The organism is Sulfitobacter sp. EhC04 (assembly GCF_001650875.1).
In the GTDB taxonomy this organism is placed as follows: domain Bacteria; phylum Pseudomonadota; class Alphaproteobacteria; order Rhodobacterales; family Rhodobacteraceae; genus Sulfitobacter.
The window spans coordinates 56,327-113,087 of sequence record NZ_LXYI01000023.1; the positions used below are offsets into that span (position 1 = coordinate 56,327).

At 59.3% G+C, this 56,761-nt stretch carries 55 protein-coding genes (2 of these 55 cut by a window edge); 46 read left to right on the forward strand and 9 right to left on the reverse strand.

Annotated features, from left to right (window positions below):
* From A8B82_RS10995 to A8B82_RS11020, 6 genes are all read left to right on the forward strand, one after another.
* A protein-coding gene (locus tag A8B82_RS10995; RefSeq protein WP_138069744.1) for a TRAP transporter small permease crosses the window boundary here: on the forward strand, positions 1–213 show its 3' portion. 342 nt of this gene lie to the left of the window's left edge; only the last 213 of its 555 coding nucleotides appear in the window; its start codon lies beyond the left edge, outside the window; it ends in the stop codon at positions 211–213.
* A gap of 10 nt (positions 214–223) precedes the next feature.
* Positions 224–1,537 carry a TRAP transporter large permease gene (locus A8B82_RS11000; protein WP_067292093.1) on the forward strand — a complete coding sequence of 438 codons (1,314 nt, stop codon included), beginning with the start codon at positions 224–226 and terminating at the stop codon, positions 1,535–1,537.
* Positions 1,534–2,421 carry a helix-turn-helix domain-containing protein gene (locus A8B82_RS11005; protein ID WP_161489451.1) on the forward strand — a complete coding sequence of 296 codons (888 nt, stop codon included), beginning with the start codon at positions 1,534–1,536 and terminating at the stop codon, positions 2,419–2,421. Before A8B82_RS11000 ends, A8B82_RS11005 begins: the two co-directional genes overlap by 4 nt.
* 86 nt (positions 2,422–2,507) lie before the next feature.
* A complete protein-coding gene (locus A8B82_RS11010; protein ID WP_067292099.1) occupies positions 2,508–3,707 on the forward strand; it encodes a CaiB/BaiF CoA transferase family protein in 1,200 nt (399 codons plus the stop codon).
* 25 nt (positions 3,708–3,732) lie between these two features.
* Positions 3,733–4,476 carry an SDR family NAD(P)-dependent oxidoreductase gene (locus tag A8B82_RS11015; protein ID WP_067292102.1) on the forward strand — a complete coding sequence of 248 codons (744 nt, stop codon included), beginning with the start codon at positions 3,733–3,735 and terminating at the stop codon, positions 4,474–4,476.
* 1 nt (position 4,477) lies between these two features.
* Entirely contained in the window at positions 4,478–5,122 is a 645-nt protein-coding gene (locus A8B82_RS11020) for a glutathione S-transferase family protein (RefSeq protein ID WP_067292105.1), read from the forward strand.
* 20 nt (positions 5,123–5,142) lie between these two features.
* Here the strand turns inward: A8B82_RS11020 and A8B82_RS11025 are convergent, their stop codons facing one another.
* Positions 5,143–6,168, reverse strand: a complete 1,026-nt coding sequence (locus tag A8B82_RS11025; RefSeq protein ID WP_067292112.1) for a LacI family DNA-binding transcriptional regulator — start codon at positions 6,166–6,168, stop codon at positions 5,143–5,145.
* A gap of 156 nt (positions 6,169–6,324) precedes the next feature.
* On the opposite strand from A8B82_RS11025, the gene A8B82_RS11030 reads away from it, so the two are divergent.
* From A8B82_RS11030 to A8B82_RS11055, 6 genes are read left to right on the forward strand one after another with little or no spacing between them, the layout of a single operon-like run.
* Positions 6,325–7,338 (forward strand): TRAP transporter substrate-binding protein, encoded by a 1,014-nt coding sequence (locus A8B82_RS11030; protein WP_067292115.1) that lies wholly within the window; start codon positions 6,325–6,327, stop codon positions 7,336–7,338.
* Positions 7,338–7,871, forward strand: a complete 534-nt coding sequence (locus A8B82_RS11035; protein WP_067292117.1) for a TRAP transporter small permease — start codon at positions 7,338–7,340, stop codon at positions 7,869–7,871. Before A8B82_RS11030 ends, A8B82_RS11035 begins: the two co-directional genes overlap by 1 nt.
* On the forward strand, positions 7,868–9,145 hold the full coding sequence (locus A8B82_RS11040) for a TRAP transporter large permease (RefSeq protein WP_067292119.1): 1,278 nt from the start codon (positions 7,868–7,870) through the stop codon (positions 9,143–9,145). The genes A8B82_RS11035 and A8B82_RS11040 overlap by 4 nt, the downstream gene beginning before the upstream one ends.
* An 8-nt stretch (positions 9,146–9,153) precedes the next feature.
* Positions 9,154–9,693 carry a VOC family protein gene (locus A8B82_RS11045; protein ID WP_067292124.1) on the forward strand — a complete coding sequence of 180 codons (540 nt, stop codon included), beginning with the start codon at positions 9,154–9,156 and terminating at the stop codon, positions 9,691–9,693.
* Between the two features lie 7 nt (positions 9,694–9,700).
* A complete protein-coding gene (locus tag A8B82_RS11050; RefSeq protein ID WP_067292125.1) occupies positions 9,701–10,966 on the forward strand; it encodes a ribulose-bisphosphate carboxylase large subunit family protein in 1,266 nt (421 codons plus the stop codon).
* A 1-nt stretch (position 10,967) separates the two neighbouring features.
* Positions 10,968–12,200 (forward strand): four-carbon acid sugar kinase family protein, encoded by a 1,233-nt coding sequence (locus A8B82_RS11055; protein ID WP_067292128.1) that lies wholly within the window; start codon positions 10,968–10,970, stop codon positions 12,198–12,200.
* Positions 12,201–12,304: 104 nt separating this feature from the next.
* Here the strand turns inward: A8B82_RS11055 and A8B82_RS11060 are convergent, their stop codons facing one another.
* A complete protein-coding gene (locus tag A8B82_RS11060; protein WP_067292130.1) occupies positions 12,305–12,964 on the reverse strand; it encodes a TetR/AcrR family transcriptional regulator in 660 nt (219 codons plus the stop codon).
* 120 nt (positions 12,965–13,084) lie between these two features.
* Here A8B82_RS11060 and A8B82_RS11065 point away from each other — a divergent pair, with 120 nt between their 5' ends.
* From A8B82_RS11065 to A8B82_RS11090, 6 genes are all read left to right on the forward strand, one after another.
* The gene (locus tag A8B82_RS11065; RefSeq protein WP_067292133.1) at positions 13,085–13,960 is read left to right on the forward strand and encodes a shikimate dehydrogenase; all 876 of its coding nucleotides are present in this window, start codon (positions 13,085–13,087) and stop codon (positions 13,958–13,960) included.
* 10 nt (positions 13,961–13,970) lie between these two features.
* The gene (locus tag A8B82_RS11070; protein ID WP_067292137.1) at positions 13,971–15,854 is read left to right on the forward strand and encodes a bifunctional sugar phosphate isomerase/epimerase/4-hydroxyphenylpyruvate dioxygenase family protein; all 1,884 of its coding nucleotides are present in this window, start codon (positions 13,971–13,973) and stop codon (positions 15,852–15,854) included.
* A gap of 103 nt (positions 15,855–15,957) precedes the next feature.
* Positions 15,958–16,953: a TRAP transporter substrate-binding protein DctP gene (gene dctP / locus A8B82_RS11075; RefSeq protein ID WP_067292140.1), complete on the forward strand. Its 996-nt coding sequence runs from the start codon at positions 15,958–15,960 to the stop codon at positions 16,951–16,953.
* A 72-nt stretch (positions 16,954–17,025) separates the two neighbouring features.
* The gene (locus tag A8B82_RS11080; RefSeq protein WP_067292142.1) at positions 17,026–17,550 is read left to right on the forward strand and encodes a TRAP transporter small permease; all 525 of its coding nucleotides are present in this window, start codon (positions 17,026–17,028) and stop codon (positions 17,548–17,550) included.
* Complete coding sequence (locus A8B82_RS11085) at positions 17,547–18,842, forward strand: TRAP transporter large permease (protein WP_067292145.1); 1,296 nt, start codon at positions 17,547–17,549, stop codon at positions 18,840–18,842. The genes A8B82_RS11080 and A8B82_RS11085 overlap by 4 nt, the downstream gene beginning before the upstream one ends.
* A 19-nt stretch (positions 18,843–18,861) precedes the next feature.
* A complete protein-coding gene (locus A8B82_RS11090) occupies positions 18,862–19,308 on the forward strand; it encodes a type II 3-dehydroquinate dehydratase (protein ID WP_067292147.1) in 447 nt (148 codons plus the stop codon).
* 101 nt (positions 19,309–19,409) lie between these two features.
* On the opposite strand, the gene A8B82_RS11095 is transcribed toward A8B82_RS11090, so the two are convergent.
* Positions 19,410–20,096 carry a GntR family transcriptional regulator gene (locus tag A8B82_RS11095; RefSeq protein WP_067292150.1) on the reverse strand — a complete coding sequence of 229 codons (687 nt, stop codon included), beginning with the start codon at positions 20,094–20,096 and terminating at the stop codon, positions 19,410–19,412.
* Between the two features lie 160 nt (positions 20,097–20,256).
* Between A8B82_RS11095 and A8B82_RS11100 the strand changes: the two genes are divergently transcribed.
* The 12 genes from A8B82_RS11100 to A8B82_RS11155 all read left to right on the forward strand — a co-directional run bounded on the left by A8B82_RS11100 (position 20,257) and on the right by A8B82_RS11155 (position 33,276).
* Positions 20,257–20,847 (forward strand): MarR family winged helix-turn-helix transcriptional regulator, encoded by a 591-nt coding sequence (locus A8B82_RS11100; RefSeq protein ID WP_067292154.1) that lies wholly within the window; start codon positions 20,257–20,259, stop codon positions 20,845–20,847.
* Between the two features lie 414 nt (positions 20,848–21,261).
* Positions 21,262–23,169 carry a flavin-containing monooxygenase gene (locus tag A8B82_RS11105; protein ID WP_067292156.1) on the forward strand — a complete coding sequence of 636 codons (1,908 nt, stop codon included), beginning with the start codon at positions 21,262–21,264 and terminating at the stop codon, positions 23,167–23,169.
* Between the two features lie 85 nt (positions 23,170–23,254).
* Entirely contained in the window at positions 23,255–24,130 is an 876-nt protein-coding gene (locus A8B82_RS11110) for an alpha/beta fold hydrolase (protein WP_067292158.1), read from the forward strand.
* Between the two features lie 2 nt (positions 24,131–24,132).
* Positions 24,133–25,092, forward strand: a complete 960-nt coding sequence (locus A8B82_RS11115) for a dihydrodipicolinate synthase family protein (protein WP_067292161.1) — start codon at positions 24,133–24,135, stop codon at positions 25,090–25,092.
* Positions 25,093–25,875 (forward strand): 3-oxoadipate enol-lactonase, encoded by a 783-nt coding sequence (gene pcaD, locus A8B82_RS11120; protein ID WP_082899257.1) that lies wholly within the window; start codon positions 25,093–25,095, stop codon positions 25,873–25,875.
* A gap of 105 nt (positions 25,876–25,980) precedes the next feature.
* The gene (locus tag A8B82_RS11125) at positions 25,981–26,775 is read left to right on the forward strand and encodes an enoyl-CoA hydratase/isomerase family protein (protein WP_067292163.1); all 795 of its coding nucleotides are present in this window, start codon (positions 25,981–25,983) and stop codon (positions 26,773–26,775) included.
* A 10-nt stretch (positions 26,776–26,785) separates the two neighbouring features.
* A complete protein-coding gene (locus tag A8B82_RS11130; protein WP_067292166.1) occupies positions 26,786–28,696 on the forward strand; it encodes an AMP-dependent synthetase/ligase in 1,911 nt (636 codons plus the stop codon).
* 2 nt (positions 28,697–28,698) lie between these two features.
* Positions 28,699–29,481: a crotonase/enoyl-CoA hydratase family protein gene (locus A8B82_RS11135; protein WP_067292169.1), complete on the forward strand. Its 783-nt coding sequence runs from the start codon at positions 28,699–28,701 to the stop codon at positions 29,479–29,481.
* A gap of 27 nt (positions 29,482–29,508) precedes the next feature.
* Complete coding sequence (locus tag A8B82_RS11140) at positions 29,509–30,363, forward strand: thioesterase family protein (protein WP_082899260.1); 855 nt, start codon at positions 29,509–29,511, stop codon at positions 30,361–30,363.
* Complete coding sequence (locus A8B82_RS11145; protein WP_235604674.1) at positions 30,360–31,436, forward strand: TRAP transporter substrate-binding protein; 1,077 nt, start codon at positions 30,360–30,362, stop codon at positions 31,434–31,436. The genes A8B82_RS11140 and A8B82_RS11145 overlap by 4 nt, the downstream gene beginning before the upstream one ends.
* Complete coding sequence (locus A8B82_RS11150) at positions 31,433–31,963, forward strand: TRAP transporter small permease (RefSeq protein ID WP_067292174.1); 531 nt, start codon at positions 31,433–31,435, stop codon at positions 31,961–31,963. Before A8B82_RS11145 ends, A8B82_RS11150 begins: the two co-directional genes overlap by 4 nt.
* Positions 31,960–33,276: a TRAP transporter large permease gene (locus A8B82_RS11155; RefSeq protein ID WP_067292175.1), complete on the forward strand. Its 1,317-nt coding sequence runs from the start codon at positions 31,960–31,962 to the stop codon at positions 33,274–33,276. The genes A8B82_RS11150 and A8B82_RS11155 overlap by 4 nt, the downstream gene beginning before the upstream one ends.
* A gap of 273 nt (positions 33,277–33,549) precedes the next feature.
* Here A8B82_RS11155 and A8B82_RS11160 read toward each other — a convergent pair whose 3' ends face one another.
* Complete coding sequence (locus tag A8B82_RS11160; protein ID WP_067292177.1) at positions 33,550–34,167, reverse strand: TetR/AcrR family transcriptional regulator; 618 nt, start codon at positions 34,165–34,167, stop codon at positions 33,550–33,552.
* A gap of 204 nt (positions 34,168–34,371) precedes the next feature.
* Between A8B82_RS11160 and A8B82_RS11165 the strand changes: the two genes are divergently transcribed.
* From A8B82_RS11165 to A8B82_RS11205, 9 genes are all read left to right on the forward strand, one after another.
* Complete coding sequence (locus A8B82_RS11165) at positions 34,372–35,367, forward strand: TRAP transporter substrate-binding protein (RefSeq protein ID WP_067292179.1); 996 nt, start codon at positions 34,372–34,374, stop codon at positions 35,365–35,367.
* A 21-nt stretch (positions 35,368–35,388) separates the two neighbouring features.
* Positions 35,389–35,883, forward strand: coding sequence for a TRAP transporter small permease (locus tag A8B82_RS11170; protein ID WP_161489452.1), 495 nt, complete (start codon positions 35,389–35,391; stop codon positions 35,881–35,883).
* Positions 35,876–37,180, forward strand: coding sequence for a TRAP transporter large permease (locus tag A8B82_RS11175; protein ID WP_067292184.1), 1,305 nt, complete (start codon positions 35,876–35,878; stop codon positions 37,178–37,180). Before A8B82_RS11170 ends, A8B82_RS11175 begins: the two co-directional genes overlap by 8 nt.
* A gap of 26 nt (positions 37,181–37,206) precedes the next feature.
* On the forward strand, positions 37,207–39,363 hold the full coding sequence (locus A8B82_RS11180; RefSeq protein ID WP_067292186.1) for a thiamine pyrophosphate-dependent enzyme: 2,157 nt from the start codon (positions 37,207–37,209) through the stop codon (positions 39,361–39,363).
* A complete protein-coding gene (locus tag A8B82_RS11185) occupies positions 39,360–40,880 on the forward strand; it encodes an indolepyruvate oxidoreductase subunit beta family protein (RefSeq protein ID WP_067292189.1) in 1,521 nt (506 codons plus the stop codon). The genes A8B82_RS11180 and A8B82_RS11185 overlap by 4 nt, the downstream gene beginning before the upstream one ends.
* A gap of 170 nt (positions 40,881–41,050) precedes the next feature.
* Complete coding sequence (locus tag A8B82_RS11190) at positions 41,051–42,499, forward strand: aminomethyltransferase family protein (RefSeq protein WP_067292191.1); 1,449 nt, start codon at positions 41,051–41,053, stop codon at positions 42,497–42,499.
* Between the two features lie 23 nt (positions 42,500–42,522).
* A complete protein-coding gene (locus A8B82_RS11195; RefSeq protein ID WP_082899261.1) occupies positions 42,523–43,941 on the forward strand; it encodes a phenylacetate--CoA ligase family protein in 1,419 nt (472 codons plus the stop codon).
* A complete protein-coding gene (locus tag A8B82_RS11200) occupies positions 43,941–44,366 on the forward strand; it encodes an acyl-CoA thioesterase (protein WP_067292193.1) in 426 nt (141 codons plus the stop codon). The genes A8B82_RS11195 and A8B82_RS11200 overlap by 1 nt, the downstream gene beginning before the upstream one ends.
* Positions 44,367–44,745: 379 nt before the next feature.
* Entirely contained in the window at positions 44,746–45,726 is a 981-nt protein-coding gene (locus A8B82_RS11205) for a nucleotidyltransferase family protein (RefSeq protein ID WP_328586498.1), read from the forward strand.
* A 180-nt stretch (positions 45,727–45,906) separates the two neighbouring features.
* On the opposite strand, the gene A8B82_RS11210 is transcribed toward A8B82_RS11205, so the two are convergent.
* The 4 genes from A8B82_RS11210 to A8B82_RS11225 form a co-directional block, all read right to left on the reverse strand.
* Complete coding sequence (locus A8B82_RS11210; protein WP_067292198.1) at positions 45,907–46,815, reverse strand: NAD(P)-dependent oxidoreductase; 909 nt, start codon at positions 46,813–46,815, stop codon at positions 45,907–45,909.
* Between the two features lie 21 nt (positions 46,816–46,836).
* Positions 46,837–48,147: a TRAP transporter large permease gene (locus A8B82_RS11215; protein ID WP_067292200.1), complete on the reverse strand. Its 1,311-nt coding sequence runs from the start codon at positions 48,145–48,147 to the stop codon at positions 46,837–46,839.
* Positions 48,140–48,658, reverse strand: a complete 519-nt coding sequence (locus A8B82_RS11220) for a TRAP transporter small permease (RefSeq protein ID WP_161489453.1) — start codon at positions 48,656–48,658, stop codon at positions 48,140–48,142. The genes A8B82_RS11215 and A8B82_RS11220 overlap by 8 nt, the downstream gene beginning before the upstream one ends.
* A gap of 102 nt (positions 48,659–48,760) precedes the next feature.
* Entirely contained in the window at positions 48,761–49,774 is a 1,014-nt protein-coding gene (locus A8B82_RS11225) for a TRAP transporter substrate-binding protein (RefSeq protein ID WP_067292204.1), read from the reverse strand.
* 119 nt (positions 49,775–49,893) lie between these two features.
* On the opposite strand from A8B82_RS11225, the gene A8B82_RS11230 reads away from it, so the two are divergent.
* The 4 genes from A8B82_RS11230 (at position 49,894) to A8B82_RS11245 (ending at position 53,521) form a co-directional block, all read left to right on the forward strand.
* On the forward strand, positions 49,894–50,700 hold the full coding sequence (locus A8B82_RS11230; RefSeq protein WP_067292207.1) for an N-acyl homoserine lactonase family protein: 807 nt from the start codon (positions 49,894–49,896) through the stop codon (positions 50,698–50,700).
* Between the two features lie 66 nt (positions 50,701–50,766).
* Positions 50,767–51,954 (forward strand): serine hydrolase domain-containing protein, encoded by a 1,188-nt coding sequence (locus tag A8B82_RS11235; RefSeq protein WP_067292209.1) that lies wholly within the window; start codon positions 50,767–50,769, stop codon positions 51,952–51,954.
* A gap of 2 nt (positions 51,955–51,956) precedes the next feature.
* Positions 51,957–52,745, forward strand: coding sequence for an SDR family NAD(P)-dependent oxidoreductase (locus A8B82_RS11240; RefSeq protein ID WP_067292211.1), 789 nt, complete (start codon positions 51,957–51,959; stop codon positions 52,743–52,745).
* 20 nt (positions 52,746–52,765) lie between these two features.
* Positions 52,766–53,521 (forward strand): SDR family NAD(P)-dependent oxidoreductase, encoded by a 756-nt coding sequence (locus A8B82_RS11245; protein WP_067292214.1) that lies wholly within the window; start codon positions 52,766–52,768, stop codon positions 53,519–53,521.
* A 49-nt stretch (positions 53,522–53,570) separates the two neighbouring features.
* Here the strand turns inward: A8B82_RS11245 and A8B82_RS11250 are convergent, their stop codons facing one another.
* A complete protein-coding gene (locus tag A8B82_RS11250; protein WP_067292217.1) occupies positions 53,571–54,269 on the reverse strand; it encodes a GntR family transcriptional regulator in 699 nt (232 codons plus the stop codon).
* A 137-nt stretch (positions 54,270–54,406) separates the two neighbouring features.
* Here A8B82_RS11250 and A8B82_RS11255 point away from each other — a divergent pair, with 137 nt between their 5' ends.
* The 3 genes from A8B82_RS11255 to A8B82_RS11265 all read left to right on the forward strand — a co-directional run.
* On the forward strand, positions 54,407–54,808 hold the full coding sequence (locus tag A8B82_RS11255) for a carboxymuconolactone decarboxylase family protein (RefSeq protein WP_067292220.1): 402 nt from the start codon (positions 54,407–54,409) through the stop codon (positions 54,806–54,808).
* Positions 54,809–55,039: 231 nt separating this feature from the next.
* On the forward strand, positions 55,040–56,323 hold the full coding sequence (locus tag A8B82_RS11260; RefSeq protein ID WP_067292222.1) for an ABC transporter substrate-binding protein: 1,284 nt from the start codon (positions 55,040–55,042) through the stop codon (positions 56,321–56,323).
* Positions 56,324–56,392: 69 nt separating this feature from the next.
* Positions 56,393–56,761: the 5' portion of an ABC transporter ATP-binding protein gene (locus tag A8B82_RS11265; RefSeq protein ID WP_067292225.1), read on the forward strand. 357 nt of this gene lie beyond the right edge of the window; 369 of the gene's 726 nt are visible here — the first part of the coding sequence; the start codon lies at positions 56,393–56,395; its stop codon lies beyond the right edge, outside the window.

Genomic DNA, 56,761 nt, shown 5'->3' on the forward strand with positions numbered 1-56,761 from the left:
ATGCTGGTGGTTTGCCTGTCCCTGATTTTCTACGGCACAGAAGCGCTCAGCGAGGCGCTGAAATACCGGTCAATGCTCTACAAGGCGCTGCCGATGCCGGTCTGGCCCTTCATCGCGATATATATCGCCGCGTTTTCGATGATGTCCCTCGAACTGATCGTGCGTCTGTACACGGGTCGGGGTGCCATCGAAGACGAGCCACTTCACATGTAAGGAAGCGCTCATGGACTGGGTAACAACCCTTTTTGTAATGCTGGGTGTCGTTTGCCTTCAGCTCTTTGTTGGCGTGCCTGTAGCATTCGCCTTTCTGGCCGCGAACATTCTGGGCGCATTGCTGTTCCTTGGCGGGCTGGACGCATTGGTCACCTTTCCCATCGAGGCGCTGGATGCAATCGGGAAGTTCTCGCTCACGCCGATCCCGATGTTCGTGCTTATGGGTGAGCTGCTGTTTCACACCGGCGTCGCCATCCGGGCCATAGATGCCATCGACAAACTGATTGTACGGGTGCCCGGACGTCTGGCGGTTGTGTCGCTTTTGGGCGGCACTGCCTTTGCGAGCCTGTCAGGGTCCACAATCGCCAGCACGGCGCTGATCGGAAACACGCTGCTGCCCCGGATGATCAGTCAGGGGTACGACAAGAAGCTCGCGATGGGGTCGATCATGTCGGTGGGCGGCATTGCGATGCTGATCCCGCCCTCGGCACTGGCGGTGCTGCTGGCCAGCCTCGCCGAACAATCCATCGCCGGGCTGTTGATCGCCGGCATCGTGCCCGGACTGCTGATGGCGCTCCTGTTTGTCGCCTACGTGCTGATCCGCTGCCGCATCAACCCCGGCCTCGCACCACAGGAGGCGCAGATCGAGACGCGGCGCGTCGAGTGGCGCCCGATTGTCGTCTACGTCCTGCCGCTGTTCGTGATCTTCGCGGCGGTCCTGGGGTCGATGTTCGGCGGCTTCGCCTCGCCCACTGAATCGGCGGCCGTCGGTTGTGTCGTGACAGCGGTGGTCTGCGCTGGCTACCGCAAGCTGACACTGTCCTCCATCCGGGTGTCGATCATCGAGACGGCGAAGATTTCGGTGATGATCCTGTTCATTGTCGCCGGATCGCTGACCTTTTCGCAGATCCTCGCGGTATCGGGGGGCACCTCGGGCCTGCTGAGAACGCTCGCCGAAGCTGCTTTTTCGCCAATGAATATCGTATTGATCATGTTGGTGATATTGCTGTTTCTCGGCTGCTTCATGGACCAGATCAGCATGATCCTGCTGACCCTGCCTTTCTTTGTCCCTCTGGCGCTCAGCAATGACATCGACATGATTTGGCTTATGCTTCTGGTGCTCGTTACGATGGAGCTTTCGCTTCTCACGCCCCCGTTCGGGCTATTGCTGTTCGTGATGAAAGGTGTCGCGCCGAAGGATATTACGCTGACCAACGTCTATGGCGCTGCGATGCCATTCGTATTGATGAAATACGTTGTGCTTATTCTTCTCATCGCTTGGCCGCAGGTGGCAACCTGGCTGCCGAACCTGGTGCTGAGGTGAAGGAGACAGCGATCATTCGCAATGTCGGCGGCACGGTCCGTTCTACCGACGTTTTGGCAACCGATTCCGTGCGGATCGAATACATACGGCGCGACTCCGAAGGTGATTTTCGCTGGCATTTCCGGAATCCCCAGATGTGCCTGTTCTGGTTCCAGGAAGGCGCGAAAATGCTTTGCGCGACGATTTCCGGCAAACCGGTGGAAAAGGCGTTCTACGGGTCAGACAACTTTGTGCTCTATCCTGCCGACGTTGAGATCAACGGGGAGTGGACGACCGGGCGGAAAGTGGATTATGCGGTTGTCTTCTTTCCCGCCGATCTGGTGAAAGCCCATCTTTCGAAGGCGGTCGATAAACCGATGCTGGCCTTTCGTGACGTCTGGCTTGCCGAAAGCCTGAACGAATTGTGGGGGCAGGTGGCAAACGGCGCCAAGACCGATCATGAAACGGCGTCCGTCTGGGCACTGAAGGCAATGGCGCGGCTGAGTTATCGGCTTGAAGACGGAAACCCCACCGTTGGCTGCGATGACGCGGCCATGGCGGTATGGCAAATCCGCAAGCTTCAGGCCCATATCGAGGATTATCTGGCCTGCAAGCTGACCACCGACGAACTGGCGGAGGTGATAGGGATCAGTCGGCGTCATTTCACCCGTGTCTTCACGCGGACCTTCGCCACCAGCCCACATCGCTATCTGACCGAGCGCCGCATCAATCGCGCCGTGACCCTACTTTCCGAAACCAACATGACGGTCTCGGAGATCGCTCTCGAAACCGGTTTTGGGAACAGTCAGCACTTTGCTTCTGCGTTCAAGGGCGCAACCGGCAGAACGGCATCCCGCGTGCGGCTCGACGCGCATCAGGCACGTGGTCTCGACGCCGTCGCTTGACCACCGTGAAGTGGCCCAATTCCGCAATCGCGAATCTTTCCGACCAGATAGTTTTGACCTGAACGAAGACTTAGGGAGAAAATCTGATGTCAGGACCGCTAACTGGTGTGAAAGTAGTTGATCTGAGTGGCGTCGTTTCCGGCCCGCTTGCGACGATGTTTCTCGCCGATCAGGGCGCCGAGGTGCTCAAGATCGAACCGATCTCAGGCGATATCACGCGCCGCAGCCGCGAAAAAGTGGACGAGGCCGGAGAGTTTTCGGCGCTGTTTATCTCGTCAAATCGCGGCAAGAAGTCGATGGCGATTGATCTGAAATCGGAACAGGGCAAGTCAATCCTGATCCGGCTGATCTCGGAAGCGGATGTGCTGGTACAGAATTTCCGGCCCGGTGCAATGGAACGACTTGGCCTTGGTGCAGACCACTTGCGGGAGCAGTTCCCAAAATTGATCTTTGTGTCCATCGACGGCGTGGGTGAAACCGGCCCCTATGCGAAAAAGCGGGTCTATGACCCGATCGTTCAGGGCTTGTCGGGTTTCTGCGACATTCAGGCTCAGGCCGGTACGAACAAGCCGCAATTGATCCGCACCATCGTTGCAGACAAGACAACGGCGATCTTCACCGCGCAAGCCGTCGCGGCCGCACTTTACGCGCGCGAGAAAACCGGCAAAGGCGATCACATCCGGGTTTCGATGCTGGATGTGATGTTGTCGTATCTTTGGCCGGAAGGGATGATGCAGCACACCATCGTCGGGCGCGAGAAAACCGCCGGAGATCCGAATGATCGGCCCGAGTTGGTCTTTGAGACAGTCAATGGATTCATGACCGTCGGCACAATATCCGATTCCGAATGGCAAGGGTTCTGTCGCACGGTTGGCGATACGGAGCTGGCGGCCGATGAGCGATTTATCAGCCCATCGGGCCGATCGGTCAACGCCACCGCACGCATCAACAAGATGGCAGAACATCTCAAGGCGCGCACGACGGAACAGTGGCTGGAGTTGCTTGACGCCAACGACGTTCCCTGTGGCCCGATCCTGCGCCGCCATGAAATCGTGGCCAACGAGCAGATCGTCGCCCGCGGTCTGATCCAGGAAATTGACCAACCTCGCGTCGGCTCTGTCCTGCAACCGAAACCCGCGGCTCGTTTCGAGGAACACGCCGCCTCTCTTACAGTCGGGGCCCCTCGGATCGGTGAACATGCGCGCGGCATTCTGGGCACACTCGGCTACACAGACGAGCAGGTCGACGCGCTCGTGCAGGCGGGTGCGATCCGGATACCGGAATAGAAGCGGAAAAAGGGAGGGGAGAAAAATGAACGTAACATCAAACAAGGTTGCGCTGCTGGTCGGCGCTGGGGATGCCATCGGTGCGGCAGTTGCAAGAAGGTTCGCAGACGGCGGTTATAGCGTTGCCATCGCCCGGCGCAGTGCCGAAAGTTCCGATGAACTAATCGCTGACATTGCAGCAGCAGGGGGCATCGCTCGGGCCTACAGCACGGACGTGCGCGACGAAGAACAGGTGCAGAAATTGTTCGAAACCGTCGAGAATGATTTGGGTCCAGTGGCCGTCTGTCTGTTCAACGCCGGCTCGAATGTCTCAAAACCCGTACAGGAAACATCGGCCAAGCTATTCTTCAAGGCTTGGGAACTGGCGTGTTTCGGCGGCTTCCTTGTGGGCCGGGAGGCAACCCGCCGAATGGCCGAACGGGGCGCGGGCACCATGTTGTTCACCGGTGCCACAGCCAGCATCAAGGGGCGAACAGGGTTCACCGCATTCGCATCCGCCAAATTCGCCTTGCGTGGCGTGGCGCAGGCGATGGCGCGTGAAATGGGCCCTCAGAACATCCATGTCGCTCACCTTGTGATCGACGCAGGTGTCAACAGTCCCGCGATCCACGAACGGATGCGTGCGGCGGGTGTCGATGTCGACGCCATAGATCCCGACAGTCTTGTCAGCACCGGATCCGTCGCCGAAGCCTACTGGTATCTGCACAATCAACCTCGGGACGCCTGGACCCACGAGCTTGATCTGCGTCCGTCAGTGGAGGCGTGGTGAGATGGCCCGTATACTTTGGGGGGTCGGCACCGTCCGCACGATGCGTGCGCACTGGGCGCTGCAAGAGCTAGAGCTTGAGTACGAAACCCGTCCGATCCTGCCCCGCACCGGTGAGACGCAGACACCAGAATATACCGCGCTCAACCCGCGCCAGAAGATACCACTGCTTCAGGACGGAAACTTCACGCTTGGCGAAAGTGCCGCGATCATCACCTATCTCGCCGAAACATATACATCGGGCGCAACCTGTCTGCGGCCGATTGAGACCGATGCAAGGTTCCGTTGGCTGGAATGGTCATTCTTCACGGTAACGGAACTCGACTCCACAAGCCTTTACGTGATGCGAAGGCACGGGGTTATCGAGGGTCTCTCGCATCTCTACGGAGAAGCGCCAGATGTGGTGCGACGGGCGGGCGAGTATTTCTCCCGTCAGCTGAATCATGCCAGCGTCGCGCTTGAGGACGGACGCACCTACCTGATGGGGGATCAGTTTACGACCGCCGATATCCTGCTGACCACCTGCCTCAGTTGGGCCTGCGATTACGACATCGAACTGAACAAGCGACTTCACAGCTATTTGGATCACAACATCGAAAGGCCGGCCTACAAACGGGCTGACCAACTGAACCGATCAAGGTGCCCCTAGATTTGTAGCCGCTTTGCCCGTCATGGCAGGTTCTCGCGAAAATATATGTCCAGCTTCAGCGGCCTGGGATGTGCGGCGGGTTCGGAAAGGCAGCGAATGGCGCGGTCAATCAATATGTCCGGGTCCATGTCGAAAATCGCATCAACCGTCCCGTCCAGCATCGCACGGCGGGTGTCCGGCGTCAGGCCGTGGCCGATGAACACCAGCTGGGTCTGCTTTTTCTCCCGAATGGCGCGGGTGATACCACCGGACGACCCGCCGACATTGTAAATGCCGATCAGGTCGGGAACCTTTTCGAACAGATCAAGGGCGTGTCGGTAATTTTCGGCCGCATCGTCATGCCCCTCGCGCATTCCTACGACCCTCAGGTCGGGGAACATCTCGTCAAGCAGACTTAGAAACCCGGCTTCGCGTTCGGAATGGGCGCGGTAATGGCGCGATCCGGCGACCAGCGCCACCGAGCCTGTGGTGGCTTTGGCAAGCCGCCCGATCAGCAGCCCAGCAGTCCGACCCACCGCGCGGTTGTCCAAGCCGAGATGGCTGACAGCGGGCGAGTTTCCGAGATCGGACACGATCGTCACGAGCCGGGTGCCGGTCGCTGTGATTTCGGCGGCGGCGTTGCGCACCTCGGGGTGTTCGATGGCGAAAAAGATGATGCCGTCGGACCAGCTTGCGTTCTTGTGCAGCGCCTCGACCAGAGCGGCCGCATTGAAGCTTTCGATGAAGAAACACCGCAGGAACGGCGCATCGACGCCGGATTGGCCCACCCGTTCTTTGACCCGTTCGCCCAAAAGCCGCAGATAGGGGTTTGTGCCGGCAGGCAGCAGCACGGTGATGTTGAGTGGCCGTACCGCGCGATACAGCTCGGCGTCTTCTGCACTGAGATATCCGATGTCACGGGCCGCATCCAGGACCCTGACGCGGGTGCGATCCTTGACGCCCTTGCGCCGGTTTATCACGCGGTCCACCGTTGCCAGGGACACACCGGCGCGACTGGCCACCCTGGCAAGCAGCGGGCGTTCGGTGCCGCCCTCTGGCGCACTCATAACGTAAACACCTCAAAACACCTCATGCCAATTGCTTTGACGAATGGTGAACCAAAACTCTACCTTGGGTCAATACAATGATTATCGAGTGTCCGGCAGTGCGTGGGGCCGCATGCCACCTCAAAACACCTCAAATTATCTCTGGGAGGAGAACAGATGAAGAAATCGAACCTGATGAACCGTCGCACGATTCTCGCGGCTGGTGCCGGCGCATTGGCGACACCGTTTTTGCTGCGTCCGGCGTGGGCTGCGACCTCTTTGCGATACGGTCACAACAACGAAGTGTCGTCAGTAGCAGGAGCGCAGGCCGATTGGTTTGCCGAGGCGCTTGGCCAGACTTCCGGCGGCAACATCGACGTGCAAGTGTTCCCGAACAGCCAGCTTGGCAAACTACAGGAACTGGCTGAAGCCGTATCGCTGGGCACCATTGCGTTTTCGCACAACACCGCCGGTGCGTTGGGATCGCTATACCAACCCTTCGCGGCACTCGACACGCCGTATCTGTACCGTGACGTTGATCATCTGATGGCGGTGACCGATGTGGACAGCCCGGTGATGCAGGAACTGAACGAGGGGCTGATTGCCGCGGCCAACGTGCGGGTGATCTATGCGCATTACTTTGGCCGTCGCAACCTGACCTGCAACAAGGCGGTGATGTCGCCTGAGGACCTGGCAGGCACAAAAATCCGCGCCGTGCCGTTCCCGATTTATACCACCGCCGTCGAAGGCATGGGCGCTGTTGCCGTGCCTGTCGACTGGTCCGAAGTGCCGACGGCGCTGGCAACGGGTGTGGTGCAGGGGCAGGAAAATCCGGTCAATGTGGTGCTGAACGTGAAGCTCTACGAGGTGCAGTCGCATCTGATGCTGACCGGCCATATGTCAAACGCCGAAGTTGTCGTGATGAACGAGGATGCATGGCAGGCGCTGGACGACGCGGGCAAGGATGCCGTGCGCGAGGCGGCAAACCAGACACGTGAAAAGGCGACACGGGCCATTCTGGACAACGAAGAATCCGAAACGCAGCAGCTTCGCGATCTGGGCATGACCGTGATCGGCGAGGAAGACGGGCTGGACGTGGATGCGTTCCGCACCTCGGTCAAGGCATTGGTTGATGAACGGTTCGGTGCGGAATATGGCGATCTGTATACCAAGATCGCGGCCGTGTCCTAATGCCGAACGTGACGCCGGGTCGCGCATTTCTTGCGCGGCTCGCCCGTTTTGGTGTGGTGCTGGGGATGATCCTGCTGGCGTTGATCGCCGGTTTGGTTGTGCTTCAGGTTGCCGCGCGGAATTTCTTTGACGCGGGCCTGCCGTGGGCAGACGAGCTGGCCCGCTTCAGTTGCATCGCGCTGGTGTTCTTTGCGGTGCCTTGTCTGGCAGGCCGTCAGGTGCTGGTTTCGGTGTCGATGCTGCCTGACATGGTGCGCCCCGCCCTGCGCCGCTGGCTGGTGCTGATCGCGGATCTGGCCACCTTGGGCTTTGCCGCACTGATGATCTGGAGCTTTGCCGAGTTTCTGCCGCGTGCCGGCAAGTTTCTGACCCCGGCGATGCGCGTGCCCAATTGGGTGTACTACAGTCTTGCCCTTGCCGGTTGCCTGTTGCTGGCCGTGATTGCGGCCCTGCGCGTTCTGGATGCGCTGCGACAGCGTGACCCGACCGCCCCCTACCGCGATGCGCGGGATGCAGACGGATTGCCCTTATGAGCCTGATCCTTATCTCTATTTTTGTGATGCTGCTGGTCCTCGGCGCGCCGATTGCGGTCTGCCTCGGTCTGTCATCCGCCATCGTCATCGTAACCCATGGGTTACCCGTGTCGGTTGTCGCGCAACGCAGCCTGAACGCGCTGGACAGTTCGCCCTTGCTGGCGGTGCCGCTGTTCATCTTTGCGGCCAGTCTGCTGAACGCCACCGGTGTCACCACCCATCTGTTCGAGCTGGTGCGCATGATGTTTGGCCGCATTCGCGGTGCCGTGGCGCAGGTCAGCATCTTTGTGTCTCTGATATTTTCGGGCATCTCGGGGGCTGCTCTGGCCGATATTGGCGCGCTTGGCGCGATCCAGATCAACCAGATGAAGGCGCAGGGCTACCGCGAGGATTTCGCAGCAGGTCTGACCGTGGCTGCCGCCACCATCGGACCGATCTTCCCGCCCTCCATTCCGATCATCATCTATGCGTCGGTTGCCAATGTCTCGGCGGTGAAACTGCTGATTGCGGGGATCATCCCGGCGCTGCTGCTGACGGCGTTGCTGATGATACAGGTCGCCGTCATCGCACGGGTCAAGGGCCTGCCGCGGGACGACGTGCGGGTAGAACCGCGTGCGCTTACCAGAAAGGCGCTGATCTCCTTTCCTGCGCTGATGGCACCGGTCCTGCTGATCGGAGGGTTGGTCAGCGGCTATTTCGGCCCGACCGAGGTGGCTGGCGTGACGGTTGCCTATGCCATGCTGATCGGGATTTTTATCTACCGCTCGCTCAGCCTGCGCGGCATTTTGGGCGCATTGCGCGAAACGGCTGAATCAACCGCGAACATCCTGTTTGTCGTATCCACCGCCGCGCTGTTTGCATGGGTGCTGACACTGGATCAGGTGCCGATGAAAGTGTCGGGCCTGCTGCTTGGCCTGTCGGACAATCCGCTGGTGCTGCTGTTTCTGGTGAACATCCTGCTGCTGCTGGTCGGCATGGTGCTGGAAAGCATCGCCGCGATCCTGATTATCGCGCCTATCATTGCACCCGCCCTGACGGCGGCGGGGGTTGATCCGCTGCAATTGGGCATTGTGTTTGTGCTGAACCTGATGATCGGCCTGCTGACGCCCCCAGTGGGGATGAGCCTGTACATGATCACAATCATAACACGCATGCCCATCGGGCGGGTGATCGCCGGGGTGATGCCGTTTTTCATCCCGCTTCTTCTATCGCTGCTTGTGGTCTCCGCCGTTCCGGCGCTGTCGACCTGGCTGCCTGAACTTTTGATGAATTGAGGTCTGAAATGAGCAACCTTCTGGGGCCGATCCGCCAGCTTGGCTATGTGGTCGACGATATCGAAGCCGGCATGAAACACTGGTCCGAGGTCATGGGCGTCGGTCCGTGGTTCTACAACCCGCGCGTGCCGATCGAGGATTACACCTATGATGGTGAGCGTTACGAGCCGCATAATTCGGTGGCTCTGGCCAACTCCGGCGAGATGCAGGTTGAGCTGATCCAGATCCGCAATGACGTGCCGTCGATGTATCGTGACTTTCGCGACAAGGGCCTGCGCGGGTTGCAGCACATTGCCTTCTGGACCACGGATTTCGAGGCGGATCTGGACATGATGCTGGGCCGCGGCTTTACCGTGAAGATGAGCGGCTGCGTCGGCAAGAACGGCCGCTTTGTCTATTTTGCCGAACAGGACCATCCCGGCAGCTGCATCGAACTGTCAGAGGTGCTTGGCCCGAAGGGCAAGATGTTCGATCTGATCCGCGCATCGTCGGTCGATTGGGACGGGTCGGACCCGGTGCGCCCCTTCCCCGATCTTTCGGCCTCGTGAGGGTCGCATGGAAAGCGTGATCGCTGAATATCTTCTTGAGACGCCATTTCCGCTGGAAGATGTCGCCGCCATGATGGCGGGCGAGCAGTCCAGCGGCACCTTTGTGCGCGTCGCGGGCGAAACCGATGAACTGCGCGCCCGTGCGGCGGCTCGGGTGCTCTCGATCGTGCCCGAAAACGATGCGGCGGAGCCCGCGCTTTTGTCGGCCTATGTGGCGCGCAAGGGCGCGTCAGGTCCGTTCCGCCGTGCCCGCGTGCGCATCGCCTATCCGGTCGGCAATATCGGGCGAAACCTGCCGACGCTGGCCGCGACCGTGTCGGGCAATCTTTACGACATCGGTGAGATCACCGGCCTGAAATTGCTGTCGCTGGACATCCCCGGAGCCTATCGCAGCCGTTATCCGCTGCCCGCTGTCGGTGTCGAGGGCACCCGCAGAAGTCTGGGTGTCAGCGATGGTCCGATCTTTGGCACCATCATCAAGCCCAATGTCGGGATGAGATCCGAAGAGATCGCGGCCCTTGTCGATCAACTCTGTGCAGCAGGTGTCGATTTCATCAAGGATGACGAGGTTTGCGCCAATCCCGACATCGCACCGCTTGCCGAACGTGTGCCCGCCGTCATGGCGGTGGTTCGCAAATGGCAGGACCGGACCGGGCGGCGCGTGATGATGGCCTTCAACGTCACGGATGAAACCGACGCGATGCGCCGCCACGCCGATCTTGTTGCTTCCGAAGGGGGCAGTTGTGTGATGGCCAGCCTGAATTGGTGTGGCCTGTCCGGGATGGAATCGCTGCGCGCCCATACGCCGCTGGCGATCCATGCGCACCGCAACGGTTTTGGCGCGATGAGCCGTCATCCGCTGCTGGGTATAGGCTTTGCTGCCTATCATGCGCTGTACCGTTTGGCGGGGATCGACCACATGCATGTCCACGGGATCGGGGGCAAATTCGTCGATACCGCCGAAGAGGTGACAGAAGCCGCGCGCGCCTGTCTGCAACCGCTCAGCGAGGGGGGGCCGGATGATCGTGTGATGCCTGCATTTTCGTCTGGCCAGTGGGCCGGTACTTTGCCACGGACACTCGAAGCTGCCGGGAAGCCCGATTTCATGTTCATGTGTGGCGGCGGCATTCTGGCACATCCGGATGGTCCCGACGCGGGGATCAGATCGCTGCGCGAAGCCTATGATGCGGTATGCGCGGGCGAACGTCTGGATCAGGCGGCAAAGACCCGCCCTGCGCTGGCCGCCGCATTGCGGTTCTTCGGGTCAAAATGACATGACCGAAGTTGTCTTTCTGGGCGACGATTTCACCGGGGCCTCGGACAGTCTGGCCACCTATTCTGGCAGGGGTTGGCCTGCGCGGCTGGTGCTGAACGCGGATGGTGCGACGGATGGGTTGATGGCACTTGGCCTGCCGACGGATCTGCGCTCGATCCAGCCCGAAGCGGCGCTTGCAGAGATTGCGAAGCTCTGGCCCCGGGTTGCCGATGCCGACCCGCCTGTGCTGCATTTGAAGGTGTGTTCGACTTTCGATTCCAGTCCATCGACCGGATCCATCGGTGCGGTGGCGATGGATTTGATCGGGCGCTTCAAACCGGATGTGGTCGCCGTGATCGGTGGGCAGCCAAGTCTGGGGCGGTACTGCGTCTTTGGCAATCTGTTCGCCAGGGGCCCGGATGGTGCGGTTCACCGGATCGACCGCCATCCGGTGATGGGCCAGCACCCCGTGACGCCAATGACCGAGGCCGATCTGCGCGCGCATCTTGCAATGCAGGGGCTTGGCGATCTTGATCTTGTGCCCTTTACCGAATTGGGAAGTACACAAGCGCTGGCGCAAAGGATGGCGCGTGGGCCGGTTCTTCTGGATGTGGTAACGCCGAACGACCAGACCCTGATCGCCGGAGCCCTTGCACTTGCCGGTGGACGCCAGCTCTTGATCGGCGCAAGTTCGGTCGCGGAAATTCTGACCGCTGCGTCCCAAAAGGGTATCCAGCCCGAGCAAACCGAACGGCCCGTGGCGGGCAATCTTCTGGTCTTTGCCGGCAGCCGTTCGGCAAACACCTTTGAACAGGTCCGCAATGCCAGAGCTTTTAGAAAACTTCCTTTGACGCCAGACGCTCTGCTGTCTGACCAGCTGTCGCTGGAAGCCGCCCGGCTGCTTCAAGCTGGACAACCTGTGCTGGCCCATCTGATCCCGGATGCGGATTATGGCCTGAACCCCGGCGGGCTTGCGGATGCATCGGGCCGTTTCGTGGAAAGCGTGCTTGCGAAGGTCGATATCGGGTATCTGGGCCTTGCGGGCGGGGATACTTCAAGCCGGATCACGAAAAGGCTGGGCTTTGACGCTCTGGATTTCGAACGCAGTTTTGGGGCGGGCGCCTGTGTCTGTGTGGCGCGGCACAAGGCGCGGGAACGTGACCGGATGCGCGTCATGCTGAAGGGTGGGCAGATGGGACAAGCCGACCTCTTTGACGTCTTCGCAAAGAGCAGAGGATCAGCTGCGCCCTGATCGACCCTCTGCATGTGCGGGATCGGTGTTGTCGCGCTGACGGGCGTGAGATGGCCACGTTTGACGGCCTGAGGAAATTTGAGACCTGGCCCTAGTATGAAGTTTCACAAAGGGGCTTCGGGCTGCGCAATGGCTAGAATGGCTTCGACCGTCTGCTTTCTAAGGTGCGACTGGCCATCTTCGGTAAAGACATCGGCACCGAACAGCGCCGAGAAAGTGGGCCGGTTCGAGACATTGAAAAAACTTGCGGCGCTGATTTGCCAGTGCAGGGCGATGGGGTCGAGGCCGTGGCGGAACACGCCCTCTTTCTCGCCGCGCTCGCAGATCTCGCGCAGTTTGTCGATGGCCGCGACATTCAGTTTGCGAATCTTTTCAGACGCCGACAACGCTTCTGCCTGATGGATGTTCTCGATCATCACCATACGGATGAAATCCGGGTTTTCGCGGTGGTGGTCGAAGGTGAAGGCCACCAGTGTCGACAGCGCCTCCAGCGGCGGCAGGTCGCCCAGATCGAGGGCGGCTTCGCCCTCCCTGACCTTGAGATAGGCGGCTTCCAAAGCCCGCATATACAGGCCCTTCTTGTCGCCGAAATAGTAATAGATCATCCGCTTCGAGGTCTGGGTCCGGGCCACGATGTCGTCGACCTTGGCCCCCGAGAATCCGCGCGCGGCGAATTCTGATACGGCGACCGCAAGAATATCGCGCTTCACCCCTTCGGGATTCTGCGTCCATCCGCGTCTGTCGTCTGTCGTCGAATTTGTCATGCCGTCCTCTATGCGCAAACTATAGGGAAAGAAAAATGTTCTTGGTAGTACATTTGTATTTGACAAATTGTACTTTTGAGAACATTTTGGGGAAAACGTGCGATGGGGAGGTCTGTGCGAATGTCAGTAGAAGAGCACGGAATTGACGCGCCCGGTGTCGCGAGAACCTTGCGGATGGGGCTGGTCGGACGTGGGATCGGTCTGTCCCGCACACCGGCGATGCACGAGGCAGAGGCCGCAGAGCAGGGTCTGGATTGCCGCTATGATCTGATCGACTCCGACGGGCAGGCAGGTATCCAGTTGTCAGACATCCTTGATACTGCCGAGGCTGACGGGTTTGCCGGGCTGAACATTACCTATCCCTACAAGCAGGATGTGATCAGCCTGTTGGACGAGATTTCAGATGCGGCGCGGCGGGTCGGCGCGGTGAATACGGTGGTTTTCAAGGACGGCCGCCGTTTCGGTCACAACACCGATTTCTGGGGTTTTGCCGAGAGTTTTCGCCGTGGCTTGCCAGATGCGCCGCTCGAAACGGTTCTGTTGATCGGTGCTGGCGGGGCAGGCGGGGCCGTCGCCCACGCGCTCAGCGATCTGGGCGCGCGCTGCATCCTGATTTCAGACACCCGGATAGACGCCGCCGAAGCCTTGGCTGCTGCGGTCTGTGCTGCCGGGGGGCAGGCCGAGGTGGCACCAGATCTGGCCGGGGCTGCTGCTCGGGCCAATGGCATTGTGAACGCGACGCCGATGGGCATGGCCAAGCTGCCTGGCACGCCGTTCGATGTGGCCTGTTTGCGCGCCGATCACTGGGTGGCGGATATTGTCTATTTTCCGCTGGAAACCGCGCTGCTGAAGGCGTCGCGCGCGGTCGGCTGCCGGACCTTGCCGGGCGAAGGCATGGCGATTTTTCAGGCGGTGCGTGCCTTTGAACTGTTTACAAGACTTCCCGCCGATCCTGACCGGATGCGCGCGACTTTCCGCAGTTTTGGCGCAGAATGAAGGCAGGGATATGAAAACCGGCATCGCCACAGTTTCCATCTCCGGCAACCTCGAAGAAAAGATCGAGGCAATTGCTGCCGCCGGTTTTGATGGGATCGAGATCTTCGAGCAGGATTTCATCGCTGACATCCGCACGCCGCGTGCAGTCGGAGAACGTATCCGCGCCGCAGGTCTTGAGGTGATGCTGTTCCAGCCGTTCCGTGATTTCGAAGGGTTGCCACAACCCTTGCGTGCCAAGGCATTCGATCGGATGGAGCGCAAGTTTGACGTGATGCAGGAGCTGGGCTGCGATCTGGTGCTGGTCTGCTCATCCACCCATCCCAAGGCGCTTGGGGGCATTGACCGCGCGGCGGCGGATTTTGCCGAAGTGGGCAAACGTGCTGCGGCGCGGGGCTTGCGCATCGGATACGAGGCGCTGGCCTGGGGCACCCATGTCAACGATCACCGCGATGCCTGGGAAGTGGTGCGTCGGGCCGATCATCCGAATGTCGGCCTGATCCTTGACAGCTTTCACACGCTGGCCCGCGGGATCGACCCCGAAACCATCCGCCGTATTCCGGGCGACAAGATTTTCTTTGTGCAACTGGCGGATGCGCCGCGCATCGACATGGATCTGTTGTACTGGTCCCGCCACTTCCGCAATATGCCGGGCGAGGGCGATCTGGCCGTCACCGACTTTATGCGAGCGGTGATGGCGACAGGCTATTCCGGGCCTGTCAGCCTGGAAATCTTCAATGACCAGTTCCGCGGTGGCAGTCCGGGCACCGTTGCGCAGGACGGGCACCGATCGCTGATCGGGTTGATGGACGATGTGCGTCGCGCCGAACCGGATGTGGCCGTTGGTCTGCCCGAACTGCCGGGCCATGTCCCGGTCAAGGACACGGCGTTTGTTGAATTTGCATCCCGTGGAGAGGGTCTGGCCGCTCTTGAAACCTTGCTGCAAAGCCTTGGTTTCCGCCAAGCAGCGCGGCATGTGTCGAAAGATGTGACGCTGTGGCATCAGGGGGGCATCCGTATCGTGTTGAACGCGGAGACCGAGGGTCACGCGGCAAATGCCTGGAACGTGCGCGGGACAACCGTGTGCGATATCGGGCTTTCTGTCGCGTCTGCCGAAGACACTGTGCAGCGCGCCACGGCGCTTGGCGCGAAACCGTTTTCGCAACCCCTGGGGCCCGGAGAATTGCCGATTCCGGCGATCCGTGGATTGGGCGGCAGCGTGATGCATTTCATTGATGACGGACGCCTTGCCGAGGTGTGGGACATCGAATTCCAGCCTGCTGCCCCGGCAGAGGCAGATGCGGGGCTGACGCGCATCGACCACATTGCACAGACCATGACCTATGACGAGATGCTGTCATGGTCATTGTTCTACACCAGCCTTTTCGACATGCAAAAGGCGCCGATGGTGGATGTGGTCGATCCCGATGGGCTGGTGCGCAGCCGTGCGCTGGCGACAGATGACGGCAGTTTCCGCATCACGCTGAACGGTGCCGAGACGCATCGCACGCTGGCTGGTTCATTTCTTGCCGAGGGGCTGGGGGCGACGGTTCAGCATATCGCCCTGGCCACCGATGACATCTTTGCCACCGCCAGGGCTTTGCGCGATGCAGGCTTTCCGGTTTTGCCCATATCACCCAACTACTTCGATGATCTGGCCGCGCGGTTCGACATTGCCCCCGAGGTGATGACCCGCATGCAGGCCGAGAATATCCTGTATGACGCAGACGACAGCGGCGAATTCTTCCAACTGTATTCGCAGCCCTTCGCCGGTCAGATGTTCTTTGAGGTGGTCGAGCGTCGCGGCGGCTATTCGGGATACGGTGCGCCAAATGCGCCTTTCAGGATCGCCGCGCAAAAGCAGTTTCGAAAACCCAAGGGGATGCCCGCCACCTGAGCAGACCTTGGGAAATAAAACGTAGGACATTTATGGTTATATCATATAGAAGATTGTTTGAAGACTTGGCCACTTCTGGCCGCCGTCATAAGGGAGGAGACCAATGACACATCTAACCCGCCGGACCGCACTTGCGGCCACATTCGCTGCCACAACCATGCTTTCGGGCCTTGCTGGTTCAGCATTCGCGCAGGAAAAACCAACCCTGCGCCTAAGTTCCGTCGTATCGGAAAACGACATCCGCGCCGAAGCTTTCGCTGAGATTGCCGATGCGGTGTCGGATCAATTCGACATGCAGGTGTTCAACGGGGCCACATTGGTCAAACAGGGCACCGAGCTGACCTCGATCCAGCGCGGCAACCTTGAAATGGGCCTGATCGCACCGCAAACCATTTCTGAACAGATTCCGGAATGGTCGATCCTGACCTCGGCCTATCTGTTCAGCGACGCCGACCACCTGAAAGCGACTTTCAAAAGCGATGTTGGCGCGCAGCTTCTGGCGCTGACAGAAGAAGCCGGCATTCACGTTCTGGCACCGGTCTATTTCGGCACGCGGCAGGTGAACCTCGCCCCCGAAAAAGAGGTCATGAAGCCCGAAGATCTGAACGGCGTAACGCTGCGGATGCCCGGTGGCGATGCCTGGCAGTTCCTGGGTGAATCCATCGGTGCCAGCCCGACGCCACTGGCCTATGCGGAGGTGTACACCGCCCTTCAAACCGGCGCGATTGACGGTCAGGACAACCCCCTGCCGAACGATTACAATATGAAGTTCTACGAAGTGACCAGCCAGATCGTTCTGACCGGCCACCTTGTCGGCTTTGACGTGCTGGCGATCAGCGCGGAGCTGTGGAGCGGATTTACGCCCGAGCAGCAAGAAGCGCTGCAATCGGCAGTGGACACAGCCATCGACAAGAGCACCCAGCGTCACATTGACCGCGAAGTCGAGCTGATCCAGTTCTTCAAGGACGAAGGCCTGAAAGTATACGAACCCGACCGGATTGCTTTCCGCGACTATGCGCAGAAGAAATATCTGGAATCCGAGTTTGCGCAAAGCTGGCCCGAAGGCATGATCGACGCGATCAACGCACTGGCTGACTAAACCCTTTGCCACATCAGCTTGGTGTGGCCCGCGTTTGCGGGCCACACTGACTGACCATTGCGGAAAGAAACGATGCCCTCTTTTACCCGTCTCAAGCAAGTTGCTCGTGTGTTGGCTGACGCGGTTCCCGCGATCCTGCTGGCTGCGATGTTCCTGTGTTTCATCATTCAGGTACTGATGCGCTATGTCATGAACACTCCGGTTGGCTGGACCGTGGAGGTGTGTGTGATCGCATGGCTGTGGATCCTGCTGTGGGGACAGTCCGTATCGGCACGCGAAGAGGATGAGATCCGCTTTGACATTCTGTACGGCAGCGTCTCGCCTGCGGTACGGCGCTGGTTCCGCATGGTGTTCTCGGTGTTTCTGGTGGGCATCTACGCGTGGTCGTTGCCAGCGCTTTGGGATTTCGTGACCTTCATGAAAATCCAGAAAACCTCTTATCTCGATATCCGCTTCAACTGGGTCTACGCCATCGCACTGGTGTTTTCTGTCGTGTCGATCATCCGCTACCTGTGGGTGTTCTGGACCGCGGCGCAAGGACACGATGCGCCCGAGGCCGGAGCGGATGCGGTCGTACGCAAGGATCTTGTTGAATGAGCTGGGAATTTGGGGCCTGCGTGGCCGTTATTCTGATGACTGCAATCATCGGCCTGCCCATCGGGCACGCGATGCTGGCGTCCTCTGTTTTTTATCTGCTGCTGCAAGGGCACGACATGTCCATTGCATTCGAGCAGATGCTGACCGGGCTTTACGGCTCTTATGTTCTACTGGCTATTCCGCTGTTCATCTTTGCCGCCGATCTGATGAACGTGGGGTCGCTGTCTGACCGCCTGCTGGATTTCTGCCGGGCGCTGGTCGGGCGGTTCCGGGGCGGGCTGGGCCACGTCAACGTGGTGTCCTCACTGATCTTTTCGGGCATGTCCGGATCAGCCATCGCTGACGCCGTGGGCATGGGCCGGATCATCATCAACCTGATGACCAAGGACGGCAAATACCCCGGTGCCTATGCCGGCGCGATCACCGCCGCTTCGGCCATCATCGGACCTATCATTCCGCCGTCGATCCCGATGGTGCTGTTTGCGCTTGTTTCCGACACGTCGATCGGATTCCTGTTTCTGGCGGGCGTCGTGCCTGGTCTGATCCTTGGTGTCCTGCTGATGGTGATGAACGCATGGCAGGCCCGCATTTACGATTATCCGGTCGACGATCCGGTGCCGCTGCGCGATCTGCCGCGCATTACACTGCGCGCTGTTCCTGCATTGTTGATGCCAGTGATCTTGCTGGTGGGTATCTACGGCGGCATCACGACACCGACGGAAGCTGCGGCGATGGCGGCACTTTATGCCTTCCTGGTGTCCACGGTCTTTTACCGTTCGGTGTCGCTGCGCACGGCCTATCAGACGGTACGCAACAGCGCCCGTTCGACGGCCAGCGTCGGCTTCCTGATCGCGGGGGCATTGGCATTCAACTATGTGGTGACCATCGAACAGGTTCCAAACGTCATCCGCGACGCATTGGGGGACCGTGAACTGACGCTCATGTCGTTCCTGCTGATGGTCAACGTGTTGCTGCTGCTGCTGGGTTGCCTGCTGGAAGCGAATGCGATCCTGTTGGTGATTGTCCCGATCTTTCTGCCGACGGCGGTTGCGCTTGGTGTCGATCCGGTCCATTTCGGCGTCATTGTAGTGGTCAACACCATGATCGGGCTGGCCACACCGCCCTACGGATTATTACTGTTCGTGGTCACCTCAATCACCAAATCGCCGATCCGCGACACCATCCGTCACCTATTGCCTTTCCTCGCCATCATGATTGCAGGGCTTGCGATCATCACCTTTGTCCCCGACCTCGTGCTGTGGTTGCCACGGCTGTACGGGTACAAAGGGTGACAGTGAACCGGAGCTTTCCATGCCTGACACCATCCTGATCATCAACGGCCCCAACCTCGACATGCTCGGCACCCGCCAGCCCGAGGTCTACGGCCATGATACGCTGGCCGATGTCGAAGCGCTGTGCCAGCGTATCGCCGGGGAAGAAAGCGTAGACATGGATTTTCGCCAAAGCGACAGCGAGGCGGAAATCATGGGCTGGATCAAACAGGGGCGCGGCATGACCGCGGGCCTGCTGATCAACCCTGCCGGGTTTACATCGACGTCGATTGCCATTCTGGACAGCCTGCTGATCTATGATGCGCCCATTATCGAAGTCCACATTTCGCCGCTGTTCCGCCGCGATGAATTTCGACACCTGTCTTATGTGTCAAAAGCGGCGACAGCAAAGATCGAAGGATTCGGTGTGCGCGGGTACGAGTTTGCCATCCGGAAACTTGCGGAACTGGCCAGAGCGCGGGGTTAGCCTTGTCCTCGTGTAGCTGGCGCAGTTCAGGAGGCCGGACATGCGCCTTCCAGTCTTGCGGTGATGCTGCATTTCGACGATTGCAAAGGCGACACCGCCGATCAGTCGAAACGCCCTGTGCTCATGACGTGATCGAACCCACTTTGGATATGTCGCTGCAACAGGGTTACAGCACCGTCCGCGTTGCGTTCAATCACCAGATCTCGCAGCGCATTGTGGTCGTCCACAACGCCTTGCCCGCGAAAATTCATCGCCAGCATGTGATACCGGACGAATCTGTCAAAGATTGACGCATGTGTCTTCATCAGCACCGGCTGGCCGCAGGCCGCGATGGTTGCGTAGTGAAAGCCCCAGTCGCACGACACCCATTGATCAACACCGCCCTCATTTCCCGCGATATGGTTCCGTTCGGCCACCGCCAGTTTGTAATGCGCGGCCACCACCGAGGCTTCCCATTCGATGTCGCCCTGACCGATAGAGGCCCGCAAGGCATGTGTTTCAAGCAACATGCGCAGGGCCGCAAGTTCGCGGAACTCGGCACCGCTGACACCTGCGACACGAAACCCGCGCTGACCCTCTGCTGTGACCAGTTCCTCGACCGCGAGCCGGTTCAGAATTTCGCGCAAGGTGGTGACGCTGGCACCGTAAATTTCCTTCATGCGGTCCAGCTTGAGTTTGCTGTCGGGCAAAAGCTGGCCATTCACGATGTGCGAACGGATGCGCCGATAGGCAATTTCGCCTATCGTGTCACCGGAACGCTCTTGTGTTTCGAACCTGAAATTTTCCATCGGTGATCAGTATATTGTGCAATTGGCGCCGCCGTTAGTCTTAAACTGGCTGATCAGGGAAGATCTATACTGACCAAAGTGATTGTCCCATAACCGGATCGTTTATCTTTATTATCAAGACAGGCTATTGCATCATCGAACCAAACCTAAAGGAATCTACATGAACGACAAGACTATGCCCGAGCTGATTTCTGATGCTTGGCGGCGGGAAAGACCGGACCTGGCGAACACTGGTGTGCCACTGACCTTCAGATTGCGCGCGCTTGCGATCGAGATCGACCATGTTGTCGCTGAGATCGGGATTCGGGAAGGTATCCGCCCCGAGGACATGCTGCTGATCTTTTCAATGCGTCGCGTCGGGCGACCCTATTGCCTGCGGCCGACTGACATTTACGGGATTCTCAATATCACGTCAGGTGCAGCGACCTACCGGATCGACAGGCTTGTCAAACAGGGCATCGCCGAGCGGATAGCCGATCCGAATGACCGCCGCGGCTATCTGCTCTGCTTGAGTGAACGCGGCGTCGAGACGGCCGACCGGGCTGTCAAAAGTCTGGCGGAAACCACCGAGCGTGCGCTTGCTGGGGCGGGGTTAGATCCTGTCGGAATTGTCGCATTGGAAGCGACGCTGGGTCAGCTCGAACATGGGTGGGAGCAAGTCATTCCTTTTGAAGAAAACCCCTTGGCGCGACGTGTCCTGAAGCCTCGGACCAAACAACCACCAGCGGTCAGTACAGACGATATACCTTAATTATAAAGTTACTTGACAGCTAAGATATAATACACCAATTTCCCAACGTGGGCCGACTCGGGGATATGCCCGGTCGGCCACAGATTATCTGCGTGCAATTTGCGCGGGGGATTGTCTTGGGAGGACTGGAATATGGACAAGCGTCGAAATCATGCGCGGGTGTTTGATCAGCGCGGCCCACTGTGCGTGGCGCATTGGCCCGACGTTGCTTCGAGCGACGCGTGCGCTTCACCTCGGACCCATTGTGCGTTCCAGGTTGTAGGGCAAGCCCGACATTCCCGTCGATAAGTCTGGTTCTTTGCAATGAACCCCCATTCCTCTCTCCGTTCCGCGAACAAATCGTCTGACGCCGATCTGCGGCGTGACCAAGAGCTCGAAAGTCGCGCATCAGGGCATCATTCAGGAGTTTCAAAAGTGAGCATCCCGGAAAATTTGAGAAAATACGTCGAGGCTGGCGAGGTGATTCCGCTGTTGTGCGCCCTTGCTGAGTCCAGCGGCGACAGAAGCCTGCTCGACGATAGTTTCATGCCCCATTTAGATGCGGAACTGATCACGGTTCCGGCTCATGGGGGCCTAAGCGAAATGGCGGTCAAGGCCGCGCGTGAACGTATCGCTGTCACCCTGGAGAAGCTTCTGGAGAACGGCGATGTTGGGTCGAAGATTCCAACGCAGGAAATCATTCAATTCATGACCGCTGGTTCGCAGGAATATGCGAAACTCATGCAGGATGAATTCGGTGACGAGGCCGATTGGCCGACCTGGCAGAAGTCGGAGATTGCCCCTGACAGAAAATTCCGGGTTGGGATTATTGGCGCGGGTCAATCCGGCCTGGCGATGGCGCGCGAATTGAAGCGTGCCGGTGTGGATTTCGTCTTGTACGATCGCAATGAAGGCGCTGGCGGCGCGTGGTGGCAGAACACCTATCCGGGTTGCCGGCTGGATACAGGCAGGCTTGCCTACAGCTATTCGTTCGCGCAGCGGAAGGATTGGAGCCATTTCTTTACCAGGCAAGAGGATCTGGTCCGCTACTACAATGATTTCGCGTCCGACCAGGGTCTGAACGACCATATCGAGTACAATAGTCAGGTCCTGGCCGCGCAGTTCCAGCAGGATGACGCCAGCTGGTGCCTCACCATTCGCGATCTGGCGAGTGGTGCCGAGCGTAGCACGACAGTCGACGTACTGATCAGCGCGGTTGGCGTCCTTAATCAGCCAAAAATCCCAAAAATCACGGACGATCACCGCTTCAAGGGAGAGACTGTCCACTCGGCGCAATGGCATAGCGGGATCGACGTTAAGGGCAAGCGGGTCAGCATCATCGGGACCGGGGCCAGCGCCTATCAGATTGCTCCGTCGATTGTTGACGAGGTGGCTTCATTGGCGATTTTCCAGCGCAGCGCGCCCTGGATGCTGCCAACGCCGACCTATCACGACGAGGTCTCTTCCGAGGCACTTTGGCTGTCAGATGTGCTCCCGACCTATCACCGCTGGCAGCGTCTTTGGGAGTTCTGGCATTCGACCATCGGAAAATACGCGCTGACTCAGGCCGATCCTGACTGGCGTGAGCCGGGATCAGTTTCAGAGGCCAATCAAAGGTTCCGGGCGAGCCTTGAGGCGCATATTCGACGCCAGTATGAGGCCGACGACCCGCTCGCGGAACGTGCCATACCGGCGTATCCCGTCGGCGCCAAAAGGATGCTGCGCGACAATGGTGTCTGGGCCCGCACGCTGCGATCGCCGCATGTCTCGCTGGTGACAGACGGGATCGCCCGTTTTGACAAGGATGGCATCGTCACAAACAGCGATGAGCACGTCCCGAGCGACCTGATCATCTACGCCACTGGCTTCAATGCGACGGATTTCCTTGGCACATTCGAAGTTCGGGGCCGGGATGGGCTTTTGCTGAGCGAATTCTGGGGAGACGAGCCGCGCGCCAATCTTGGTATCACGGTTCCGGGGTTCCCCAACCTGTTCTGTATCGGAGGACCGAACACGTCTCTGGTCGCGATTGGAAGCCAGACCTTCATACATGAGTCCGCTGTTCGCTACATCAACCAGTCGATCAGAGCATTGCTGGAGGAGGGGGCCGCCTGTGTCGAACCGACGCAAGAGGCATACCAGCAGTTCGCGCGCTGGGTCGATGAAGGCAATCGCAAGATGGCCTGGGGCGCGGCTGAAGTGAACAGCTGGTATCGCAACAGCCGTGGGGTCGTGACGGCGAGTTGGCCGTATTCCTTGCTGACATATTGGCAAATCACGCGCGACGTCGATCCCGGAGAGGTCGTCTATTCCGGCAATGTCCAGGTGGCGATGAGCACTTGAACGCAAGCCTGTTGACCAAACTTCCCGCTCGGATCGGTCGGGTTCTTCGGGCGGTTGAACCACAGACAACAATACGGATCTTGATATGCTGAAAGAACACAACATTAAGCTCGGACCGGTGCGCACGCGCTACTTTGAGGGTGGCAAGGCCGACGCGACGCCCGTGGTTTTGATCCATGAAGGCGGGTTCGGTGGCGATGCGCTCAACAGCTATGGCAAGCTTGTTGCGCATCTTGCGGACGACTACCGCCTGATATTGCCCGAAATGCTGGGATTCGGCGGGACAGACAAAGCTGTTTTCTTCGGCGAAAATCCTTATGAGCCCCGTCTGCGCCATTTGGCGGCCTTCTTTGACGCGATTGATCTCGGGAAGGCGCATTTCGTCGGCAACTCCTTTGGCGGCGGCATGGTGCTGCGGCTCAGCCTCCGCTCCGAGACGGCATGGCGCATGCTGTCGGCAACCAGCATTTCCGGCACTGGTGGACCGTTTCGAACGCCCGAGGGCATTGCCGGTGCCTTCGACTATGAACCGAGTATCGAGGCGGCGCGGCAGCTCGATTCCTGGGTGCTGGGCACCAATTTCGGAGATGAGGCGCATGCCCGCGACCGGTTCGACAGCAGCATGCGTCCGGGCCAATGGGAATCCATGGCCGCGCCACAGTTGCGCAATCCGGCTCTGACCGACAAAGACAAGGTCGCCAAGTGGGACCTGCCTGACGGCCTGTCCCTGAGCCAGACCCGCACGCTCCTGATTGCTGGCGCCAGGGATCGGATGCTTGAAAAGGGCTGGGAAGAAAAGCTCGCTGCCCATCTGAAAGACGGGACCACCGTTCGGGTCGATGCTGCGCATTCTCCAAATATCACGCACCCCGAAGCGACAGCACAGATCCTGCGTCGGTTCTTCGAGAATAACCTTCAGCCCTCGGCAGGGGTCAATTCCGTTTTTGAAGGAGTGAACTGAACATGGCCATCCATCATGAACAATGGCGCGGATATTTTGCCGCATCGCCCACACCCTTTGATGTGGACGGGGCTCTGGATCTTGCGCGCTTGAAATCGACGTTGGACTGGTTCGTCGCCACCAAGCCGCATGGCCTGGTCGTGAATGGCACCACCGGCGAGTGGTTCGCCCAGACAATCGAGGAGCGAGAGCAAGTTGTAGAAGCGGCAAGGGCCGTTGTTCCGACCGACTTGCCTTTGCTGGTCGGCATTTCAAGCATTGACCCAAGAGAGTCCCTGCGTCTGGGCAAACATGCACATGCGGCCGGTGCGGATGGCGTTCTGGTGACCATCCCACCCGCCAGGCGATTGACCGAAGAGGATGTCGTCGCCTTTTTTGCGGATGTCGCCAAAAATACGCCCCTGCCTGTGCTTATCTACAACGTGCCCGGCACAGCAGGCGTGGATATTCCAACGCGACTGCTCGAAAGGCTTCAGACGATCGAAGGCGTGGTCGGCGTCAAGGACAACACGCCCAGCAATGCAGCCCGTCTGGAGACACTTCGTACCCTGGGCAAAGAGCGGGCGTTGTTTTCAGATGTGCTGGAGCCCGAGGCGTTCGAACTCTTCGCTCAGGGGTTTGGCCGCGGACAAATTGGCAGTGGCATGCCGCTGGGGCAGGAGTTGGCAACCGCGTTCGAACTTGTGTGGTCCGGTCAGGTTGATGCTGCTCGCGAGACGGTTCGGCGCTTCACCCAGTTCAAATCCGACGTGATCAGTATTCTGCCGCAAGGCCAGCCTTGGCACGCCCAGATCAAGGCCCTGATGTTCGCGAGCGGCGTTGATGCAGGCGTTCCCCGTTTTCCTGTTCGGTCGATCACGAAAGACAAGGAAGCCTTCGCGAAAATCCGAAATCTGATGTCGTCGTATCTGAACCCTGCGCCTGAGGATCAGGGGCAGTCGGACGAAAATCAAAAAGGATAAATGTTGATGGACGTGCATTACGAAACTGAATTTCGGTCCGACCGGCCAACCGTGATTTTCGGTTCATCTCTGGGAACCGACGGGTCGATGTGGAAGCCGCAACTTGAAGCGCTTGGCGCGACATGGAACACCGTGACATTCGATCTTCGCGGACATGGAAAGTCACCGCTCAGTGAGGTCTCGCCTTCGATTGATACCTTCGCTGATGATGTGATCTCCGTTGCCGATGCGCTGGGGGTTCGGACGTTCGCCTATTGCGGACTTTCGATCGGAGGGGTCATAGGCCAAAGCCTCGCAGCACGCTATGCAGAGCGCGTGGATGCGCTGGTTCTTGCCTCTACAGGGCTCACAATTCTAACGCCGCGTGCCCTGAATGAGCGCGCTGACCGGGTCTTGGCGGAGGGAATGGCCGGCGTTGCCGAGGCGTCCGTTTCGCGCTGGTTCAATGCCCGGTTCCGTGCAGCCCAACCAGAGGTCGTTGCAGCAAAAACAGAGCATATGAGGGGCATGAACGCCCGCGGCTATGCCGATGCTTGCCGCGCTCTAGCAGGATTCGACGGCGCGCAGATTGCCGCTGATATCAAGGCTCCCACCCTGGTGATTGCGGGGGCGGATGACGTCGCCACCCCCCCGGCAGATGGTCAAAAGCTGGCGTCGGCCATTGAAGGCGCAGTGTATCAGGAAATCCCGGACGCTTCGCACCTGTGCAACGTCGAACAGCCAGAGTTGTTCGTGGGGCTTCTGCGCGAACATATCGAAGAATACGCGCGAGGTGTCCGGTGAACAGATCATTCACGAGGCGGCGTAAACATCGTGTTGCACTGGTCTTTGCAGGTCAGTGCCGGGCCATTGCCCGCTGCCACCAGTCAATCATATTGGAGGATTGTCGTGTCACAAGTTGATTACGAGCTGTCCGGCGGTCTGGCGATCATTTCGCTCTCGACCGATCGCACCGGCGCATTGAATCCAGACACCTATGCGGATCTGGAGAAGGCCGTCCTGAGGTCCTCTCGTGACGGCGCGCGTGCGGTGTTGCTGCGCACGCGCGGCAAGGTTTTTGCGTCCGGCTTTGACATTTCCGTCTTCAAGGGAATGAGCACGGAGCAAGCGCAGGCGCTTTTCACTGACCTGCTGCGTGCGGTGCAGGCGCTTGAAGGGCTGACGGTTCCGGTCATCGCTGCCGTCCACGGGCAATGTATGGGCGGTGGCCTCGAACTTGCCCTTGCCTGCGATCTGATCGTCGCGCGTGAAGACACGATGTTCGGTCAAATCGAGGTGCGCGTGGGCGGCACGACGTTCATGGGTGGGGTGTACCGCCTTGCCGAAAGATGTGGATCAGCGCGCGCACTCGAAATCGCAATGACGGGTGATCTCTATACGGCTGACAAGTTCGAACAATGGAATATTGTCCAATCCGTACAGTCGGCAGACGACTTTGCGGACTACGCACTTGCCATTGCCAACAAGATTGCCAATGGCCCGACCGCCGCGCATGTCGTCACAAAACAGCTGTCCCGCAGCGCGGGGGCAAAGCGGTTGCAGGAGCTGGATGCGCTTCTTTTGAAGATCGCGCCGGACCTTCTTGAAACACAGGACATGCAAAGCGCCGTGGACATGATCATGTCGATTGGTCCCCGCAAGTTCATGTCAGACCCATCCGTAGTTGTCTTCGATGGCAAATAGGGAGAGCAGAATGCGTTCGTCTGAAACCAGCATCATCCATCTATTGGAACGTCAGGCAGAACAACAGCCGAGTGCGCCTGCCATTTCAGTGTTGACCGCAGAGGGCGTCGAAACAACCAGTTGGTCCGAATATCGCAGACTAACCGAGTTGACGGCCGCCGGCTTATTGGAATTGGGCGTTGTCAGCGGTGACACGGTGGCAATTTTCGCCGGCAATTGCCTGGAACATTATGTGGCAGACCTGGCGGCGGTGCAGTGTGGCGCAGCGTCGGTATCATTGTATGCGACGCTGGCTGACGATCAGCTTGCCCATGTGCTCAAGGACGCCAATCCATCCGTTATTGTGGTTGCCAATGAGCAGTTGCGAGAGCGGATACGCGGGGCGCTTGCCGATGGGCAGCGTCCCTGGCTTGTGAACCTCGACGCCGTTGCGGAGACATCGCCAAAAACCATCTCTGATGCCGTCGCGCCAGCTCAGCCGAATGAGCGGGGCATATCCTGGGAAAGCCTTCTTGAAACCGGGGCGCGGAAGCTGGAGTCGCACCGGTCGCGACTGTCCGATCAGGCGTCGTCTGATGTGAAAGATTGCGTCGCCACCTATGTCTATACATCCGGTACAACCGGCGCATCAAAAGGCGTCGCACTGACACACGGCAACATCTGTTGGCAGCTCGACTCTTGGGAGCGCATGGGTTTGTTCGCCCCGAGCTATCGCGCGATCTCCTATCTGCCATTGGCGCACATCGCGGAACGTCTTTGGAGTCTGTACTTTCCGTTGAAGGCTGGCGGTCATGTCTTCTGTTGCTCCGATCCATCGCAGTTGGGCGCTTCTCTGAAGCTTCATCGCCCCAGCTTCTTTATGGGCGTTCCCAGAATCTGGGAAAAGCTGAAGGATACAATTGACCAACGCCTCGCGTCCGAGACCTATCGCCCCCGCAGCGCAGACCTGGCCCGAGACCGCCAGACCTTGACTGAGGCCTGGACCCTTCGTCAGACCGATGCGCCCCTGCCGTCGGACCTTCGCATGCAGGCCCTCCATGCCCGCGAAGGCGTCTTGCATGATTTGCGCGTGGAACTGGGACTCGACAAGCTTGTCTTCGGGACAAGCGGCGCGGCACCGCTGGGAGACAGTATCAAGCGGTTCTTTGGGTCAATTGGCGTTGATATCACCCAAGCCTACGGCATGACTGAGACGACGGGCATCGCCACCTGGGAAAGGGGTCCGGGAGGATCGCGTGACAGCGTTGGCACACCGCTTCCGGGCTGTGACATCAAGCTTGCCGAAGATGGCGAAATTCTCATCCGGTGCCCTGGGAACACGCCCGGCTATCGCAAGGTGTCCAACGCGCAATCCGGTCTCTATCGCGGCGACTGGTTGGCGTCCGGAGATGTTGGAACGATTGATGATGCTGGCCGGCTGCATATCATCGACAGGAAAAAGGAAATGATCGTCAATTCCTCCGGAAAGAATATCTCTCCAGTGGCAATTGAGAGCAGATTGTCTGACGAAGGTTTCATCGACAAGGCGGTGGCGATTGGCGACCAGCGGCCCTACATCGTAGCACTTATCACCGTAAAACAACGGGAATTGACAGATCTTGCCGCCCGGTTCGGCATTTCTGGTGAGATTGCCGAACTGGTCAACCACCCGGAAATTCTCAAAGACGCGCAACGCCTGATCAATCAATGCAACGCGGGGCTTTCACGCCCCGAGCAGGTCAAGCGGTTCACCCTGATCCCGGATGAATGGTCAAACCGCACGGGCGAAATGACCCCTACCATGAAAATTAGACGCCAGGTTGTTGAGCGCAAATACGCCAGCATCATCGACGCGATGTATGCAACGTCTCCCTCCGCAAATCCGATCCCGGCTGATCTTGCCCGACAGGTTCGAACGGGACCGAACACGGAAGAAGTATAAGTATGACTTACAAGCATGTAACACTTGAACAGATTGGGGATGTCCTGCTGATCGGGATCGACAGACCCGAAAAGGCCAATGCGTTCAACCTCAGGCTCTTTCACGAGCTTTCGCTGGCTTATGCGGAGTTCGATAGCATGCCGTCAGTGCGCGTCGGTGTGCTGCATGGCGTGGGCAAATATTTTGCCGTGGGCATGGATTTGGCTGCCGTCGCGCCGCATGTGCAGGCTGGCGGATCAATTGTGGCACCCGGTGGGATCAATCCATTTCAGGTCGATGGTCAGCGCCTCTCCAAGCCTCTGGTCGCGGCGGTTCACGGGAAGTGCCTGACCCTTGGAATTGAATTGCTACTCGCCACGGATATCGTGGTTTGTTCTGAATCCACGACGTTCGCACAGTTGGAGCCAAGTCTTGGATTGTTTCCATTCGGGGGCGTGACCCTTCGCCTTCCGCGTGCGGCCGGTTGGGGCAACGCGATGCGGTGGCTTTTGACCTCAGAACAATTCGACGCGCAAGAAGCACATCGCATCGGACTTGTGCAGGAAGTGGTGCCCGATGGAGACCATCTGACGCGTGGGCTGGCCATAGCGCAACGCATAGCCCGCCAATCGCCCTCGGCGATCAGGGCAGTGTTGGACAACGCCCGAAGCGCGCTGCGTGACGGTGAACAAGCCGCAGAGCAGCAAATGGTTCCACTGGCGGAAAAGACCTTCAACAGCCCGGATGGGAGGAAGGGCATCAACGCCTTTATGAGCCCATGGACGCCGGAATTCGATGATGAATGAGCGCCACGCAAAAGATCGGGAGTTGCGTTGCTGCCGGAGCAATATCCTTTGATGTCAAGGAATGTGCAATCCTTTGCCGATGTGACGGCCGTTGTTGCAGAGGGCGACCTTCGTTTTAGGGCCGACCTTGATCCCAACTGGTCGACTGCGGGTGTGCCCAGTGGCGGGTATATTCTGGCCAGTTTGGTGCGGGCTGGTCTGATCGCGAGCGACAAGCCGCATGTCGTTTCAATGACCGCCCATTTTCTCAATAAACCACAGTTCGGCCACGCCGCGATTGAGGCAGTGCCGTTGAGGCGAAGCCGTTCGACGGATCAATTGCGCCTTACAATGACGCAGCAAGATATCCCCTGTGTCGAGACTACCATAGGGCTCAGCACTCTGAACCCCAAAGGGAGCGGCGAGGGACAATTCTGGGACGGCGGGAGCGAGGTCCGTCCGAATATTGCCTATGACGCGTGCGACTTGTTCGTCTCAACACCAGAGCGCTACCCCTCGCCGATGATGGGGCAATTGGGCCTGCGTCTGGATGAGCGGTCAATGGGTTTCATGACCGGATCACCAAGCGAGCGGGGCTGTCTGGACGGATGGCTTGAACTGGCGGGCGGAGAAAACTTCGATCCGACCTCGCTTGTCTTCGCCCTCGATGCCTTGCCGCCAGCCACATTCGATATTCAACCCACTGCCTGGGTGCCGACTTTGACATTGACCGCTTATGTGCGTGCCCTGCCAGCCCCTGGGCCGGTGCAAATTCGCTATCGGGCGGGCCTCGTTCAAGGCGGGCGCGTGGACCAATATTGCACCATTTGGGACAGCGAGGGCGCAATTGTCGCGCAGGGAACTCAGTTGGCCAGTGTGAGAATGCCATCAGGAAGTCATTGAAACTACAAAACTATGTCCAATCAAACGAGGAGGAAAATATGAAAATTCGGATCAAGAAACTCTGCGCGCTGGCGCTGACGACATTAATGGCGGCAGGCGTTGCCAACGCGGAGACGCGCACGCTTGTGATAGCGTCCTGGGCCGCACCGACCCATGTGTTCAACCAGCGCATGTGGCCAGACTTCATCAAGAAACTCGAAGAGGTGTCGGACGGAGAATTGACCGCCGAAGTCAAGCTCAACCTCGTGCCACCGCCCGCAATGGCAGATCTTGTTGCCGACGGTGCGGCTGACATCACCTTCATTTTTCACGGCTATAATGCGGGCCGGTTCGTGACGACACAGCTTGTGGAACTGCCAGGCGTGGCAGGCGATGCCGAAGCGACTTCGGTTGCATACTGGCGGGTGTGGGACAAATATCTGAAGGCCGCTGGCGAACAGGACGAGTTCAAAACCATCGGCATGTTCATGCATGGGGCTGCCCAAATTCATACGGCAGAGCCGATCCAAAGCCTGGCCGATTTGAATGGCATGAAGGTTCGTTCCCCCGGCGGCGTCGGTTCCATGATTGTCGATGAACTGGGCGGTATTGGCATCCAGGTGCCGGGCACAAAGGTCTATGAGACCCTGGCGGCCCGTGCGGCAGACGGTGTTGTGATGAACGTCGAGGCCCGCACCAGCTTTAATCTCGACGAAGTTGCGCCGGCTGTGTTCCTGTATCCCGGCGGTCTATATCGTGGTTCTTTTGCAGCTCTCATGAACAAGGAAACCTGGGACAGTTTTTCGCCGGAATTGCAGGCAAAACTCGACAAAGGGCTTTTCGGTGAGCCGATGTCGCGGTTGTTTGGCAAGCTTTGGGCCGAGGGCGACATGAGTGCCTTGGAAAACAGTCGTGCTGCTGGGCTGCCAATCATCGAGGCAACGGACAAGGACGTCGAGCTTTTTAATCCCATCATCGAGAAAATCAGCGCCAACATCATTGATGTGGTGAATGCCAAGGGGATCGATGCCGTTGCTGCGCAGAAGGACTTTGCAGACATTACAGCGGAGATCATGAAAGAAACTTCCCGGTGACCCGGATTGCAAAATTTGCCGCCGTCCGCCTGCCATTATGGCTGGCGGCGGCTTCACTGTTCGCGATGATGCTGCTCACTTTCGTCGACGTTACGATGCGCAGTTTCGCCAACGCGCCGGTCGCGGGGGCGGCGGAATTGACGGAAATTCTTCTCATCATGATTGTGTTCATAGCGCTGCCGATCACGTCGATGCAGGATCGTCACGTCACGGTTGATCTGTTCGATGCGATGATTCCGCCTTTGATAATTCGTTGGCGGGATGCCTTGATAAACGTCCTGTTCGGGGCCCTCCTTTTGGCCCCATCCTGGTCCTGTTGGAAGGGTGCGATAAGGACGCTGGGACATGGCGAGGTGACGCTCTACCTGCGAATTCCCGTCGGCTGGCTCCAGCTTCTGGCGACTGTCGGGCTGTTCATTTGCGCACTTTGCATGATCGTGCGCGGAATTTTGTTGCTTGCCCGTCCCGAACTGCTGGCCAAATCGCAAGACGAGGCATTGGATTCGATCCCTGGAGATGCCCTGTGATTCCTTCATTGGTTGGCTTTGCCGTCGTCCTTGCGTTCATTTTCCTGCGCGTTCCCATCGCATTGGCCATGGGCCTTGTCGGCGTCGTGGGCTTCGCATTTGAGACCAACATGTCGGCCGCTCTTTCAATGTCCGCACGGATAGTGACAGAGTCGTCGCGCGACTATGGCCTGTCGGTGATCCCGCTCTTCGTTCTCATGGGCCTGTTCGTTAACGAATCCGGCATGAGCCGCGAAATTTATCGGGCGGCGCATGCATTTCTCGGGCATCTGCGCGGCGGCCTTGCGATGGCGACGATTGTCGCCTGCGGGGTGTTTGCCGCAATATCCGGTTCTTCGCTCGCCACTGTTGCGACCATGAGCCGGGTGACGATGCCGGAAATGCGCCGGTTCGGGTATGATGACGGACTGTCGACCGCTTCCATCGCCGCCGGTGGAACGCTGGGCATTCTCATCCCGCCTTCTGTCATCCTCGTCATGTACGGGCTTCTGACCCAGACCTCAATCATCGGGCTTTTTCTTGCCGGACTGCTGCCCGGACTCATCGGTATCGTATTTTACCTGGCGGCGGTCGCTTTCGTTGTGAAACGCAACCCCGATGCGGGTCCCTGTGGTGAGCGCAGCAGTTGGATGCAGCGTTGGGTCGCGTTGCGTGGCATAGGCGCGGTGCTTGCGCTTTTTGTCATGATGATCGGAGGTCTCTACGGTATCTTCAATTGGTATCCGCTCAACCTTACCTTCTCCCCAACCGAAGCAGCGGGCATGGGCGCGTCGGGCACCTTTCTGATTGCACTGCTGCGGCGCCGGTTGTCTTGGGCCAGTACGCTCAAGGCTCTGGTGGAAACAGCGATCACCACGGCCGGTTTGTTTGCGATCCTCATGGGGGCGTGGATATTTTCCAATTTTGTCAACTATGCAGGATTGCCCGAAACCCTGGTTGCCATCGTCACGGAACACAATCTTCCGCCGCTGGCCGTCATAGGCATGATCCTTGTGATCTATCTCCTGTTGGGGTGCGTGTTCGAGAGCCTTTCGATGATTGTGCTGACCGTGCCGGTATTTTTTCCCGTAGTGGTGCAGTTGGGCATGGATCCGATCTGGTTTGGTATCGTTGTGGTGATCGTGACTGAAATCAGTCTCATCACGCCGCCCGTGGGGCTGAACGTCTTTATCATGAAGAGCGTACTGGATGACGTACCAACCTCGACAATCTTCAAGGGCGTGACGCCTTTCTGGATTGTGGACATCCTGCGTCTGACGCTGATCGTTCTCGTGCCACCTGTGGCTCTCGTTCTTCCCTGGATCGTGATGTGATTTTAGGTAACCCACAGATTTCCAATTAGAACTCGCCCTCTAATGTCTCCCTTCGGGCGAACAACTGGCGGCATCGGGACATCCGGTGCCGCCGCCTTTCAACACTGACCTGGCAGGAATAGACCTGACGCCAGCAACGACAACGGCACGATCGCCACGAGCCGCCCGCCAGGGGCCTGACGTTTGACGGCATCGATCAGACGCCTGGCCGCGATATGTTTTTCCGGCATTGCCAAGTTGTTCAGGGGCAGCGAAGGGTGATCGAAGAGCCGCTCAGCTAGACAGGACACCGATACATGCCAATGACGAGATCGCGTCCTGAATATCCTCCAGCGTCGCGGCGTTGCTGCGATACCAAAGCGGCACCGAGTTCACCATGCCAAGAAGCGCAAGTGTGAGCAGGCGCGGGTCAATCTCAGCCCGGAATTCACCCGACCTGCGCCCGTCGCGCAGAACCGTCTCAAAGGCGAGTTCCAGTTTCTGCGACACCGCGCGGACCCTGCCACGGGCTTCACCGGCCAGCCATTTCCTTTCGTTCAGAAACGTCATCATATAGTCGGCGCTGTCGCGCAGGGGCATACAATGTGCCGCGATCAGTTTCGTCAGCTTGTCCCGGTTACTGATCTTGGACTCCAGTATCCTGTTTGCGCGGTCCACGAAGCCTTCGGCCCCTCGTGCGCATACCAGTTCGAGCGCTTCTTCCTTGGAACGAAAATAGTAATAGAGGCTGCCCTGCTGAATGCTCAGCTCGTCGGCGATATCCTGGGTCGACGTACCATGATACCCGCGTCTGGCAAAGACGCGGGCAGCCGCGTCGAGAACTTCGGTCTCGCGTTTCTTGCTGGGGCGGACGCTGCCGCCTGAAGTCTTGCTTAGCTTTTCGTCGCCCATCCGATCCCCTCAATGCGCATCCGTGCAAGTATAGAGCCCCAAATGACAACCGACCAGCCGGAGAAAGCGGGCAAACAGGACGCTTGCAAAAATTCTATTGAACAATAGAATAAATTTACTGCCCTTCGGAGGAGGTGTCGGAACGGCAGTTCCGCAATTTCGAGTGCCTGGCGCGGATCAATGCCAATAAAACTGGAGGAACACATGAATTACCTTTTGAAGAAGTTACCTGCTTTCGCCGCTGGCGCCGTCGTCGCAGCCACCCTTTCGACTGGTGCAGTCGCCGAGGAACTTGCGCTCGCTGACTTCCTGTCGCCGCAACACCCGTACCAGACGGACGTTTACGGCGTCATGGCAGAAAAGGTCGCGACCGCGACCGACGGTGCTATGACGATCAAGATCTATCCGGGAGGAGAGCTTGGTGCCGGGCCGGTCGAGCAATATAACCGCGTTGTGGATGGCGTGGCCGATATCGCCTTTGCGCTGCCGGGGTATACGGCCTCAAACTTCCCCAAGACCTTGCTGACGGAACTGCCGGGTGTCATCGATTCGGAAACCGGCACGACCAAGATCTGGGAAAATATCGACTATATTTCGGACGAGTATAGCCGGGTGAAGCTGCTCTCGATCTGGACTAATGGTGAAAATGTCCTCTATTCGAAAGAGCCAATCCGCTCGCTCGCCGACGTCCAGGGTCTGAAGATCCGCGTCCCTTCGAAAAACGCCGGGCTGATGGTCGAAGCATGGGGCGGCTCCCCTGTCTCTCTGCCGACGCCTGAAATCTACAACGCGTTCCAGACAGGGGTCGTTGACGCCGTCCTGATCGACACGACCGCGACCTATGCTTTCAACCTCGGCGAAGTCGCAAACTACGTCACTGCCGGCATGAACGGTACGATTTCGCCCTTCGTGCTCATCATGAACCGGGATCGTTACGAGTCTCTGAGTGAAGCGCAGCAATCGGCTCTGGATGAGATCGGGCGCGAAATCTCGGACATCGGGCTGGCGGTGCAACTTGCCGGTGTCGAGCGTGGGGCCCAGATGATCAAGGATGCCGAAGGCAAGGAGTGGATTCAACTGTCTGATGAAGCCGCTGCGGAATTCAACAATGCCGCCGCATCGGTGGTCGAAGATGCAATCGCCGGGGCCGAGGCCGAGGGACTTCCCGCACGCGACTACATTGACGCCTTGAAGAAATAGGGCACCGCAATGTCCTCGAACATGAAAGTCCGGCCGCGCATAATCGGCCGGATTACCTTGTGGCTGGGCGTGCTCTCAGGCGTGTTCCTCGTCGCAATACTCGGCATGGTCGCGGCGGGGGTCGTGTCCCGCTATGTCTTCAATGCCCCGATCTTTGGCGGTGCCGAGCTGGTCCAGTTCGCTTCGGTGGGGATGATCATGTGCGCTATTCCCTATTGCGGTGCGTCCGACAGTCACATCCGGGTGGATATCTTCGACAGCGCCCTGAACAGGACCGGACGGATCATCGGCGAAGTGATCTATGTCGTCGCCTCCATTGCCGTCTTTTCCTTCCTCATCCGCAGGGCCTGGGACAAGATGCTGGATGCGCGTCAGTACGGCGATGCGACGAATATCCTGAATCTGCCGATTTGGCCCATGCAGGCCTTTATTGTCCTGGGGGCGGTCGCCTTTTCAGTGGTCTTGCTTGGCCAGCTGATCCACACGCTGAACGTGGGACGGGCGCAAGATGAGTGACGTATGGATCGGCACGAGCGGTCTGGTCGGCATGTTCGTCCTGATGGCGTTGCGCGTTCCCGTGGGCATGGCATTGCTCATCGCGGGGTTCGTCGGCATCTGGATCCTGCGCGGAGAACGTTCGGCAACGGCCGTGCTCACGACCGAATTCTATACATCCGCCGCGTCCTATTCGCTCATCGTCATTCCGCTCTTTGTCCTGATGGGCAACATCTGCTCGGTCACCGGGTTCAGTCGCGGGCTATACGATGCCGCCTATGCCTGGGTCGGTCGGTTTCGCGGTGGGCTGGCCTCTGCTTCCGTCTTGGGCAGTGCCGCGTTCTCTGCCGTTAGCGGGTCTTCGGTTGCGACGGCAATCACGATCGGTCGAGTCGCAATCCCGGAGATGAAACGGTTCAATTATTCAAGCGGTCTGGCGGCCGGTTCGGTCGCGGCCGGTGGGACGCTGGGCTACCTAATTCCGCCCTCCACAGGCTTTGTCGTCTACGGCATCCTGACCGAAGAATCGATCGGACAACTGTTCATGGCCGGCATATTGCCGGGGCTTTTGCTCATGATGCTGTTTATCGTCACGATCATCATCGTGACGCGCGTGAACCCCAGCGCTGGTCCGAAGGGCGAAGTGGTCGGCTTGACCGAACGTCTTCGTGCGCTTTGGGGCGCGGTGCCGCTTGTGTCCGTTATCGTCATTTCAATCGGGGGTATCTATGCCGGTGCCTTCACCCCTGTCGAGGCCGCCGGGATCGGCGCAGGACTGGTGTTGATCTTCGCCGTTGCGATGCGCGCGCTCTCCTTGCGCCAGTTCGTCGAGGTTTGCCTGGAGACCGTGCGCACAACGGCGATGCTTTATCTCATCGTGATCGGGGCAAGCGTTCTGGGTATCTTCATGGCCTACAGCGGCGTGCCGGACAGCCTTGCGGTTGGACTGGGCTCGTTGGGTCTTGGCGCGATGGGCTCGCTCATCGTGATCCTGATCGCATACATCCTGCTCGGTACCTTCATGGATGCGCTCTCCATGCTCGTCATCACGCTGCCGATCACATATCCGATCATTCTCTCCTTCGGTTTCGACCCGATCTGGTTTGGTGTGATCCTGGTCATCGTGATCGAAACCGGGATGATAACGCCGCCTGTCGGCATCAATGTCTTTGTGGTGAAGGGCATTGCACAGGACATTCCGCTTGCCACGATCTTCAAGGGCGTGCTGCCGTTCTGGATCGCCATGATCATCTGCCTCGTGCTGATCATCGCTTTCCCGCAGATCGCGCTTTTCATCCCGCAATCCATGTACCGCTAGGCGGATCCTGAAAGGAGGCCGGAGCAATGGCCGAACGCTCATTCAAGAAGGAGGTAGAGCAACTTCGTCTCGGCGAGGGGGAAACTTTCTCAGGTGAAGGCATCCTTGCGATCACCAAGGCGCTGCTGGAATCAGGTGTCGCCTATGTCGGCGGGTATCAGGGCGCACCGATTTCGGCGTTGATGGATGTGCTCGCCGATGCAGAGGAACTGATGACAGATCTGGGCGTGGAGTTTCGTGCAAATGCGTCCGAAGCCGCCGCGACCGCGATGCTTGCAGCCTCGGTTCATTATCCATTGCGCGGAGCGGTCGCGTTCAAGTCTCCGGTTGGCATGAATGTCGCGTCCGACGCGCTTGCGAACCTCGCCTCCGGTGGCGTGACCGGCGGCGCAATGATCATCATCGGCGAGGACTATGGCGAAGGATCTGCGATCATGCAGGAGAGGGTGCATGCATTCGCGATGAAGAGCCAGGTCTGGCTGCTCGATCCACGCCCGAATCTGCCGTCCATGACCAAGCTCGTGGGGCAAGGGTTCGAACTGTCGGAGGCAACGGAGACGCCTGTAATTTTCGAACTGCGTATTCGGGCCTGTCATGTCCATGGCTCGTTCGAAGCGGGGAATAATCGACGCCCAAGTCCAACGGCGGCGCAGGCCAAGGCAAAGCCGCGTCGCGACCTGGCCAAGGTTGCGATCCCGCCGGCCGCCTATCAACAGGAAAAAGACAAGATCGAAAGGCGGCTGCCCGCAGCACGGGCTTTCATCCAGGAATACGGTCTGAACGAGGTTTTCGGCCCGCGTGAAGCGCCCATTGGTCTGGTTTTGCAAGGCGGGATGTATAACCAGGTCCTGCGCGCCCTGCAGCATCTCGGCCTTGCCACTCTGGACGGAGAGACCGATGTACCGCTTTACGTGTTGAATGTGACCTATCCTTTGGTGCCTGAAGAGGTGATCGACTTTGCGCGGGACAAGGATGCCGTCCTGGTGATCGAAGAAGGCCAGCCCAACCACATCGAAGAAGCGGTCACGACCCTGATCCACAAGGCAAGGCTTGCGACCCGGATCGAAGGCAAGGAGCACCTTCCGATGGCTGGGGAATATACTGGCTCCGTAATGAAGGAAGGTTTGACCGGATTTCTGCGGGTCCATGCTGCCGACATGCTGACCCCGGCTTTGAGGGCACCCAACGTGCCCGACGATCCGCCGCCGATCCTTCGCCCCTTGGCAGTGCCTGCCCGTCCGCCGGGATTCTGCATCGGTTGTCCGGAGCGTCCGATCATGGCGGCCACGAAGCTGGTGCAGGAGGATTTGGGCGACATACAGATGTCCGGTGACATCGGTTGCCACCTGTTTGCGATCCTGCCGCCCTTCAATCTGGGCGGCACGACGATGGGATACGGGCTGGGACCTGCCTCCAACGCCGCCTTCAGCGCCGCCGGGTCGGGACGCCGCACCCTTAGTTTCATGGGTGATGGCGGTTTCTGGCACAATGGGCTTTCCAGTTCGATCAGCAATGCGGTTTTCAACAAATCGGATGGGGTTATCGTGCTGGTGGACAACTACTATTCCGCAGCGACAGGCGGGCAGGACATTCTCTCGTCCCGCGCCGACAACCCGACAAAATCGACACAGCACTCCCTCGAAAAAGCAGTGCGCGGGGTTGGTGTCGAATGGGTGCGCCAGATCGACCGGACCTATGACGTTCCAAAGATGAAAGCGACGATTCACGAGGCTATGACCACGGATGTCGAAGGCCCCAAGGTCATCATCGCGTCGTCCGAATGCATGCTGAACCGCGAACGCCGCGAACGGCCCGAGAGAGCACGCAAACTGCGCAACGGTGAAAGCCTGACCGTGCCCCGCTTTGGCGTGGACGAGGCCGTCTGTACCGGCGACCATGCTTGCATCCGCTTGTCCGGTTGCCCATCGCTCACGTTGAAGGAAACGAAAGATCCGTTGCGCGACGATCCGGTCGCACACATCGACCAGGACTGTGTCGGTTGCGGGACCTGCGGTGAAGTGGCGGATGCCGCGGTGCTGTGCCCCTCGTTCTACCGGGTCGATGTCGAACACAACCCGTCGGCGATCTCACGCTACGCCCAAAACATCAGCCACCGGATCATCGCGGCACTTCAGCGCCGTCGATCGTCAGGCCGCGTCCAATTCGACACGGACGCTGCATGACCCGGCTCGATCGCATCGCGGCGCGGCGGGGCACGCCACAGGAATCCGGGCTGATCAGTCTGGCAATTCTCGCTGTGGGCGGTCAGGGCGGCGGGGTCCTGACGAAACTGATCGTCGAACTGGCAGAGGCCAACGGATATTTTGCGCAAAGTACATATGTGCCGGGCGTCGCGCAGAGAACCGGTGCAACGCTCTACTATGTTGAGATTGCGCCAAGGCGGTCGGTGCCGCCCGTCTTTTCGCTCATGCCGAGTGAAGGGCACGTCGATGTTGTCATCGCCGCAGAACTGATGGAGGCCGGGCGCGCCGTTCAACGCGGAATCGTAACCTCGGACCGAACGCTGCTGCTTGCGTCGAACCACCGCATCCTCACCATCGGGGAAAAAGCGGTTCCGGGCGACGGGACGGTCGAACCTGATGAAGTACAATCCGCGCTCTTTGACGAGGCGAAGCGATCCATCGTCTTTGACATGCAGCGAATGGCAAGCGAGACCGGAAGCCACATTTCGACAGTGATGTTCGGCGCGCTTGCCGGGTCCCAGGCGCTGCCATTCGACAGGGCGGCTTTCGAGCGTGTCATGCAGGCAAACGCCCGTAGCGATGCCGATCTGTTGGCATTCGCGCGGGCTTATGACCTCAAGCCGGTGTCGGGCCAGAAAGACGAAATACCCACGGGGCTTTCCGTGAAGCCTTCGGGCCTTGACGCATTTGAACATCGTCTGAGCGGGCTGCCGGATTCTGTGCGACCCATGGCTGAGGCGGGCCTGAAAAAGATCGTGGACTACCAGGACATCGCTTATGGCGAAGAATATCTCGACGGTGTTGAAGATGCGGTTGAAAGGGGTCGCGATGGCACATTTGCGGAAGCCTTTGCGAAACATCTGGCCAACGCCATGTGCTACATGGACATTCTGCGCGTAGCGGACCTGAAGACGCGCGCATCGCGGTTCGCGCGCATCGAACAGGAGTTTACCAAGGGAGCCACGCCCACCTATAGGGTCACCGAGTTCCTGCATCCGCGCGGTGAGGAATTCATCGCGACCCTGCCGGCAGGTCTTGCTGAACGCATCGACCGTTCGGAGCGGGCCAAGAGGATGGTCGACCGAATCCTGAACAAGGGGCGCCGGATCACGAGCAACCGGTTAGGTGGCTTCCTTGCTCTCTATGCCATCGCAGGGATGTCTGTCTGGCGGCGAAAACTTTTCAGACACAGGCAGGAAATGCGTTGGATTTCCCGATGGCGGGACCTTGCGTTCGACATCGTGGCAGAAGATCCGGCACTCGCCACCGAGGTCGTTCGCGCACAGCGGCTGATAAAAGGCTACGGTGACACGCACGCACGCGGAAGCGGGCACTACGACAAGGTCATCGAAGGCATCGGGCTGGTCCGGGGCCGCGCCGATGCGGCTGATTGGGCGCGGAGATTCATTGCGGCGGCTCTTGCAGACGAGTCCGGTGCCGCGCTGGACGGGGCGTTGGCGACTGTTCGCGGTTTTGTTGATGTCGGGCCGCAGTGAGCCGCTCGAATGCCATCGCTCGAAGGGTGCTTCCTTGCGCGGTGGCGGGGGCAGGTCGCTTTGGCGGGACAGCACACCTTGACACGATCAAAAATCTATAGATCAATAGAATTTATTATTTCACCGGTCTGCATAACTGCAGTTCGGTTCCGAACTGGAAGGAAGACCTGATGAACGCTGACAAAACGAGATCGTTGTCCGATCTGCTCGAAACCATCCCCAACGTGACGGATCACCTTTTCCGGAATGCGCCGAAGAATGCGCTGACGATCTTTACGCAGATGATGCCGGGCGACGGCGTGCGCCCGGAATTCACGACCTGGCGCGACGAGCAGTGGGCCTGGCGCAATGCCATCGCCCTGCATGACCAGAGTTATCACATGAACTCGACCCATGTGCGCGGCCCGGATGCGCTCGCATTCACGCAGTACCTCTCCGTCAATTCGTTCCGAAACTTCGAGATCGGCGCTGCAAAGCAACTCGTCTGTTGTTCGCCCGAAGGCTATCTGATCGGCGACTCGATCCTCTATCGCATGGGGGAAAACGACTATATGGTTGTGGGCAACCCGGCGACGAATGAATGGGTCGAATACAACGCGGAAGTGCTCGACTTCGACGTAAAGACCGAAAGCGATCCGATGTGGACGCTCAACAAGGCCAAGAAGCGGGAGTTCTATCGGTTTCAGGTCGAGGGGCCGAAAGCCTGGGAGTTGCTGGAAGAACTGAACGGCGGCCCGCTTCCGGAGATCAAGTTCTTCAAATCGGCCGAGATAAACCTGGGCGAGCACAAGGCGCGTGGCATGCGCCACTCCATGGGTGGAATGCCAGGTCTCGAAATCTACGGACCCTGGGATGAATATCGGGCGGTCAAAAGCCTTTTTCGAAAGGCCGGGGCCAAATATGGTCTGCGTATGGTCGGGTCCATCGCCTATTTCACCACAGTGATCGAATCCGGGTGGTGGGCTGTTCCCGTTTCCGCAGTCTACACGGGTCAGGGAACCAAAGGCTACCGCGATTGGATGTCGGACAAGAACGCCTCGATGCGCATGTCGCTTGGCGGCAGTTTCTATTCCTCCGACATCGAAGATTATTATGTGACCCCGTTCGATGTGAACTATGGGCACATCATCAAGTTCGACCACGACTTCATCGGCCGCGATGCGCTGGAGGCGATGGCAGGCAAGCCGCATCGCAAGAAAGTGACGCTGGTCTGGAATGCCGACGACGTGATGAAGGTACAGCAGAGCCAGCTCGAAGATACGGGCGAAACCCCGCCGCTTCCCATTTCGATCCCTCTCGCTGCGACCGCACGGATGCATTACGACAAGGTGACGGATTCCGACGACAACATGATCGGTATCGCCACCTATCCCGGCTATACTGCGAACGAGCGCGCGATGATGTCGCTCGCGACGATTGACGAGGCCTTTGCAGCGCCCGGTACAGAGGTGATCCTGCATTGGGGTGAAGATGGCGGCGGGTCCCGCAGCGCGGGCAATCTCGAACCGCATCGCCAGGTGAAGATTCGTGCAACCGTCGCGCCCAGCCCTATTTCCAAAGCTGCGCAAAGTTATCGGTCGGACATTGGTATCAAGCGCGGATCGCTCGACGATGTTTAGCTGCATGAAGGGAAGGGCAGGAAATGACGCATCCATCAAACCGCGCCGAGGTGACCCGTCGCCGTTGGAAAGATGTCTTGGAAACCCATGCCGACGTGCGGAACGCGCCTGTCTCGGACCGCTTCTGGTCCGAGCAGGACACCTGGTCCCGTGATCACATCCGGGCGGTCCAGGACCAGAAAGTCGCTTCTGTCGCGCCGTTTCTGTACGAGAACAGTGCCTTCTATCGCGCGCGGTTCGACAGATTGGGGATGGCGCCTACTGACCTTGCATCAGTTGATGATCTGATTGCAAAATGGCCCGTCATCACCAAGCAGGAGATGATGGATGACGTCACGGCGAACCCGCCTTACGGAACATACACGGCCTGTGGCGATGCAGAGTGGGCGGATCGAGGATGGATGCTCTTTTCGTCTTCAGGCACAACGGGCGTGCCACGCGTGTTCCGCTACACTCATTTTGACCGGCAATTCTGGGAACAGGCAAATGCCCGCGCCCTGCACTCCGGTGGCCTGCGCAAGGGCGACAGCGCCCTGCCGTTGGTGGGGTTCGGCCCGCATGTCTTTGCATGGGGCGCACAGTATGCTCTGGCCGCGATGGGTCTTCCGGTCATCCCCGGAGGTGGCCTGGACAGCAAGGCCCGCGTGGACCTGATCCAACGGTTCAATCCCAGCACGCTCGTCTGCACGCCATCCTATGCGCTCTATATTGCCAGCGTCATGGAGGACTTGGGCATTGATCCCGCTGCATCCTCGGTCAAGACCCTTGTCATCGGAGGCGAGGCGGCTTCGGGCGTCGAAGGGACCGGAGACAGGCTCAAGAACCTTTGGGGTGCAAAGATTGCCGAATTCTACGGTTGCACGGAGGTATCACCGCATTGTGGCGGATATTCCTGCGCTGAGAGCCAGTCTGGCGGCGTGCCGTTCATGCATCTCATGGAAGATATCCAGATCTGGGAAACGGTCGATGCCGAAACACTTGTGCCCTTGAACGAAGGCGAACGCGGGTTGACGGTCTGCACCAACCTGTGCTCGGAAACCTCACCGCATCTTCGCTTTCTCGTCGGCGACTACACGATGCTCGACAGCACCCCGTGTCCTTGCGGGCGAAATCACCTCAAGGCGATGGGCTGCATGACCGGCCGGGCAGACGACTTGATCAATCTTCGCGGCATCAAATTCTTCCCGGTTCAAATCGAAGAGGCTGTTCGATCTGTGCCTGGCACGGGCGACGAGTTTCAAATCCGCCTGTCACGGACTGACAGTGGCCTCGACACGCTGACAGTTGTTGTCGAACACACCGATCCGGGCGCTGCTGCTCAGGTGGCCGCTGCCGTAAGATCGCGATGCGAGGTTCGGTGTGACGTCGATGTTGTTGCCCCCAAAACCTTGCCGAAATCCGAGATGAAGGCCAAACGGGTGTTCGACGAAAGGAATATGTGATGCTGACCAATAAACTTACGCGCCGTGTCGAATGGGGTGATTGCGACCCTGCCGGTATCGTTTTCAATCCCCAGTTTTTCCGATGGTTCGATCACGGCACGGCAATGCTTTACGAAGCTGCGGGTTGGCCAAAGCAGGAGATGCTGGCGCTGTTCGGCGCCGCCGGCTGCCCCATCGTTGAGACGCGCGCGGTGTTCAAGGCACCCTGCCGGTATGGCGAAGATGTCGAAATCACGACCGAGATCGTGGACCTAAAAGACCGGAGTTTTGACGTCAAACATACACTGACGAAGAATGGTCATGTCTGTGTCGAAGGTTTCGAGACCCGCGTCTGGACCGTCAAAGACCCTGAGAAGGGTTTGAAATCGGCAAAGATACCCGACGCGCTGGCCGCGCGATTTCGCGATAGTCACAGTCCTGCCTAGACAGACCGGCATCGCTTGCTCGACGACATGATCGGGCCTATCACCGCTTTGCTATTACCCGGTTCGACGTTGAAGAGGTATGGCGCTCTGCCAGGTCCAGCATCGACGTCGAGGTACAGCTTGGGCTGAAGACCGGGCGGCGCGGGGTCGAACAGGTGCGGGTGCCGGAGATCTGATATCCGTGATCCCACCTGCTGGTCCGCGTGAGGCGGCCCAGTATCGCAATGCTGCGTGGCGAAGTGCCTCCCTCGGTAAACGGAAAAGAATTGGTTTACTGATTGCCACGGTAAACCAAAATATATAGGTTTACCGTGGCAGCAACCCGGAGGGCGTTATGGCGAACCTGAGTTCAGTGGCACGCTCCGCTTATGGAGATCTATTGCGTCTTCTGAAAGACGACATGATCGCGAATGTCCGCGGCTCGCTTGTCACCAAGGAACGTGGCGGCAAGACCTACTGGTACGCAGCCGAGAAAATCGGAAGTGATGTGAAATTCTGGTATATCGGGCCGGACAATCCCGAGACGCGCAATCGTGTGGACCGCATGAACGAACTGCGCGAGCTGGCATCCGAGCGCAAGCGCGAACGCGCCCGCCTCGCGCGTCTGCTGCGCGCCGAGGGTATGACGCCGGTGGACCGGGGCACAGGTGGCTTGCTGCTTGCCATGGCCAAAGTCGGAACGTTCCGGCTGGGCGGCACACTCATTGGCACGAACGCCTTTCGCTTGATGGAGGGAGACCTGGGTGCCACCCTTCCCCTTGGCAGTGTAGCGAACACCGGAGACGTCGACATCGCGCAATTCGAGCGTCTGTCGGTCGCCTTGCAAGACGCCGTCGAACCATCCCTGGCCCGGACATTTTCGGCGCTCAAATTCGATCCCGTTCAGGGACTTGACCGCGACAGCGTCTGGCGCTGGCGGCAAAGCGGACAAACGGGCATGATGATCGAATTCCTGACGCCGTCTTTTGATGCCGAAGAAGGCATTCGCGACCTGCCTGCCCTCGGCGTCAAGGCGCGGGCCCTGCATCATTTGAACTACCTGATCTCGGAACCGATCCACGCCGTCGCGCTTTATCGGGACGGTATCCTTGTGCAGATTCCCCGCCCCGAGAAGTTCGCCATCCACAAGCTGATCGTTGCTGACCGCCGCCGCGACGGCTCAGGGTCCTTCAAGGCCGAAAAGGACCGCCAGCAGGCCGCATTCATTATCGAAACCATGTCCGAGGATCGCCCCTCCGACATCTGGGAAGCCTATGCCGACGCAATGGAGCGCGGCCCCAAGTGGCGCGAGAGGATCGAACGGACGCTGGAGCGAATGCCAGGCACACAGGCGATGCTGATGAGCTGCGAGGCGGGGTAGCATGGCCACCCGCGCAGCGCAGGAACAGAGGTGTTCCTGTCCCGCCCCGCATTTCGGTTGCACGGGCGAGACGTTCGGAACATCAGCGTGATCCTGGTGTCGGCGGCGCTGGCCTCCTGCGCGGTGGCCCGACCGATTCCGTACGATCCGCCGAACAATGTGCCGCGCGCGCCATTGAGGTCATTCCGCGGCGGGATGAAGTTCGTCCCCGGTGAGCATTTCGGAAAAGCGCGCCATATGCGTGTGATCCAGCCCCGGCCCCAGCGCTTTCTGAGCGCCCTGCCACATCTCCCGGCAGAGGATCGCAAAGGGCACCGTGGTGCCGGTCGTTTCGGCCACGCCCAAGGCGATGCCAAGATCCTTGACCATAAGGTCCAGCCCGAAGCCCGCATTGAACTTGCGCGACAGGACGAACTGCTTGAACTTCTTCTGGGTGGAGTTGTTCATTCCGGTCGAAACATTGAGCACATCGACCATCAGCGCGGGGTCGAGACCGAAGCGGCTTCCGATCAGGAGCGCTTCGATGCCGATCAGGAACCCGCCTGCCGACACAAGGTTGTTGAGCGCCTTCATCGCATGTGCCGAGCCGACCGGTCCTGTGCGGGTGATCGAGCTTCCCATCGTGGCGAGAACCGGTTCGCCCAGCTTGAAGTCGGCGTCCTCTCCGCCCGCCATGATGGCAAGCTCGCCGCTGATGGCGCGGGAAACGCCGCCGGAGACAGGGCAATCCAGCAAGGTGACATTATGCGCCGCAAGTTCGGTGGCAATCATCCGGGTGGTATCGGGCACACCCGAGGACATCTCGAGGATCACGGTGCCGGGCTTGAGCCCCGCAATGACGCCAGTGTCGCCGTCAAGTGCCGCGCGCACGATGTCGGAGGAGGGCAGCATGGTCACGATAACGTCGGCGCGTTCCGCGAGTTCCTTGCCGTGCGCGGCGGCGGTCCCCCCGGTGACTTTGGCGATCTCGGCGGCTTTGTCCGCGTTCGCGTCGAGCACCACTAAGGGAAAGCCAGCGCCCGCCACACGTTTTGCCATGGGTTCGCCCATCGCGCCAAGGCCGATGAATCCGACAGTCGGTTGTGCCATAGGTAGTCCTTTTGTCTTTGGTTACATCATCTGGCCAGGCAGCCAGAGCGAGATCTGGGGGAAGGCGATCAGCAGCGCCAGAACGATCACCTCGATGACAATGAACGGGAGAATCCCGCGATAGATTTCCGGCAACTTCACACGGCCTTCGGAGGCACCGATCACGGCGAAGAGGTTCATTCCGACAGGCGGCGAGAGCACCGCAAGTTCAACCAGCTTCACCATGATGACGCCGAACCAGATGCCGTCGAAGCCCATCGAGGTCACGATGGGATAGACGAAGGGCAGCGTCATGACCTGCATCGCCATCGGGTCCATGAACATGCCGAGGATAACGAAGACGAAAGCCAGCAAGATGATGAAGGCCATCGGCGAGATTTCCAGTGACTGCATCAGCGAGGTCGCATCGGTCACGGTGCCCGCGACAAGGAAGAACCGTGTGAACATCAGCCCGCCGATGATGACGATGAAGAGCGAGGCGGTGACCGCAGCGGTGGAGCGCAGGTTGTCGGAGAGCGAAGCCCAGGTGAGCTTGCGGCGGAACAGCGCAATCAGAAGCGCGCCGGTGGCCCCAAGCGCGCCCGCCCCGGAGGGGGTCGTGTAGCCGAGGTAAATGCCACCGATCACCAGGGCCGCCAGCAGGAAAGTGGCCCAGAGGTTGAGCGCGCTGTGCCCTATTTCCCTCAGTGAGGCGCGCGGTTGCGGTTCAGGTGCCAGCTCGGGGCGCAACCGCACAAAGAAGTAGACCCCGACCATATAGGCCGCGGCGGTCAGGATGCCGGGGAGCATCCCGGCAATCAGAAGCTCGGCGACGCTTTCGCCAGTGAGAAGCCCGTAGATCACAAAGCTGATGGAGGGCGGAATCAGCGCAGCGATGGTGCCAGCGGCGGCGATGGCACCCGCAGAAAGCGCCTTGTCATAGCCAAGCCGGAGCATTTCTCCCAGCGCGATACGGGTAAAGAGTGCGGCATTCACGAGGGTGGAGCCGGAAATCGCCGCAAAGCCTGCCGACGACAGGATCGTCGCCTGGTAAAGCGCTCCGCGCGAAGATCGCAGGATCAGGTTGGAGAAGCGGAAAAGCTCGTTCGTGATGCCCGAGGAAGACGCAATTGCGCCCATCAGAACGAACATCGGAATAACGACAAAGGCGTAATCCGATGCCGTGGCGAATGGCAGGTTGGTTATGACCGAAAGTGCAAAATTCGCGCCGCCGGTCACCCAAAGGCCCACGATGGCGACAGAGCCCATGGCGATACCCACGGGCACGCCGAGGACGGCCAGGATCAGCATTGCGGCAATGGCGACCGCACCGAGGCTGAGGGGATCAAACATCGGCGGCGTCCTTGTTCACAGTGTTGGTGTCAGACGTGATCGGGACACCGGCGGGGGTTATCAGTCGAAGCAGAAGCTGTCGGGCAAATTCGGCGGCCGAGAGCCAGGCGCCGAAAGCGGCAAGCGCTTTGAACGGCGGCAGCGGAAAGGCCAGCGCACCGAGCGCGGTTTCGTTGTAGCTGAGCGATTTCAGCGCCAACTCGCTGGTATGCCATGCGACGACCCCCATGAAGACCATCCCGGTCGCCAGCGAAAACAGGGCAGAGAATTTATGCGCGCGTGGCCCCATGGCCGACGTCGCCACGTCGATGACGATATGCGATCCGCGGGCCTGCGCCTCGGCGAGGCCAAGAAAGACAATCACGGCCAGCAACGCACCGGACAATTCGACCATGCCGGGGATCGGTGTATAGAACAGGTTGGTCGAAATAACATCGGCGGTTCCCATAACGCCGACGAACAGAAGCAGGAAAGAGGCTGCAAGAAACCCGAGATAGGAGAGTTTCCTCAAGAGCCATTCAAGTCTGGAAAAAAGAAGCATGGAGACCTCGGGTCAGCAGTGAAAAAGGACGGGGCGTGCCCCGTCCCTGAAGTGTTGCGTTGGAGCAGGGGGTCAGCGATTTTCGCGAATGTAAACCGCAAGTGCCTGGGCGTCGTCGCCCTTGCCTGATTTGGCCATGCTTTCGACCCAGATGTCGAGCATGTCAGGTGTTGCAGCTTCAAAAGCGGCCTTTTCCTCGAAGGGCACGATTTCAAGACCTGCCTGGGTGATCGCCGCCACGGCGCCGACCTCGTCTTTGGCGATCAATTCGTTGCCAAAGGCTTCGGCGTCGGCTGCCACGTCTTCGAACAGCTTTCGCACGTCCTCAGGCCAGCTTTCCCATTTATCTTTCCCGACAAACAGGGTGTGGGCCGAGATCACGCCGAAGGACAGGTCAGTCGCGTATTCGGCAACCTGATCAATCTTGAATGCCTTCACCGCCGAGTCGAACATGTAAGTGCAATCCATCGCGCCGGATTGCATCGCCTGGATCATGTCGATGGGCGGGATGTTCACCGGCACCGCGCCCAGGCTTTCGAACATCACCGGCACAAACGACCCATAGGACCGGATCTTCGTGTTCTTGAAGTCCGCCATCGTCTTCATCGGCTTGCTGCAGTAGATTCGATAGTCGGGCAGGTAACGGAACAGGAGCGGATGAAGACCCGCCCGGTCCAGCTCGGCCACGACCGTCGGATTGCTGGTCATGATGCCACGTGTCAATTGGTTCAGCTTCGGCCCGTCCCGGTAGGTCAGCGGCAGCGCGTTGGTCACCGCGGCAAAGGGCATCCGGGATGCCTGATTGCCCATGACGATCAGGCCAAGGTCCACAGCACCGGATCCGACAAGGTCGACGATTTCGGATTCGCCGCCAAGGGTGTTGGCCCAGAAGTGCTGGATCTTGATCTTTCCGCCCGACCGTTTTTCGATCTCTGACGAGAAATAGGTGTCGATTTTCGATGTATTGACCACTTCCGGGATGTTTGACGAGTATCGCAGCGTCATTTCCGGGTAGTCCTGTGCGAAACTGGCGTTTGTGAACGACAGGGCCGCTATCGCCGAGGCGAAGAGCGTCGTGAATTTCATGGTTTCCTCCCAAGCAGGTAAAGCGCAAGTTTGCCTGTGCAATTAATTTTACACATTGCCAGCTTGTCATACAACACGACGATATGGTAATTCAAGATGAAATCCACAATGAGGTAGGGATGCCCTCCATGTATCAGGTCTATGCCTTGCGCTACGCGACGACGGCGCCGGATCGCCCGCGGCGCGAGAACTTCATGCCGGGGATGGACCTGCATGAGGGTCCGATGCCGCTCGATTACTATATTTGGGTCATCCGTGGGCCCGATCTGGAGGTTGTGGTCGATACAGGGTTTGGCCATGCGCAGGCGGCGGCGCGGGGGCGCACTCTGTTGGCTACCCCAGCACAAATGCTGACGCGCCTCGGTATGGATGCGGCGACGGTCCGGACCGTTGTGCTGACGCATCTTCACTATGATCATGCCGGCACGCTGGGTGATTTCCCGGCGGCGCAGTTTCACATTCAGGATGCAGAGATGGCCTATGCCACCGGCAGGCCCATGTGCCACGCCTGTCTGTCGGCGCCGTTCCACGTGGAGGATGTCGTTGACGCAGTGCGCCTGGTCCATGGTGGCCGAATGACATTCCACGATGGCGATAGCGAGATTGTGCCGGGCATCACGCTGCACCGGATCGGCGGCCATACAAACGGGCTTCAGGTTGTCCGCGTGATGACGAAGCGTGGCCCGCTGGTGCTGGCCTCCGACGCGTTCCACTTTACCGAAAATCGGACCCGGCGCGCGCCCTTCCCACTGGTTTACAGCGTCGGGGACATGCTTGAGGGGTATCGGAAATGCGAAGCGCTGGCGGGTGGGGACCCGGATCTTCTGATCCCCGGCCACGATCCGGAGGTCGCCCGCCGTTGGCCCTCACTGAGCGAGGGTGAGCCCAATATTCTTCGGCTCGATCTCGCGCCTGTCGCAAAATGATAGTATGGTATGTTGACAGTTTGTCATACAAACTGGTAGCACTCGAACAAATCTTCGGAGGACCTCATGCAATTCGACAAGACCGTGACCGCACGCGGCCATGATTTTCAACTGACCGGCTGGGTCAAAAGCGGCTTTGAGGGCGTTGCCGGGGCCTTCGCTGAGAACTTCGCGACGGAAGAGGAAATCGGGGCGTCCACGGCCATATTCATTGATGGCGAGCAAGTCGCGGATCTGTGGGGCGGCTACCGTGATGCCGATTTCTCGAAGCCGTGGGAGAAAGACACCATCGTCTGCATGATGTCCGTGGCGAAGGGCATTTCCGGCATCACCTTCAACGGGCTGATTTCCGAAGGGTTGGTCGATCCGTCCGAAAAGGTCGCGACCTATTGGCCGGAATTCGCGCAAAACGGGAAAGAAGATATCACCGTTTCGATGGTGCTCGACCATACCTGCGCGCTGCCGGTGGTGACGGACCCGCTCTATAAGGGTGCCATCTTTGATTGCGACCTGATCGTCTCGGCGCTTGAAAAGCAGGCGCCGCTTTGGGAGCCGGGTACGATTGCCGCCTATCACATCCACACGCAGGGCAACCTGTTGGGCGAGATTGCACGCCGGGTGACCGGCAAGCGGTTCAAGGACGTGATCCAGGAGCGTGTGATTCAGCCGCTTGGTGGCGATTATAAGATCGGTGATCTGACCGACGAAGAGATCGAAACCCGCGTCGCCACTCTGGTGCCGACGCTTGCCGGGACCTTGCTTGAGCGCAAGGACACGGAGCCGGACACACTTTTGGCAAAGGGCTTTGTCCAGCACCCGGACGAGCCAATCGGGGTGACGCTTAATTCGAAAGATTGGCGGACCGCGGAAATCGCCAGCGCCAACGGTCACGGTACTGCGCGGACCATCGCCAAGGTCTACGGAACTGTGGTGCGGGGCGGGTCGCTAGATGGCGTGACGCTCATGTCACCGGAGACGGTCGAGGGCATGATTACGGAGCGGCACCACCAGTACGAGCGGATGCAACAGCGCCATTACCACCAGGGACGCGGCATCCTGCTCAATACCGAAGAGGCCGTCTGGATGGGACCGAACCCCCGGTCCTTCGGGCATCACGGGTTTGGCGGTTCGATAGGTTTCGGTGATCCGGATGCGAATATCGGCTTTGCCTATTCGTGCAACAAGATGCATGCGCGGGGCGACAACGGACCGCGCGCCCGCCGCATCATCGAAGCGCTCTATGCGGGGCTGTAAGCATGGGCGGTAAGCAACTTGACCGGGTGGCTGCCGTAACCGGCGGAGCGGGTGGTATTGGCGCGGCGACCGTTGTGCGTTTGCGGGCGGCGGGCTGGCAGGTCGCGATCCTGGATCGCGACATGGACCTTGCGCGCAAAATCGCCTCCGAGACCGGGGGCATCGCCCGTGAAATCGACCTGGGCGATGGCGACAGCATCCGGGCGGCCGCCGACTGGGTTGAGGCCGAGATGGGCCCGGTCGAGGCCCTAGCCTGTGTCGCCGCGCATCTTGAAAACCCGCATAATCCGCAGGATCAGGACGAGGACGAGTGGGACGCGATCGTGCGGGTGAACCTCACCGGGACGTTCAAGACGCTCAATGCGTTCGGCAATCCGATGCGCGCGCGGCGGCGCGGCTCAATCGTCACGGTCGGTTCGATCACCTCGCTGAACTCCAGCCCGTTGATGGGCTATGGGCCCACCAAGGCCGGTATCATCAACATGACGCGGAATTTCGCGGTCGCTTGGGGGCGCGAGGGAGTGCGGTGCAACACCGTCCATCCGGGTCCAACCAGGACGCCGGCGGTCGAAGCCAGCTACGCGCGTGGCGAGCGCAGTCCGGATGCAATGATCCGGCAAACTGCGCTCGGTCGGCTCGTCATGCCAGAGCAAGTGGCGAATGCCATTCACTTTTTACTGTCTGACGAAGCGGCCGCGATCACCGGGATCGAGCTGCCTGTCGACAGCGGGACGCTCGCGACGGGCCTATGGTTGCTCTACGGCGGGGTCCCGGACAATAGCGCGGGCTAAGCGCCCTTTGGGAGAATGACATGACACAAAGACATGCAGATCAGGTTGTCCTGATCACCGGGGCGGGCCGGGGGATCGGGGCCGCGACAGCGAGGTTGCTGGCAGAGCGTGCCGCAGCGGTGGGCGTTTTCGACATCGACGAGGGTCTCGCCAAGGCCACGGCAGCGGCCATCGTACAAATCGGGGGGCGGGCCATCCCGCTGGTTGCCGATGCCGCCGACCGCAGTCAGGTCATGCAGGCCGCGAAAACGCTTGCCGACGCTTTCGGCCCGCTTACCGGGGTCGTCAACGACGCCATCTGGATTCGCTATGGCCCGATCGAAGATGTGACCGACGATGTGCTCGGGCGCATGTTTGACGTGGGGATCAAGGGGGCCTTCTGGGGCGTTCAGGCGCTTTTGGCCTACAAGGGCGACGCCCCGGCTGCCGTGGTCAACATCACCTCCCCGGTGTCCGAGGTTGGCTCTGCCGGAACCTCGTCTTACACGGCTGTCAAGGGTGCCATCGCCTCGATCACCCGGCAGCTTGCGGTCGAACTTGGCCCCAAGGGCCTGCGCGTGAACGCGGTCACACCGGGGGCGGTGCCGACGCCAGGCGCGCGGGCAATCGTGGACGAAGCCGGATACGAGAAGCGCAAGGCGCAGACACCGCTCGGGCGGCTTGGGAGCGAGGAAGAAATCGCCGCCGCAATTGCCTATCTGCTGTCCGAGGATGCAAGCTTTGTCACCGGCACCATTTTGCGTGCCGATGGCGGTATCACTGTGAAATCGGTCTGAGATGATGCCGACCGACCAGATATTCCCCTTCCCCGGAGCCGGTGTGCCGTCAGTCCTGCGGCTGGCTCTCGGCAATGGAGGAGAGCGCCGCAGTCGCCGCCTTCTCGACATGGTCGAGACACAGCTCCCAGGCCAGGTCTTCGTCGCGGGCTTCGAGGGCATCGCAAAAGGCGCGAAGCTCTTTGATCGACCGTTGGGCGCGTTCCTCGCTGGACAGCGACACGACCCGCAATTGCGAGACACGGGTGTGGATGCGACGCAGCATATCCGCGGCGACCTCGTTCCCGGCCCCCAAGAGCAGGATGTCGTAGAACTGGCCTTTCACCCTGATGAAGGCCTCGGGCGAAAAGTTCCGGTACACCTCCGCCAGCTCGTCGACACTCTCACGCAGGGCCTGCATCTGCTCTGGTGTCGCGCGCTTGGCAAACAGCCGGGCGGCAAGCCCTTCGAGCATCCGGCGCACCTCGTAGATCGAGCGCGTGGTTTCGACGGTGAGCACCGAAACACTCATACCCTTGTTGGGTTTGAGTGTGATGAGACCATCGGCCTGAAGTTCGCGAAGCGCTTCACGCAGCGAGGTACGAGACACACCCATCCTGTCGCAAAGTTCCCGTTCGATGAGCCGCTCGCCCGGTTTGAAATGCCCTGTGACAATCGCCATACGCAACCGTTCTGCCACCTGTTCACGCAGGCCGGGAAGTGTTTTCACTCGGAGGTTCATGTGTTGGGCTATCGGCGTGGTTGGCATTTTGCGACTCCTTCGAAACGACGGACAAAAAGACCTGCGCGTGATGCAACGGGTCCGAGTTGGGGCGGTGTCCCGCCAAACAGGCCGCCTTCTCTTATATTGTATTTTTGTATGGCAAAAAACAAGGTTCAGATGCAATGACAAATCAAGAAAAGACCATCAGAGAGCTGTTCGAGGAGGGTCTCGATATTCGCCGTGAGGTGCTTGGGGCAGAGTATGTCGATGGGTCAATAGAACAGGCAAATGACTTCATGATGGCGTTCCAGCATGTCACGACAGAGTGGTGCTGGGGGTATGCCTGGGGCCGGGATACGCTCAACAAGAAAACCCGGTCCATGCTCAACCTCGCGATGTTGACGGCATTGAACCGCGCGGCGGAAATCAAGCTCCATGTCCGGGGTGCCGTGAACAATGGCGTCAGCGTCGAGGAAATCCGCGAAACGCTTCTGCACGCGACGGTTTACTGCGGCATTCCCGCCGGGCTTGATGCGTTCAAGGCGGCCAACGAAGTGCTGAAGGAAATGGGTCAGGTCGACTGATCTCCGCGCATCATTGCCTCGGGTCAACGCACGCACGGATTGAAATCCAGCAAATGCTCACCGCGCTCTCCGATGTCCAGGCTGAATGGACCCGGACCTGGGCTGTTGCCACCGCAGAGACCGAACACGCCACCCTCGATGGACACCTCGAATTGTCATACAATCAAATACCCCTATTGACCGATGGTAGATTATCATACAATCTGACAAGCAATAAAAGGGAGGGACCACATGACTAAAGGTTACATGCTCACCAGCCGTCGGAGTGTCTTGAAAGGGCTCACCGCCGGTGCCACTGCAATCGGGCTGCCGTCGATTGTCCGCGCGAAGACTGAAGGCACGATCCGGATCGGCTATATCGACCAGATCACCGGGATTCGGTCGAACTTTGGCGAAACTGCGCCTTGGGTTGTCGATCAGGTGAAAGAGGTCCTGAAGGACGGGCTGGAAATCGACGGAAAGCTCTATGATGTCGAAATCCTCGTGCGTGACAGCCAGTCTGACCCGAACCGGATGGGGAGCATCGGCAACGAGTTGGTGCTGCGGGAAAATGTTGACCTCTTGCTTGTGGCCGACGGTCTTGCCGCTCCGGCGCTTGAAATCTGCGACCAGAATGGGACGCCGGGCATCTCGACGATCCTGCAATGGGAACCGTTCTATGCGGCGCGCGGCGGCACGCCGGAAACGGGCTATCCCTACAGCTTCCTGTTCTTCTGGTCCGGCGCAGACATCATCGAGAACTACATCGGAATGTGGAAGGAAAGCGGGATCGACCCGGTCGTGGGCACCTTCTATGAGGACAACGATTTTGGCCGCGGGTTTTCCCAAGGCATGTCCGGCGCACTGTCGGCCAACGGGTTCACCGAAGTCGCAGGCGGCATCTTCAAGGAACAGGTCGACGACTTCTCGAACCAGGTTGCGGCCTTCCGCGAAGGCGGGGCAAATATCGTGACCGGCCTGGTCTTCCCGAACCATTTCGCCACATTCTTCGGGCAGGCGCGTCAGATGGGTCTCGACCTTGAGGCCGTCTCGATTGCGGCTGCCTTTGTCTTTCCCGCCGGAGTCGAAGTGCTTGGTGATCGGGGGGCGGGGATGTCGACGGAAATCTGGTTCAACCGCCAGCTTCCTTACTCGTCCACAATCACGGGCCAGTCGGCGGATGCATTCTGTAGTGCTTACGAGCAAGACACCGGCAAGCAGTGGGCGCAGCCGATGGGCTATCACCACGCGATCTGGGAAGTGGCGCTTGCCGCACTCAAGAACTCGGGCGACCCGAAGAACCGCGATGCGGTGCGCGATGCGATTGCCGACCTGGATATCGACACCATCATCGGGAAGGTCGATTTCCGCAATTCGCCCATGAAATCGGTCGCATCGACATGGGTCACCATGGGCCAGTGGCACAAGAACCCGGAGGGGTCGAAGTTCCCCTACGAGCTCTATGTCACCAACAATGTCACCGCGCCTCACGTTCCGATCCAGAAGGAATTCCTGAAGCTCTCCGATTTCGGCTGATCGCAGACGACGACACCTGGACCGGGCGCGTCGCAGCGCGCCCAGTCTGCATTCATCAGGAGGTAGCGCGTGACAGTACTGGCCGTCACCAATCTGTCCCGGCGGTTCGGAGCGATCACGGTCGCCGACAACCTGTCCTTCGAGGTCGCGCAGGGGGAATGCCTTGGCATCATCGGCCCGAACGGGGCCGGGAAAACATCGGTCTTCAACATGCTGACGGGGAATGTCAAACCGGAAGCGGGGCGGATCGTTCTGGACGGTAAGGACATGACCGGTGCAACCGCGCATGCCCGGACAAAGGCAGGGCTCGGGCGCACCTATCAGGTGCCGCAGCCGTTTGGCCGGCTCACGGCCTTCGAGAACGTCTTGGCCGCTGCCGTCTTTGGCGGCGGCGCGGGGCATGCCGCGCAGCACCGGGCGCGCGACGTGATCTCGCGC

What these genes read in the sequence shown, in the direction of transcription:
- A8B82_RS11000 (WP_067292093.1), top strand. Translation starts at nt 224, where the DNA reads ATGGACTGGGTAACAACCCTTTTTGTAATGCTGGGTGTCGTTTGCCTT.
- A8B82_RS11010 (WP_067292099.1), top strand. Translation starts at nt 2,508, where the DNA reads ATGTCAGGACCGCTAACTGGTGTGAAAGTAGTTGATCTGAGTGGCGTC.
- A8B82_RS11015 (WP_067292102.1), top strand. Translation starts at nt 3,733, where the DNA reads ATGAACGTAACATCAAACAAGGTTGCGCTGCTGGTCGGCGCTGGGGAT.
- A8B82_RS11020 (WP_067292105.1), top strand. Translation starts at nt 4,478, where the DNA reads ATGGCCCGTATACTTTGGGGGGTCGGCACCGTCCGCACGATGCGTGCG.
- A8B82_RS11025 (WP_067292112.1), bottom strand. Translation starts at nt 6,168, where the DNA reads ATGAGTGCGCCAGAGGGCGGCACCGAACGCCCGCTGCTTGCCAGGGTG.
- A8B82_RS11030 (WP_067292115.1), top strand. Translation starts at nt 6,325, where the DNA reads ATGAAGAAATCGAACCTGATGAACCGTCGCACGATTCTCGCGGCTGGT.
- A8B82_RS11035 (WP_067292117.1), top strand. Translation starts at nt 7,338, where the DNA reads ATGCCGAACGTGACGCCGGGTCGCGCATTTCTTGCGCGGCTCGCCCGT.
- A8B82_RS11040 (WP_067292119.1), top strand. Translation starts at nt 7,868, where the DNA reads ATGAGCCTGATCCTTATCTCTATTTTTGTGATGCTGCTGGTCCTCGGC.
- A8B82_RS11045 (WP_067292124.1), top strand. Translation starts at nt 9,154, where the DNA reads ATGAGCAACCTTCTGGGGCCGATCCGCCAGCTTGGCTATGTGGTCGAC.
- A8B82_RS11050 (WP_067292125.1), top strand. Translation starts at nt 9,701, where the DNA reads ATGGAAAGCGTGATCGCTGAATATCTTCTTGAGACGCCATTTCCGCTG.
- A8B82_RS11055 (WP_067292128.1), top strand. Translation starts at nt 10,968, where the DNA reads ATGACCGAAGTTGTCTTTCTGGGCGACGATTTCACCGGGGCCTCGGAC.
- A8B82_RS11060 (WP_067292130.1), bottom strand. Translation starts at nt 12,964, where the DNA reads ATGACAAATTCGACGACAGACGACAGACGCGGATGGACGCAGAATCCC.
- A8B82_RS11065 (WP_067292133.1), top strand. Translation starts at nt 13,085, where the DNA reads ATGTCAGTAGAAGAGCACGGAATTGACGCGCCCGGTGTCGCGAGAACC.
- A8B82_RS11070 (WP_067292137.1), top strand. Translation starts at nt 13,971, where the DNA reads ATGAAAACCGGCATCGCCACAGTTTCCATCTCCGGCAACCTCGAAGAA.
- dctP (WP_067292140.1), top strand. Translation starts at nt 15,958, where the DNA reads ATGACACATCTAACCCGCCGGACCGCACTTGCGGCCACATTCGCTGCC.
- A8B82_RS11080 (WP_067292142.1), top strand. Translation starts at nt 17,026, where the DNA reads ATGCCCTCTTTTACCCGTCTCAAGCAAGTTGCTCGTGTGTTGGCTGAC.
- A8B82_RS11085 (WP_067292145.1), top strand. Translation starts at nt 17,547, where the DNA reads ATGAGCTGGGAATTTGGGGCCTGCGTGGCCGTTATTCTGATGACTGCA.
- A8B82_RS11090 (WP_067292147.1), top strand. Translation starts at nt 18,862, where the DNA reads ATGCCTGACACCATCCTGATCATCAACGGCCCCAACCTCGACATGCTC.
- A8B82_RS11095 (WP_067292150.1), bottom strand. Translation starts at nt 20,096, where the DNA reads ATGGAAAATTTCAGGTTCGAAACACAAGAGCGTTCCGGTGACACGATA.
- A8B82_RS11100 (WP_067292154.1), top strand. Translation starts at nt 20,257, where the DNA reads ATGAACGACAAGACTATGCCCGAGCTGATTTCTGATGCTTGGCGGCGG.
- A8B82_RS11110 (WP_067292158.1), top strand. Translation starts at nt 23,255, where the DNA reads ATGCTGAAAGAACACAACATTAAGCTCGGACCGGTGCGCACGCGCTAC.
- A8B82_RS11115 (WP_067292161.1), top strand. Translation starts at nt 24,133, where the DNA reads ATGGCCATCCATCATGAACAATGGCGCGGATATTTTGCCGCATCGCCC.
- pcaD (WP_082899257.1), top strand. Translation starts at nt 25,093, where the DNA reads ATGTTGATGGACGTGCATTACGAAACTGAATTTCGGTCCGACCGGCCA.
- A8B82_RS11130 (WP_067292166.1), top strand. Translation starts at nt 26,786, where the DNA reads ATGCGTTCGTCTGAAACCAGCATCATCCATCTATTGGAACGTCAGGCA.
- A8B82_RS11135 (WP_067292169.1), top strand. Translation starts at nt 28,699, where the DNA reads ATGACTTACAAGCATGTAACACTTGAACAGATTGGGGATGTCCTGCTG.
- A8B82_RS11160 (WP_067292177.1), bottom strand. Translation starts at nt 34,167, where the DNA reads ATGGGCGACGAAAAGCTAAGCAAGACTTCAGGCGGCAGCGTCCGCCCC.
- A8B82_RS11165 (WP_067292179.1), top strand. Translation starts at nt 34,372, where the DNA reads ATGAATTACCTTTTGAAGAAGTTACCTGCTTTCGCCGCTGGCGCCGTC.
- A8B82_RS11170 (WP_161489452.1), top strand. Translation starts at nt 35,389, where the DNA reads ATGAAAGTCCGGCCGCGCATAATCGGCCGGATTACCTTGTGGCTGGGC.
- A8B82_RS11175 (WP_067292184.1), top strand. Translation starts at nt 35,876, where the DNA reads ATGAGTGACGTATGGATCGGCACGAGCGGTCTGGTCGGCATGTTCGTC.
- A8B82_RS11180 (WP_067292186.1), top strand. Translation starts at nt 37,207, where the DNA reads ATGGCCGAACGCTCATTCAAGAAGGAGGTAGAGCAACTTCGTCTCGGC.
- A8B82_RS11185 (WP_067292189.1), top strand. Translation starts at nt 39,360, where the DNA reads ATGACCCGGCTCGATCGCATCGCGGCGCGGCGGGGCACGCCACAGGAA.
- A8B82_RS11190 (WP_067292191.1), top strand. Translation starts at nt 41,051, where the DNA reads ATGAACGCTGACAAAACGAGATCGTTGTCCGATCTGCTCGAAACCATC.
- A8B82_RS11195 (WP_082899261.1), top strand. Translation starts at nt 42,523, where the DNA reads ATGACGCATCCATCAAACCGCGCCGAGGTGACCCGTCGCCGTTGGAAA.
- A8B82_RS11200 (WP_067292193.1), top strand. Translation starts at nt 43,941, where the DNA reads ATGCTGACCAATAAACTTACGCGCCGTGTCGAATGGGGTGATTGCGAC.
- A8B82_RS11210 (WP_067292198.1), bottom strand. Translation starts at nt 46,815, where the DNA reads ATGGCACAACCGACTGTCGGATTCATCGGCCTTGGCGCGATGGGCGAA.
- A8B82_RS11215 (WP_067292200.1), bottom strand. Translation starts at nt 48,147, where the DNA reads ATGTTTGATCCCCTCAGCCTCGGTGCGGTCGCCATTGCCGCAATGCTG.
- A8B82_RS11225 (WP_067292204.1), bottom strand. Translation starts at nt 49,774, where the DNA reads ATGAAATTCACGACGCTCTTCGCCTCGGCGATAGCGGCCCTGTCGTTC.
- A8B82_RS11230 (WP_067292207.1), top strand. Translation starts at nt 49,894, where the DNA reads ATGCCCTCCATGTATCAGGTCTATGCCTTGCGCTACGCGACGACGGCG.
- A8B82_RS11235 (WP_067292209.1), top strand. Translation starts at nt 50,767, where the DNA reads ATGCAATTCGACAAGACCGTGACCGCACGCGGCCATGATTTTCAACTG.
- A8B82_RS11240 (WP_067292211.1), top strand. Translation starts at nt 51,957, where the DNA reads ATGGGCGGTAAGCAACTTGACCGGGTGGCTGCCGTAACCGGCGGAGCG.
- A8B82_RS11245 (WP_067292214.1), top strand. Translation starts at nt 52,766, where the DNA reads ATGACACAAAGACATGCAGATCAGGTTGTCCTGATCACCGGGGCGGGC.
- A8B82_RS11250 (WP_067292217.1), bottom strand. Translation starts at nt 54,269, where the DNA reads ATGCCAACCACGCCGATAGCCCAACACATGAACCTCCGAGTGAAAACA.
- A8B82_RS11255 (WP_067292220.1), top strand. Translation starts at nt 54,407, where the DNA reads ATGACAAATCAAGAAAAGACCATCAGAGAGCTGTTCGAGGAGGGTCTC.
- A8B82_RS11260 (WP_067292222.1), top strand. Translation starts at nt 55,040, where the DNA reads ATGACTAAAGGTTACATGCTCACCAGCCGTCGGAGTGTCTTGAAAGGG.